The sequence below is a fragment of the Hymenobacter sp. AT01-02 genome (assembly GCF_000961955.2).
Taxonomy (GTDB): domain Bacteria; phylum Bacteroidota; class Bacteroidia; order Cytophagales; family Hymenobacteraceae; genus Hymenobacter; species Hymenobacter mucosus.
The window spans coordinates 1-51573 of record NZ_JZIR02000052.1 but is presented as its reverse complement, the minus strand read 5'-3'; the positions used below and the strand labels follow the sequence as shown (position 1 = coordinate 51573).

The window sequence follows — 51573 nt, the reverse complement described above, 5'->3', positions numbered from 1 at the left end:
GTGCGGCCAATGGCTGCACGACCACGGTGGGCGGGCGGCCGGCCGGCCCCGTCGGATGGCAGCCGCAGTGTGAGGGGTCGGGGTAGAAAGCGGTGAAGGAAGCCGCATGGGCAATCAGCCAACTGCGTAGTTCGGCTTCGTAGCTCAGGGCCTCCCCATCGTAGATGCTAGCCTGCTTTGCTAGGGTGCTGGCGTCAACTGGCTCTGAATGCTCAGATTTCTTGCGCACTATTCCATTCCTAACAACAGTGGTTTGCGAGAAGGGCCAGTACTGAGCAGCCGCGGCGTGCACCAGAGCAGGGATAGCGCGGGCCTTCAACTCCACCCAATCACCCGTAAGCCATTGGATGGGCTCTGCCCCTTCCTCTGGCTCCACTGCATCTAGCTCGGTGCGGCGCTTCAGCTCTTCGTAGAGTGCATCACCAAACACAGGACGTAGGCGGCGCTGGGCCCTGAGCATGTGCGGTTCTAAGCGGCCCGGGTCGATCTGAGGTAGTTCGATATAGGGCTCAAAATCTTCACGGCTAAACAGCAGGGTTTCCATTATCGGCAGGGGCTGGTTGCCCAGCCAGCGCGGCGGCTTGCTGGAGCGTTAGATTTTCAATAGAGAAATCCTTTAGATTCTTGAAAGGCTGCGTGCCGTCCGTCAGCTGGAAATCACAAAACACCGCTTCGAAGCCGCGCTCGATGCTACGCTGAGCCGAGTTGACGACTAGCGCCTGCACGTAGGCTACCGCGTCCTGAAATTCCTGCCAGCTACCCAACTTGCCCGCTATCTCACGCCCCAGCAGTACGCCTGGCATCTGCATGGCTTCCCGGATGTTGGCCTTAATCGCCTCCTCATCCGTCACGTAGCGTTTGCTGGCATCGGGGGCCGTTAGGGTATCAACACTTGGCTTATTCTCTGGCTTATCAGCATACTGCAATAGAATGCGGCTACCTTCAGGACCTACAAATTGCCCGTACTTTATATCGTTGGCATCCAGTACTTCTTGCGTTGGCTTTGTGGTACCGTACTCGGTAATCATCACCTGAGCCGAATAGCCCGAATCCAAGTCACGCGCCCGGCTGCGCTTCAAATTCGGCTCCGAGTACACATCATCGAGCACAGCATCAATGAGTGGGCGCGGGTGTAAGTAGGCGCCCGTACGCTTCTGAAACCAGTAGTAGATTTCGCCCGGGTAGCCTTGTAGCCCAACTACTTCATCCTTGTCGTTACGCCAGTCTAGCGCCCGCTTCAACCGCTCTTCGGGCTTTTCGCGCGGGTTGAACACGGGCACCTTCTGCATACCCGACCGGTTGGCATAGGTAGTGCCCCGTTTGGCAACAGCCGCCGGGTTGCGCACCAGGCCGCACCAACGCGTAACGCCGTCGGCTTCGGGGAAGTAGGGCCGCACCTGCTCTTTAGGTTGATGCAGCACCTCGCAGGGGTGGCCGTTGGCGTTGATGTTCACTCGCACGGCCCAGCCTTCTAGGTAGGACGAGTTGTTGGTTACTGGCTGTAGCAAGCTGTCCATGGTGCCGCCAGCCCGATCAATCACGGCTTTATAAAAAGTCTTATCCTTGAAGCCGTTGCCCTCAATGAACTGGGCTTTGCGCTCGGCACACACGGTAGCCGTGCACTGGCGGCCATGGCGTGCAGTAGCCGCTGCGGATACAAGTTGTCATCCCCCCACTTTGGGTAGTCAGTCGGCGTGGTGAGCGTGATGATATCGGGCCGCAACGACTGCGCTCTAATCACCTGACGCTGGGCCTGGGGTACGGGAGCAAGGGTGTGAGGAGCAGGAGTTTCGGGAGCAGTAGACACAGGGAAGACGAAAGGAGTGAAAGCAAAAAGGCCCGCCCCGACGTGCGGCGCGGGCCTTTTCGGGCAATAGCAGGTAGCCGTAAGCTTACTTAGCGCGGAAGGCTAGGATAGCTTTAATAAGCTCAGCTTTGTTAGGGAAGCTCTTGGCGTCGCCTTCCTTTACCTCATCGGTATAGATAGCATCCAACTCTTCACGCCGCAGCGCATCAAGCTTGGCAAACTCCGCTTTGTACACGTCGCTGTTTTCGTCAGCCAGTGGGTTGCTGGTGGTCAGCGTAACCGTAGCAGTAGTGCTTTCGCTGACAGGTGCAGGAGCCGTAGCAGCTGCCAGTGCAGCAACTTCCGCTTCATGCTCAGCAACGAACTGCGGGCCTTCTGCTTCAGTAATGCCGAAATGCAGCGCTAGTGCGGGGTCACCCTTCAGCAGCATGGCTACGCGACCATCTGTGAGGTTGGCATTGCTGAACACCTCCGGCGAATTATGCGGGCGGTAGGTTTGCTGGGAATCGGTGAAGGAATACTTCGGCTTGCTCATGGGAATGGTGGAAGCGAATAAAGTGGTGGAAGAATCGGCAGGCAGGCTACCCAGGTAGCGCATGATGGCCATGTAGGCAACCCCGAGCTTACCGGGGCAAGTGAGGCACACGGCTTCCCGGTTGGGATAGAAGGCCGCATGCACGGCGGCTATCTCTTCAGGAGCGGCGGCATGTGGGCCCGCCTGTTGCAGCAGACGAGCCCGTTCCACCCACCCTGGAACTAGCGTACTCATTAGACGGTGTACAGCGCCTCGAAAGCCAAGCGCGTGGCGTTGACATCATAGACGCCCGCAGTGAACACCATGAAGTAATCAGCCAAGCCTTTCTCTTTGGTGCTGGTGAGGGTGCCGGCAACACCGCCCCCCAGGTCCTCGTTTTCGCTGTCGGTGTTCATAGCCGACGGACGCAGGCCCGCATTCAGACCGAGAATCTTGTAGTAGCCATTATTGTCGGGCGTGATGGAAACAACACCCTCCGGCTCAGCGGCTAAATCTTCCATCGTTTCGGCCTGCTCGGGGCCTGGGTCGAAGGCTACCAGGTCTAAGCTGTGGGTGTAGCGAGGCCCGTAGGTGCCTTGCGACAACTCAGCTCGGGCGGCGTTGCTGCTACCCATGCCCTCGAAAAGAAAGCCTTTTTTGGTAGCTACCAGCGTAAGCGAGAGGCCCTTCTTAATGGTCGCGTGACGCACAATTCCGGCAATATCCGTCTTGCGAATCAGCACGGTTCTAGGCTTCAGGCCCGATACACCCGTTTCGCAGGGTGCGGCGGCGCCTTTCTTAAGTTGACGGCAAACTGCCATAGGTCTAGTCTCCTATAGTTGAAGGTGAAGAATGGCCCCAGCCTAGCTGGCCGGGGCGTTTTCGCGATAGGATAGGCTAGTAGGCAGCTAGCATCAGGTCCGAGCTCATCACCTTCACGTCCATCTTAAACATGGAGCGCATGTGCGTGAAGCGCGTTTCCCGGTTGTACCAAGCGTCTACCTCGGTAGCGGCATCGTAGCTGTCGAAACCAGCCCGCAAGTTGCTGCGCGTGGTGAGCAGCGCCCGGTGAGGAAGATCAATCTTGCCCCCGATCTTGAAGTCACGCTTCAGGATTTTATCGAGGTCCTTCACCTTGATAATCGGCACATCGCGGAACGTAGGGGCTACCAGGCCGCCTTCCTGCAACAGCCAGCTCACGGCTACCTTGTCGTTGGACTCGCGGTAGTCTACCCAGTTGCCGGCAATGGAGCTGGTTACCAGGATGATTTTATCCGACGCATCTTCCAAATCCCCTTCGGCCGCATTGAGCAGCGCTTTGAAAATCTGGTAGGACTCAGCGGCGGGCAGAATCTGATCAGCGGACAGGTTCGCGGCAATGCTATAAGCGCGGTTGGAAGGACCTGCGTTGAATACCTGCTTAAAGGCACCGTCAACGGCATTGTAGTTCTTTACATCATCGGCACCACCCGTCAGCTTAGCGGCTGAAATCGTGGTATCACCGAGCAAGGCAAAGCGGTAGATGTCGTTCGTGATGGCATTGATAAACATATCCTGTACGAACTCATTCCAGTAGTTGACCGCCTGATCAGAAGCGGCATCACCGGGAACAATGCTGCTGGAGCGCTTGATCTTGATGAGGGCGTTTTGCAGGTCGTCCCGCTTGTAGCCTACATCCAGACCCCAGGCCATGAACACGCGGTCCAGGTCGGTCGCGCATTCCTGAATCCAGGCAATCATGGGCTTGGGGTCCCACGTGAGCTTGTCAAAGGGAATACGAACGGATGAAGCTGAGCGCCGCAACCCGGGTCGAGGTGCGTAACCTTCTCGAACTTGCCCACGAAGGGCACGTCCATTTTGGCTTTGATGCCATCCTCGATGACCATGATAGCCGACAGAATCGGGTCGGTTAGAATGGCTTTGAGGATGTAGGCCCGGAACTGCTCAGGACCGTAGAAAGGGGCCGCGCCAGTCAGCCAAGCGTAATCAAGAATGGTTTGAGCCATTGTCTGAAGAGATAAAAAAGTGCTAGAGAAGGGCTTGGGCTGGCTTACAGCGGGCGGCCGTGGTTTCTTTTCTGGCGGGCCTCGCGTGCCGAAGCGGCTTCGTCACCATGGGCCTTGGGCGCTGCTTTGCCCACTTGAGAAGGGGTCTGTACCTCATCGGTATCTACCACGGCCACACTGCCCGTAGCGGCGGCAATCGTGTTCAGGCGCTGGGCGGTTCTTGACTGGCCGGCTTTGATGGCCTGAATGGCTTCGCCCTGGCCTTTTACTACAGTCGTCAATCCCTGTAGGCTTCCAGGATTTGCTGCTGTACATCATCACCAGCAGTAGCCGTAACGGGTGGTACCGTATCCGTGGCCATGGTATCGGTGGTGTCGGTAGCCGTTGGGGCAATGAATGTAATAGCCCCTGCTACTGTGGTGATGGTGTTGCCATCGGTCAGCGCATAGGTGCTGTCGGCTACCGCTGTACCGGCGCTATCCGTCACCGAGTCGCCTACTTCGTAGGTATCCCGATCACCCGTATCAATAGTGAGGGTAACCGGCGTTTCGCCCGTAGTCGTGACAGCGAGGTTGGTAGCGGGCGTTTTGCCCAGCGACATAATACCTGATAGCAAAGCTTGCGCCTGCTCTTTCAGAGTTGCCATAAGTGAGGGTGCCGGCGCGGCCGGCTGCGGTTCAATAGTGACAGTGAGAGCAGTCGAGGGCCGGGCCAACGCAGTTACCGGCTGAACCACTAGGGTAGCAAAGCCAAGTTCTTGGGCGCGCTCAGGCGTGAGCGTGGTTTCCTGCGCCATCAATTCAGCCACCGTGGTTTCTTCCACGCCAGCCCGCGTGACGTACAGATCAATCAGGTTCTGCTCGTCACGCTTCAAATCGTTCACGTACTGCTGCATCTGATCAGCCGTGCCGATAGCACCACCCGAAGGCAGATGAATCAAAAATTCGGTGTGGGCGTGAATGCGGCGCTCCGAGCCAGCCAGGAAAACGGCCGTGCCAATACTGGAGCACTGTCCCAGGGCCTCGGTGATAATGGTGCAATCGGGCAGGCTACGCAGGTAATCGTAAATACCCATGCCTTCCGACACGTAGCCGCCAGGGCTATTGATGGTCACACGTACCGTATCGAACGGCTTCTGCCATTCCAACGCCGCCTTCACATATTCCAGGCTGGTGCTGCCACCCTCCTCATTGTTGGGCGAAATAATACCGGTGATAAACAGCGTTGCTTCCATGCACCACGAAGGTGCTAGGACTATTTAGGGATGCTTGAATTATTGACGCACCATTCTGCGTCAGCCTATTACCTTGGTGGCGTTTTCACCTTTTACCTTACCTCATGCCAACACGCGTACTCTCTATTTTCCTATTACTGTTCCTGCTCTGCGCTTCGTTTAGCTGCACCACCGGCAATGACGAGCCCGAACCCATGAAAGAATTGATAGACTTAACAGGACGCTGGGACGTTCACACGTGGGAATCAACTACCTACGATGAAAAGGGCGGCATAGAATCCGCTTTCAAATCGTACGGCAGGCCAGGCGACTACTACGAGTTTAGTGCGGACAAATCCTTTCAGTATCACTCGGAGGATTTAGGTGTAATTTCTGGCACCTACACGTACACAAAAACGTCCATGACCATGACCTACCAGCGGGGTACTTTTGCTGGCTTTCATGATATTACGGTGTTTACGCCAACCCAGCTCGAACTGACCAGCGGGAAACAGCAGGCTGGCACGCGCTCCAATGTGCAGCTGCTTACCTTGGTAAAGCACTAAGCTACTTTCGCGACCTTCTCCATCCCGGCAATGGCTCGGTACACTGTATCCGTGCTCACATCCAGTTCCTGGGCCACCATGCGCACAGCCCCAGCATTGTCCTGCGCATAGCGCAGGGAGGCCCGGAGCGTCTGCCACCGTAGATAGATATCCCGCTGACTAAACGCTTTCAGGTTAATAATCCCAGCTTGGTAGAGGGAGGTCAGATGGCCTCCCTCTTCTAGTTTATTCAGAATATCAATCACTTTCATAGGTCGGCGCGGGCTTCGTTACGGGCTTGCTTCTCCTGTTTAGTGCGTAGTTCGGTAATGTTGAGGTCAGGCGTGGGCAATGCTTTGTTGGCTTCGTAGAATACAGGCCCTAGCTCCTGAGCCACCGCACGGGCTAACTCGGAGTAGTCAATCTGTCCACCACCTGAGCGGCCTGACATGGCTGCCATATAGCTGGCATCATAGCGCACTACCCCGCCCTCGGCATAGCGAGCCATGGTAGCCGCCGGCATCGGGTCCTTATAACCGAAGGATTTCCCGCCGCCCATCTGGTTCAGGGTGCTGAGCAGCGGCCCGAACATTTTCACAGCCTGGGCTGTCATCACCGCTTCGCCGTTGCTGAGCATGGCTGGTATCAAATCTTCCTTGGGTCCACCAGGACCCAGCACCAGGCCGCCATCAGCAAAGGCCAATACCTGGGCGGTAGCGAAGGCAGCCTTTGCAATAGCAATACCCGAAAGAATAGCTGATTGCGAGATACCCGCTACCCCAGCCGTTACAAAGTTGGCCGGGTTAGCGGCGGCCGCGGCGGCAATAGCAGACAATTCCTTTTGTAGGTTCAGCCCGATTTCGGTGACAGCTAGTATTTTCTTGACAGCTAATGCCGCTTTACCGGCGGCTGATTCTTCGCCGAACAACTGAATAACTGTGTCAGTACCCTGCTGAGCCGCATCTACTACAGCCGCACGAGTCTGCATTTCCTGCTCAGCAAGCGCTTTCTTGCGCTCTACCGTTCGCTCAGCAGTGGCAATGTTCTGCTGGCTCTGGGCTTCCTCTTCGGCTGTAGTACTCTTGCCGTAGTCCTGAAGCGTAACGATGCGCGCCTGTTGGCCGGCCCGCTCGATGGCGGCCAAGGCCGCTTCGTGTTGGGCTTTGGTCACCTTACCATCGGCATACTGCTGATTGGTGAGGGTGCGCTGCTGGCTCAGGTAGGTTTCCAAGCTAGTCAGCGACTGCTGTAATTCTAGCTCTGCCTGGCTCTTGGTTGTCTCGGCGCGGGCTCTATCCTGCTGAGCAGCTTGGGCCTCCCTGCTCTGGCGGGTGTCGATGGCCGCTAGTCGGGCGTTCAGTTCCGCCTGAATAGCCTGGGCCTTCAGGATGAACTCTTCCTGACTGCCTTCCCGCGCACGGGCCAGCTGCGTGGCAATTGCGATCTGCTGGGCCTCGGCGGCTTGCTGGCGTAGGCGCTGCAGGTGCTCCCGATCTAAGGCCTCGATATCACTACGGTACTTCACCTCAATGGCTTTTTTCTGGCTGGCCGTCAAGTCAGCCTCTGTTAGAGCCAGGGCGCGCTGCTTCGCTAGCTTATCCTTCTCTAGCTGTAGCTCCTGCTCACTGCCTACTACAACTTTCGCTAGCCGAGCATCTATCTGGGCTATTTCTAGGTTCAGAAAGTCCTGTCGAATCTTACGCAAGCGCTCTTCGGCCTCCTTTTGCAGGGAAAAACGGTTCGTAATCAGCTCATTTTGCTTGCCGGCACTGTCTTCGAGGATGTCAAAATACTCGTTTTCAGCCTCCCCCCGGGCCCGCAACTGGTCAACGGTGGCCTTAGATTCGCCCCCACGGCGCTCTATTTCCTGATTAATGATGTTGAGGTTGCGTTTAGCCAGGTCAGCCAGCGTGTTTTGGCGCTTGATTTCGACCTTATAAGCATCCTCATTGGCCTTCGTACGCACTGCTAGGCTGTTATTCTCATCATCCCGCAGGTTTTTCAGGCGCTCCACATCATTCAGCAGCCGCTTATTAGTGGCAATATTCTTGGCTTGCGCAATATCCAAGGCCTGCCGAGCTTTGGCTAACTCAAGTGAAAGCTTCGTTTCCCGCTGAATTTCGTCGCCTACGCCCCGAAAACTGGCTTTGGCCGTTTCAGCGGCCTGGGCAAAGTCACCATTGAGGAACTGCATGGCCGCCTTGCCGAAGGTGCCGAACCGATCCGTAAGTACATCAACAGTAGCTCCGATCTGGGCAAACACTTGCTCCAGAATGCGCCCACCCTCAGCCGTCTGGGTGAGGTAGGTGATGAGCGAACCGACCACCACCAGGAACGCCCCCAGGCCAGTGGCAATGAGGGCTACCTTCAGAATCTTCGCAGCGCCCGTGCTGGCGCCCATGGCCAGGCGGCTGAGGTTCTGAATTTGGATCCATTTTTCCTGCAAGCCACTAGCCTTTTGCACGGCACCCCCGAACGTTTCCGTTTCACCAGCGGCATCGAGTAGAGCACTGGTGAAGGATTCCGTAGCTGGCTTACCTTCCTCCAACGTCTTATTGGCTGCTGCAATCTGAAAGCCGATTTTCCGGTAGGTTTCGCTGGCCTCCTCTCCGGTTTCCACTAGCTTGGCCTGCTCTTGCTCCAACTGCACCAAGTTCTCTACGGCTGGCTGAATGCTCTTCGCGTAGTTCTCAATGGTTTTAGTGGCCTCCTCATAGGTTTGGCCAGCCTGGGCCGCAGCCCGCTGGGCGGCCGTCAGGAAGCCCGCTTGCCGACGTTGGTTCTCAGCAAGTTCTTTTGTACCCTCCCCCAAGCTTTTCTCCTGAGCTTGGAGCTTGACCATCTCTTTTACCAACTGCTGTAAGCTGCCTGAGTAGTTGCCCACGTTGCGGCGGTTGTCGCCTACCGCTGACTCTAGTTCTTTCAGTTCGTCACTGATGGCCCGCGTCCGGAGCTGCAAGGCTTTGCCCGCCTCCGAGTTTTCGCGCTCCTCTATGCTGAGCGCATTATAGCTAGCCGTGGTCAAGGCCAGCTCGGCACGTAGTTGGTTGATGGAGCCCTCGGCTTCGCCGCTGACCTTGCCTAGATTTTCCAACTGCTTCGAAGCAGCCGCTTGATCTTTAACCTGCGCCCGTAGTTTCTCGCTCAGGCGCTGGGCCTCAATGCCGTACTCTTTCTCGGAAACGGAGCCATTCTTGAAGTCTGCCGTAAGCAGCTTCTGCATTTCCCGCGTTTTGGCAATATCGGTAGTCAGGCCGCGCTGCTGGGTGCGCACCTTCTCCATCTCCGCCTTTAGCTGCTCAGAGCCTAGGCGGATTTCAAATAAGACCTTTTCGGTTTCGTCAGCCATGGCTTAGTAGGTCAGGCGTAAAAGCTCGGTAGCGGTAGAAGGCTGATCTTCCTCCCAGCTATTCAGCTTATTTGCGTAAAAAAAGGCACCCTCCTTTTCCAGCCAGACCGGCTGGAGCTGATCGAAGCCAGTTACTTCCAGGGCGCTCAGGCGCACGGATGGTTTGTAGAGCAGTGGCCGGGCATAGACCGCAGCCAGGTGCGTGTAGTAGGTTGGTAGTAGTTCCCGCTGGAAGTCCAAGCCGGCGAACGTGCTGATGCGCGGGGCAATAGGTACCGTGTTGCTGCCATCGGTGAGCGTCACGGCCCGAGTCTGGGTTGTCTGCACCACGAGCCGCGGGGCCGGGCGCTGCTGGTCATACTCCGCTGCTTCCATGACGGTACCCACTCGCACCTTGTACACGGGCAGCAACAGCAGACCTTGCGCCCCTTGCGTAGTCGCTGCCCAGGGCAATACAACGGTATCCCGCTTGGCTTCGAGGGTAGCATCTGCACAGGGCAGCATACCATCACCTAGCTCCTTCGCGGAATCGGGGTTCGTGCTGTCCTCTTTCCAGCGAAACCAGTTCTGTTGGGCCTGGTCGGGCAAGTGAAACAGGCGCGGTGCGGGGCGCTGGGTGTCCACTTTCGGGCTCCAGTCGGGCGCACTACCCAGATTGGCGGCCAGTGCCGCCGCCGTGGGCGTGAACGTGAGCCGGCGCGTGTAGGGGTCGGTTTGCTGGGTCAGCCCAAACAGCCCAACAAAGCCCTTTACGAAGTCGCGTTGGCTCATATCAGGCAGTAAATCCTGTAGCCGCACGCGCCCACCGGGCGGGAAGTCGGCTAATACATCTACCGAGAAGCTATCGAGGGGCAGGGTCGTACCATTAATGCTGTGGATGTTGCCATCAAACATGGTATAGCCCCACTTATTCGTACCGTAAATACCCTCTTTGGCCCGGTTCAGCTTGATTTTAAGCGTGACCTCATCCCCAGCTCTGAGGAGTAGTTTCGCTGCGTTGGTGGTGGCCGTTACGTACGTACTATCCGCCCCCTTCTTACTCTCGACGGCGGGCCCGCCCCCAATCTCTTTGCCGTTGACGTAGGTAAACAACTGGGCTTTGGCGCTGCCATACGGGCTGCTTAGCTCCAGCGTGACGCTACCATTCACTTGCACGTAGCAGGGCTCCAACGCTTTCCAGCTATGGGCGGTCGGATTCCATACGCCTGCCTGGGTCGGCGCTACGTAGCCGTAGTTGCCGCCCGTATAGTCGAAGGGCACCACACGTTGCACCTCGGGCCGGCCTTCGTAGGCACGGCCACTGTCGGTATTCTTGCCGCCGGCATGATCAATGCCCGCTACCAGTTTGCGCGCGGCCCGAAATTCTTTACTGTAGCCAGGCGCCGTGGGCGTGGGCAACAGCAGCCGGTCAAACAGGACAGGCAAGTTACCCGACCACTTAAACCCCGCCTCGGTAATGATCTGCTCCCATACGGCCCGGGCGTACACGCTCGGCAGGATGCCATCGGTATGCAGGTTCACTACGTCTAGCACGCCCTTCCCCAGGTCGTAGAGGTCGTACACGTAACCCTGGCGGTAGTGCTCATGCGTAGCCCCAGATGCGGCATAGGGCAGTAGCCAATCATGCTCCATAGCCGCGGGGAAGGTGAGCTCTCGCAGCTTCTTACCCTCAATGGCAGCATAGAAATTCTTATTCCCTCCCAATACTTGGGCTTCAAAGCCCTTGCCGGTTTCGTGCTGCTCTACAATGGCCACGCCGTTGGGTAGCACCTCGGTAGCGCCAGTTTCCAACGTGCAGGGTAGCTGCTGATAGGGCACTTCGGATAGGCTCATGCCCTGCTGGGCCTGATCTAGGGCGGCGCGCACCTCCGGCGTATCTGCAAGCGTGAGGGTGTTGGTGTAGTCGGATTGTACCGAGTCAGCCTTCAGCAGATCATTGGCCTGCACCGTCAATGCTACGCGGCTATCTGCGGCCAGCGGCAAGCGTTTCCCCTCGGCTACTACCAAAGAAGCTGCCATCAGATGCGCGTTAAGGGGTTGAGGAGAGCTAGCTGCACCTCGACATCAAACTCGGTGCGGGTGTCGGCTGAGCTGCGGGTAGCCGGGCCAGCTGTCACCGTTACGGGCGTGAGCTGGCCGGCCGCATCCTGAATGTACACCTGCGGACTCGTGAGCAGGGTGCTCAGGCCGTCCCATTGGCCGGGCAATAAGTCCCCCGCGCGCAACAGTTGCTTTTGCGCACCTGGCGCCGCAGTACTTTGGCTGGGCTGCCACTTTCCCGGAATACGCTCCCTGCTTCGGGCTCGGTGGTGAAGTCAATATTCCCCTCGAAGAGCCAACCTTCCCAGTTGCCCAGGGATGAGAGCCAGCGCAGATACACGCCCTGGCCGGGGCAATACGACTGTAATTCAAGTAAAAAAGGCTGGGTGTACACTTCCATGCCTTGAAGGTCTTACTAGCGTCGTAGGCTAGCAACTGACTACTTCCAAAAGCGTCGCGAACCTGCAAAAAGCGTCGCGCAATATAGAGGGACACAAAAATATCCCGACCAGTGGGGCGGGGTATTGTATAGAGAGTGAGGCAGGAAAGGCCTGGAGCCTAGTCGATGTGGTGAAGGTTTGCCCTCTACTCAACCAAATTCTTTGACCTTTACAGGCGATTCCTTTTCACTTGCTGGTTGGCATCAAGTCGTGTAATCACTTGGTCGATGCTCAGCCTTCCGCAGCTAAACTTCGCCAACAGTGTTCTTTCGAAAATACAAGGAGCAAGCGTTGTGCCTCTTGTTATTGATAATCCAAATCGCACAAATTTGCGACGTTGCTCTGTTTCTGTCATCCTCAAAGGTCAGACATTATATGACCGTATAACTCAGTACAAGACACGTAATTGGAAGCGGTAAACACTTATTTTAAAATCTATAGCACAATTTTATAGTACTATTCAATGAATGGTCATAAATAGGCACATTACAATTCTACCAGTCAAGATGTCGTGCGCTCTGCCCCCAGGCAAAGAAGGCATATGCCCAAGCCGCCTGTTATAGCGATACGCAAACACCCCGGCCCTTTGGTCGGGGTGTTTGCGTGAAGTCGGAATTACACCGAGGTAGACGCGGTAGCGAAGTATTGAATAGCCCCCACGCTGCGGCCGGTGTTGGGTAACAGGTTGCCCAGGTAGTCCACCGAACCATCTTGCCCGTTCACAGTGGCCGTTACGCGCAAGGGAGAGGCATTGCGCAAGGCGTACCGCAGACGAGCATTGCCACCGCTAAAGAACTGCGGGTTGGCTTCGCTGCCCAGGCTGTTGGCCTCATTGCCCGTACCTCTAAATTCAGCCAGCGTGTTGTAGGTGGTGCTGCCGAACTTGATGGCTAAGGGCAGCCCATTGCGGTAGTAGGCGTTGTTTTTATACACGCCGTTGGCCGTCACGTCATTGACGAGCATGGTACCCTCTACGCCGTAGAAGATGTTATTCTCAATCTGCACTTTATTCACCAGCGTAGTCGTATCAACGCAGGAAGGCGTAGCCCCTGGCACCGCCTTCAGTATGATGGTATTGTGCAGAATGGCATTGTTCTCCCCAATGTCTCCAAACAACTTGATTGCGCCCTGCCCACCTTTCAGATCATCGTTTTCTGAGATGCAGTAGCGAATCAAGTTATTCTGCATCAGCTCAGAGCCCGGGTACTTCACCATCATGTAGCCCATGCCCTGATTATCGTGGCTGTAGCAGTACTGAATGGTGCAGTACGAGCAACCACCATCAATATCGAAGCCCCCGCCATCAAGGTACTTGCGAATGTTGTGGTGACTCTCGCAGTGCTCAATCAGGCAGTGGTCGGCATCATAGAGCCAGATGCCGAGCGGCCCTTCGTGCTGCGCCCCGTTGTTGGCTCCGCACTCATACGCCTCGCAGTTGGTGATATAGCCGTAGGAGGTGCCACCCATGATGATGCCCGAGCCACTGTTTTTCTCTGGCAAGCCGGTACCCGTAACGCGGTAGGCCCGACAGTTAGTAATCTGAATGTTCTTGTGACGGTTGGCCCCAGCAGCGCGGTAGGTGATGATGCCTTCCTTGGTATCATGCACCGTGCACAGGTTGATCACGCAGTCCTCAAACGAATCCTTGTTACCGTTCCCAATGGCAATGGCAAAGGCGTTGCCATTGGTCACCTCGACATTATCGAAGATGACGTTTTTGTAGGTAATGCCCGCGTTCGTGTCACAGTAGGCTATTAAGCAATCCTTGTTTACGCCGTTGCTATCGATACGAATGTTCTGCACCCGACAGAAGCCGCTGTTATAGACTACGACTTTCCCGGTGAACAGAGGCGCGGTACCACTGCCATAGGCATCAATGCGCGCTACGTCGCCTGGGGCATTCACCGACGTAATTTCCATGTTATCCGTGTAGGTGCCGCCCCGCTCAAAGAGGAAGCTGCGGCCCGGGGCTTGGTTGGCCGCGGCTTTGGCGGCCGTTTTCCAGGCGGACTGGGGCGTAAGCCCATCATTGGCATCATTGCCCGAGTTGGCGCTGATGTAGCGCGTACCACCTACCCCCACTACAAAGGGCGTGTACTGGATGCTGGCCGTAAGGCCTGGGTTGTTGCCGTCTAGCGCCTTGATGCGGACGTTGAACACCCCGGGCTGCGTGAGCTGTAGCGCCTGAAACTTGTTGGCAATGGGGTTCTGGGCTGGAATAGATTGGTAGGCCATCGTTATGCGCTAGGAACAAATTCGATTTCGTAAGCCGTCGAGCTCTGGTATTCATCGACGGTATCCCAGGACGGGATACCACCCGAAGAAATGCTCAGGTTGCGCGGGGCAGGCGGCGTGATAGGCGCTTTGGGCACAGGAGCCACCGTTACCAGTACAAAGTCTTCGGTCGAGGAAGCCCCTGTATTGTCCTTGGTGATGAGGCCAAACTGATAGGTACCGGCAATCAGGTTGCCGGCCACGGGGTTTTGCACCGTAGAGGGCAGGCCGGTAGCCGTGTTGGGGCCGGTCACTTGCCGCCACGCGTAGGATGCAATGCTACCATCGGTGTCGGTACCGGAGCCTTGCAGTACAGCCTGATTGGTGGGCAGCTGCACCGAGGTATCACCACCGGCATTCGCCACCGGAAGCATGTTCTGCACCGGGGCCTGTACCGTAATGTTGACGGTAGCCGTCTGCGAGTTACCCACGGCATCAACCGCTTCGGCAACGAGGGAGAGCGGCCCCGCGGTGCTGGCCGTGTAGGGGAAGGTGTAGGTATTGCCGTTCTTACTGCCCTGGCCCAGCAGCGCACCCGTAGCGCCATTCAGAAACCGCAACCCCGTAACGCCTACGTTGTCTGAGGCCGTAACCGTCAGCGTGAGCTGGCTGCCCACAGGGACTACAGCCCCCGAGGCAGGCACAGTGAAGGTCAGGTTAGGAGCCTGCGTATCGGCTGAAACAGGCGGCGTCGATGTCTCAGCTTTCCGAAAAACCAGTCGCCAAACGCCGTTCAGGTGAGCGTAGCGCTCATAGCTGCTCAGGCTAATGGTGTAAAACCACTGGTCTCCTTCTTTGTAGCCGGCGTTGTCGGCGGTTTGAGGAGCGTATTTCTGGTCAACAATGGTGTTACCATCCAGACCGTCATTGCCATCGAAGTAGTCTACATTCTTCTGCGGCGTGGTACCACTGGCCCCGCGCAAGTTGAGCCGAACCACCCACGCCCCGTTCACCTTCTGGTATTCGTCCCAGGTACCCGTATGGCGGTAGAGGTCGTTATCGGTGCCCAGCTGAGGAGACGGTACCGACGAACCATAGTAGAGTTTACTAGCGCCCGCGGCCTGCATGGTGGACAAGTCCTTGACCAGTGCGTTTTGCCGTACCAGCAGGGCTGCTAGCGTTGGTCCGGGTACGTTCGCACCAGGTTTTAAGGTGCTGGCAATATCCCGGCTGAGCGTATCCAGCGCGGCCTGTAGTTGTGCTATTGTGGTAGCCATTAGCGGAAATCGTTATCGTTTACGTCAGGAATTAAGAAGTCATGGACAGGCAGCTTATCCGGCAGCGGCTCATTGCCAGCCGTTTCGCGCGGCGGGTTGCGAAGCGTAACAGTGACAGTCGTAGCCGTAGTGGGTGGGCTATCCGGTAGCGGAATGCGGGTTACCCCTGGGGGCAGTGAGGCGGGTAGCTCCAGGGTGCGGATTTCGACTTCCTGATTGGCACCGTTGCGGTACAGGAACTCGGCAAACCAGACGGCATCAGCAGCGCGCTCTGGCAGCCACACGGCCACGTCGAGGGGCAGGCCTGCCCAGTGCACGGCTTGGCCGCTGCGGAAGGCGCTGAGCGGGCTAGCCGGCGTCGGCGCGTCCGCCAGGTAGGTGGAAACGGGCAGCAAGGCAGGCACGGCCGATAGCACGGCGTAGTGTGTTACGTCCTGCTCTTTCCATTCTCCCTCTCCCTCAGCATCTACCTCTCGGTACCGCACGCGGAAGGGTAGCGTAGCATCCTCATCATGGGCTACCACGCGCTGCGGGTAGTGCACCTCGGGTACCAGCTCCTGATGCAGCGCCTCCGAGAGGTCTACCACTTCATCTAGGCGGCGCGCGGCCTTGCGCAAACGGGCGAAGGGCCGCTCTTCCTCCGGCCGCCGTAGTTCTACTTGCACATGCAGGCCTACGCGGGGTTGGTTGGCACTGGTTAGCAGCTTGCTGACTGGAGTAGGCAGCAAGGCCGGGCGGGGCTGTAGGCCACCCACGGCGAACCAGAGCGGTACCGGCGGTACCACGGGTTCGGGTGGTGGTGCAGGGGCCTCCTTAACGGTGAACTGGTAGAGCGGCAGGCTACAGCCGCGGCTATCACCCGTCAGGATTTGCAGTTCACCAACCGGCAGATTGTAGATCGTATGGCGGCCCGGGGCCTGCGGGCCAGCCAACCCGCCGACGGGGTTGGAAGGATTGCTCACCAGCGACACCGACGCCAGTATCGAGGCAGCGGTAGTGCTGAGGGTGAAGGCCACGGAACCAGTACCGCCTGGAGTAGTCGGCGAATAAACGACTACATCCGATATCGCCAGGTCGCACGCATCGGCGCTGGCATCAGTGCCACCGCCAGCGACTGTGCCGCATTTGATGGTATAGTCGCGCGTTTCGGTTTCCCCATCTTGGTCTGTGGCTGTGATGGAATAGGTGCCATCGGCCACCGGGGTAAAGCGGAACGTATTCGCTGCCTTGGCCACCGTGCCGCTATAGACCTCTTGGCCGTTCTTGGAAACCGTAGCGAACACGCGGGGGCGCACGGCCGCAAGGTCACTCGCACGCACGGTTACCCGTAGTTCAGCTCCAGGGCCAGGCGTCAGGCAGGTATGTTGGATGCCAAGTGTTAAGGCCATCAGTAGGCAGAGGTTGACGTGAGGTCAGGGAATAGCTCGGAGCGAAGGGAGCGGCGCACCTCCGCATTGAGGGATTCGCGTAAGCGGCTGCGGCTGGCCTCGATCACAGAGCGAAGGGTACCGGTAGGCTTGCTGAAGCGCGGGTCCTGGTTGCGGTAGAGGCGCGTACCACGGCGCACGATGCTCATGGCCACGGCCCACGGCGACGCATCGGAGCCGCGGGCCTGTAGCCAGGCCTCGATATCGGCAACCATGGCCCGGCTGGGCTTGGCCTTGGGGTTCTTAGCTGGGCCTGCACCTTCTTCCAGGGCGCCGATGTGGGCAGGGCCATAGAGCCGGGCCAGCTCGGGGGCCGACTCATTGCGCAGACTGGCAATGGTGCGGCCCGTGGCCCGCTGGCCGGACTGCGTAATCGAGTCGCCTAGCTCGTCCTGGGTGCGGTTGATTTCGGAATTGAGCAGTTGGGCTAGGTTCATGACTAGCACAGTTTAGCCCGCTGGGCAGGCGTGATATCCAACTGCATGACTACCGCATCCAGGTTGGCGTCGAACTCATTGTACTTGCTCACGATGTTGCGGGCCGTCACCTTCTGTAAGCTGTCGTCCTTTTCCAGAGCGGCCAGCAAGGCCAGGGCTTGCTGCAACAGCATATCCATGCGGGCTAGGCGGCGCTCTGGGTCATCGTTGATAGTGGCAAAGGCCAACACTGATATCGTGGCTTGGAAGGTGACAGTAGTGCGGGCGCCATACGTGTTGCGGTTAGGCGTTACCAACATCTTCGGCTCCACCAGCACTACGGAAGCATCGAAAGGCAGCTTATCGAGGTTGATGTTCTCTTCCTCCTTTTCACCATGAGCGAAGTAGCAGCCGGGAATGGCCGCTTCAGCGCAAGCGCGTAGGGTTGGGATGGGGTACTGCATAGGGTAGCTATATTTGGGCATGCGTCCTTTCAAGATCCTTTTGGTATCTACTCTGCTGCTGTTCGCTCTTCTGGGAGTAGCAGGACAGGATATGCCAATTCGATATGCGGCTTTTTGGCTAGCTCTTCTCTGGCCGATATGGATGCCTGTACTCGTGCTTGTACTCCTGAGGAAGTTCCTGAGAAAGCTGCTCCAGTAGCCTCACCGTTTCTGTAGCCGCTCCTGCTGCTGGTGCACCTGGTAACGGTAGTAGGCTTTGTGATTCTCCATCTCGATCATGTTGTTCACCTCGGGCCACGTGAGCTGGTAGAAGTAGTTCCACTTCGTCTTGTCGCCACCGGCTAGGGCATCGACTACCGCTAGCGTATCCCAGTCCTGCGAGAATTGCCCGATGTTGGCGGCCCGCTCCGCTTTGCTGGGTGGTATCTTCTTCAGGTTGGCGGCGTGGCCGCGACGGATGCGGTCGAACTCGGCAAAAAAAAATCCGTGAGGGGCAGTGCGTGCCGCAGCTTTACCGTGCCGCAGAGCTGCTCTAGCTCTAGGGCCTTATCCGAATCGTAGCCGCTGCCATCGTAGGCCGGTTGCAGAATGGTAGCCAGCACCGGTATCCGCAGCTGCGCCACGTTGTTGGCATGCTCCTGGATGAGAGCCCCGATATCGGCGGCCTGGCCGAAGGTCAACTCCTCCAAGGTGCTGAGGATAGGCACTTCCACATCACCGAGCAGAATGCTGGTGGGGCGCTCGAAGCTGGTGAGGTCGGGTACTGGCTCACTTAGGAAGAGAAGGGCGCTTAGCGCGCGGCGCAAGTGCTTGGGCGCCAGTTGTAGCAACTCTTCGGGGGAGCAGTCCAGCAACACGGCCAGGCAGGCCTGCATGGTTGCCTCATCACCCAGGGTAGCCAGCTGGGCGGCCTGAGCCAGGGTAACGCTGCCCCACTCCGTGGGCAGGGCAGCGAGGTGTGTCGTGAGGGAGATAACAAGCATAGGCTTAGCGGCGGCGCGTGGTGCCGAAGGTTTGAGAGACTGTGATAGGGGTATTCGTCTTGTGCTGCAGCGTATAGGAGTAAGTCCCGTAGCGCCCCGCGTCAATGGCATCATCGTTCACCTTCACGGGCTCGTCGAGGATGACGCCCGAGCGCAGGGTTTTCCACTTGTAGGCGCGTAGCTCTTTGATCAGGTCCACGCTGTCAGCCGTGACGAACAGGGGCTTGCTCTTCACGTCATCAATGCCCGCCTTGACGGCCTTATCGGCTTCGGTGATGGTGAAGCCCGCCCGCCGGATGTCCTCGATGATTTCGGGCCGCGCGTGGTCGGCATAGATGGTATCCCGCTTGTTGGGAATCAGCAGCTTCAGGTGCTCAATCAGGTCGGGCGTGGTGAGCTTGGACTGGTAGAGCTTCTGCTGCCAGTAGCGGGCTTCGGGCGTCTCACTGACTTCAACCAGAGAGGTGGGGTGGTTATAGCCGAAATCCAGCCCATAGCGGCGGTGCTGGGCCTGGCTGGGTACGAGGGCGCACTGCTGCCAGTGGGTGAAGATGGTGGTACCCGCTACGCCTCGCTCCCCCAGGCCATAGATGCGCCAGTAGTTGGGGTCGGCGGCCTCCAGCAAGCGTATCTCTTCCTCAATGCTAGCGGGTAGAAAAGGGTTGTCGCGGTAGGTACTTTGGATGAACACACAATCCGCGCGCGGAATCACTTCCTCATATATCCAGTGGAACTCCTCGCTTGGGTTGAAGTCTAGAAACAAGGTGCGCTCCGTGCGGAAGATGAGCTGGCGCCAATCCTCTAACCGTAGCTCGTTGGCTTCATTGGCTAGCAGGTAATGCCGCTTGCGGCCACGCACCTTCTGGGCATCATCAATGCTGAAGTACTCAATCTGACTGCCATTGGAGAAAGTATACAAGTGGTCCGTCTTGTTGTGATGCACCTGCTTCCATAGCCCTAGGCGCTCCAATTGCTCTTCTAGATCACGTAGTACTGTCGCCTTAAGGGCGGGCAGGGTTTCGCGCACCACGCTAAACAATACCCCTGCTTCCATCAGGCACAGGTAGATGGCCAGTTGCACCAAGCTTACCGTCTTGCTGCTACGGGTGCCGCCTTGGTTCACGACGATGCGCACGCCCGGGGTCTGGGCCGCGTCCAGGTTACGCGTGAAAACGCTGGTATGCCGGATGTCAAGCGTGCCGCTGCTCATGGTTGGCCCTCCCGCTTTACTTCCGTGAGCCGGATGGTCTGGATGTCAATCGGGCCACCGTCTTTACCGGTGTGCTCCTTGCGGCTGAGCTTGGGCCGCACGTACTCCTGTAACTGCAAAAAGGCTTCCACCCGCTTGGCGGGCGAGAGCTTTTCGATATCCTCCAGCAGCGTTTCGTCGAGCTTGCTCAACACGTCCTCAATCCGCTCCACGAGGGCGGTGGTAAACTTGTTTTTGGCGCCTTTTTTTCGGCCACCTTCTCCAGGTTGAAAAGAAGTTTTGGTTTTAGCCATTGCCCTAGAAGGCCCTATTTTAGGGCACTATGCAAGCTTCAACCATCCTGTGTAGGGACAAAACGCGCAGGCCCAAAAGCGTCGCGCAACTGCAAAAAGCGTCGCGCAGTTTACTGATTGACGTGCCGGAGCATGCGTCGGAGTTGTACGGTGCTTACGCCAAGGACTCGGGCTACCGTTGCTCGGGCCCGGGCCTGGGGCCAACTCGGGTGGGCATGCAGTAGATCAGCTACCATGCCGGCGGCACGCATGCAGTCCCCGATTGGGTAGGGCTTGGGCTTGGGTGGCTCCGGCGGGGCGGCGATGAAGTCGAGAATACGCCGGCGTTCTTGGGGAGCCAGTTGGGCCAGCACTTGCCGTAGCTGCTCGGCCGGCTGTTGCCATTGCGGGGATGCCTGGGCCAGGACGGGATAGAAGATGGGAGCAGTACGCATAGGGAGAAGGCAGTAGTATCTGGCAACAAGTGGACTATATCTATCAAGTAGGATTATATCCCACCGATTAGTAGGTTTGAAAACATTTTTTACTCAATACATTGTAATGGCAATCAAGGAGGGAGATACTGTGCGCCTCAAATCCGGGGGACCTATCATGACTGTTATTTCAGTTGCAGAAGACGGAGCAGTCGCTTGTATGTGGTGCGAGAATGGTAAATACATAGGTAAAAGTGACGCCCAGTGGTTTCCTTCTTACATCCTGTGGAGGGTGTTTGTGAGTAGTACAGGCGATTGGCTGGTAAGCCCGCAGCAGTAGCTAGCAAGACATGGGGTAAGCAGGGGCACATCTTGGATAAGGGGCATACATCGTGACTATGCAACCAGCCCCCTATCTTGAGGGCCTATGAAAAAACTATTCTTTATGATGGGCTGCCTGCTGGTGCTAGGCAGCTCGCCGGTGTGGGCACAAGGTGAGCCGGAAATGGCCGTAGTGCGGATTGATTTTGGTGCGCGCAAAGTGGTAATTACCCGCGGTGAGGGCAAAAGCGAAGTCACAGACTTTTCTATTCGCATGGGGTTGGAAAAATCTGCTCTGGATGCCACTGAACTCTACTACGCCACATTCAAAAAGCTCCAGCAGGAAGGCTATGAGTTGAAAGAGCGGCTGACTGCGAGTGAGAGTGCCCCTACTTTCCTCTTCGTCAAGGCCCCGAAGCCGTAACCAGTCGCTTAAGCAGCCGAACGGAGCGGCGGTGGGTCTAGCAGACGGAAGTAGCGGTGCGTTGCTGCTATCCAATGGTCCAGGGCCTGTTGCATGCGTTCGGTGGTCTTGGCTTGCACCTGCGCCAGCGCGGGCTGCAGGTAGAGCACCAGCGCGTCATCATCCTGCTCATAGGTAAAGCGCTCCTCGGGCCCGATGCCTCGCTCCTGCCGCCACGTGGCCAGCAGGTCTGCTACGTGGGGAGCCGCTTGCAGATACGCGTTGTAGGCTTCACCCAAGGCTTTGCGAGACTGGTCGAATTCGGCCAGGCGGCGCTGCCACTCACAGTTCTGCTCGTTTGGAGCCTGCGTAAGGGCGTGTACCGGCTTGACACGCTCCAGCATGATCTCTTGCATGGTGCGATGCAAGCGACCCAGGTGAATCAGCCACTGCGGCAGGGTGCGCATAGCCGCCGTGGGCTTGCGGAGTTGCTTGCCGGCCAGCGCACGCAGGGCGGCGGGGACGGGAAGTAAAGCGAGGTGCTGTTCCATCAGAAGCCGGGGTCTGTCTCGTCGGGCATGAACTCACTCGGGGTGGCCGTGCGCAGCACGGGGCGCACCTCACTGCTGAGTGAGCCCGCAGGTGTCACTACCGGCACTACCGTGTCGATATCGAAGTAGCGGCCGTTGGGCAGGGTGCTGCCAATCACGACCTCATCCAACGGGCCGTTGCGGTGCTTGCCGAAGATGATGTAGGACAGGTCCGTCGTGGGGTTGCCCATATCGTCTTCCTTGATGCCGTAATAATCGGGGCGGTAGGGAAACACGACGATATCGGCGTCCTGCTCGATGTCGCCGGATTCGCGTAGGTCACTGAGTTGGGGCTTCTTGTCGCCGCCCCGTTGCTCGGTGGCGCGGCTGAGCTGGGCCAGGGCGAGGATGGGCACGCCCAGTTCCTTGGCCGTTTGCTTCAGGGCGCGGGTGATGGAGCCGATTTCCACCGTGCGGGTTTGCCCTGGCGTGCCCGTCATCAACTGCAGGTAGTCGATGACGATGAACTGAATGTCGTGCTCGGCTTTGAGGCGGGCGGCTTTGGCGCGCAGCTCCCCAATGGAGAGGGCCGGCGTTTCGTCAATGAACAGCGGGGCCTTTCGTAAGCGGCCCGCCCGCTCCCGGATGGACTCGGCTTCGTCGGTCGTGAGGTTGACGCCGCGCTGCAGCTGGGAGGTGGTGTACACGCCCAGTTCGGTGGTAATCATCTTGCGCACGAGCTGCTTATCCTCCATCTCCAGGGAGAAGAATACCCCGGGCTTGCCGGCGAAAGCGGCTTCGCGGGCCATGTAGAGCGCCCAGGTAGTTTTGCCCATGCCAGGCCGCGCGGCAATGATGACCAGGTCGCCGGGCTGCCAGCCGCCGGTTATCTTGTCTACCGTGCGCAGGCCACTGGTAACCCCGGTTAGCCCTTCCGGCTGCTGGGTGGCGAAGACGATGGTATCGACTACTTCATCGTAGAGCTCGGCCACGGCCTTGGGGCGTTTTAGCTCCAGCCCGTTGTGCACGGCCCCTAGCGAGGCTTGGGCCTTCGCTAGCAGCTCATGCACGTCGGCATCGGGCTTGGCCGCTTCGTAGCTCAGGCGCTGGCCGATTTCTACCGTCAGGCGTTTGGCGTGCAGGCGTAGCAGAAAGTGGCAGTAGGTGGTGATGTTCTGCCCGCGGGGCGCGGCGGCGTAGAGGTCGGTGACGCTGACCTTGCCGCGGACGGCCTGCATCTGGCCCGAGGCCACCAGGCGGTGGTTGACGCTGAGATGGTCCACGTGCAGCCCTTCGGCGTAGAGGGCCTGCACGGCCCGGAAGATGGCGCGGTGGGGATGCTGGGTGAAGATGGCGTCGCCAGCGCGGCCCAGCAGGCCGATGCCGTCGCGCAAGCCGTGGTCGTTGCTGAGCAGGATGCCGAGCACGGCGCGCTCGAGCTCCACGATGTCAAGATTCGGATTTTCCAGGTTGATCATAGGCGCACACCGCTTTGGCGGTGAATCGTGTCGTGAATGTTTTTGGGTGGCACGGTGCCCGCGGAGCCTTTACTGCCTGGCCCGTTTCGGGGCTGAGGAGTGCCGGGAGTAACCAACCGACCTTCTCGCTGGTCGCGCCGCATGGAGCCGCGAATGGTGGCTACCCAGTCTTTCTTCTTCTCGCCCTTGCTATCACTCCAATCCAAGAGCGAAGCGTGATAATACTCCAGATCGGCGCCAGCGAAGCGAGCATCATCTAGAGCTTGCCAAGCCAGTAGGAAGGCGGCGAAGCTGGCTACTGGGGAATCTCGCATCAGACAATTCACCAAAACCGGCGAGGTAGGTGCCGAGACGGTAGTCTTTTTTTTCGTTTGGTTTGGTTTACGTTTAATGATGTCTGAAGCATTCTTGCTCGAAACACTGTCACTTTCACTGTCGGATTCACTGCCACTTGCACTGTCACATTCCTCCCGAATACCCTGTAATTTTTCCAGGGTATTCTTGGAGGTAGACCGGAGCAATAAGAGGCGGTACGTAGAGGGTGTTCGTTTCACCCCAGGAGTGAAATCAATCAGTGCGTGTTGCTTGAGTCGGTTGCGAGCAGCAATTAGGGTTTTCTCCGAAACCCCGAGGGTCGCACCGATAAGCGCGTTGGATTGCTGAAAGGGATTCTTCCATTGGAGGCCGTTCGAGATTTCTAGCAGGTAGAAATACAAGTCAGCTTCAACGCTGGAAAAAGGCACCTCCCGACGCAATTGCCAGAACTGGTTGATGAGCGTGAGGTAATTCATGAGGGTAAGCAGATGAGGGTTCGGTTCCCTGTAGATCCGAATCCGCTTGGCCTAGATTGCCGGAACACTGTTATAGCCGACCACTCGGTAGAATTCTATTTGGAGCCAGCTACCAGCTTGGGAATAGTAGAGGCTTCAGGCAGAAAAGGACACCGCTCTTGTGCCACTTGGCGCAGTGGCTGAACTGGTTCAACTGCCATGTACTCATTGGTCACAAGCGCCCATAGTTGCTCAGCTGGTTCGCTAGAGTCGTATCTGATTTGGTACTCAGCAAACTGCTCCAGTCCATCCAGAACCGCCTCTTGCATTCTTCCAACTTCACTCCAGAGTTGCTGGCTGATTTCCTGAGCAATCGTGGTTCCTTCCATACGGTCCATGGGCACTGTAACAGTTTTGCCAGTCCGATCACGTAACGTTACCTCACAAACACCGTGTTCAGTAGCTTGAAAAACAGCATTATACAAAGCAATTAAAGCCTTATAAGCATTCTGTTTAGACTGCAGATTTAGCTTGGCATCCTGTGACATCACGGCGCTAACATCCGCTTTGCGAAGCTCTTTAATCGTATGCTGAAATTCGTTCGAAGATGGGGTAGTAATCATGGTTGGTTCTTTAAAAATTAACACTAGTTGCTTTCGTTGCACTCTTTTCTCTACCGTTCATTAAGCGGCGTCTGACAGTTCACCGAGGAAGATGCGTACCTAGCGTTCAGTGACGCGGTAGCCTTTCTTCTCTCCTACTAAGGAGTAGCCAATCTTGCCCTCAGTAATGAGCGTGCGCACCGTTTTCTCGCTGGCGTCCAGCCGCTCGGTGAGTAGGCCATTCCAGGGACGCGTGGGGTCGGGCTCCCCTCCCACTCGGTACACGACGCTCATTGCCTTCTCGAAGCCTTCGGTGCGGGCCAGCTCGGCGGCGTGGGTGAGCAGTACTTCTTTTTCTAAATCGGGGCTCGACACCTTCAGCGTGCCACCTCCAGCTAAGGGTATTTCTAGCATGCTTGTGGAGAATAAGAGTATAGTGGTATGACTCGGCAGTTATCTTCCAACACAGCTTCTAGACGAGCCTGCTGCTCTAATGTGAGGGCTTCGTGCAATTCCTCTTGGAGAGAAGGATATTCTGCACTGAGTGTCATATGCACGGCATTGAAATTTTCAACTGGGTGCAAGGGCAGTAAGGCTGATCGGAGCACAGCCGCCGCAACCGGGCGTTCAGCAGGATTTATTGGAGAATCAGGGGCAGGGATAGTGAACATGCGTATGAAGTTTTTGCCCTATCTTTATAGAGCGTAATGAAGTTTTAGCACCTTGGGCGGTAGCACGGCCAGGGTGCTTTTTTTTAAGCTGTGCGGAGAAAACGAAGCGTTACCTGATCAGCACATGGGTAGTAGAGTAGGTCGCCCACAGCATAGTCTTCCACTCGGATTTCCTCCAGCGTGGCTGGCGCTGATCCAAACCATTGTTCCTGCACGAAGACGGATGCGTATTCCGTTGCTGCGCGTAGGTGGATACTAACTTCCCCCGGAACGTATACCATCAGGCCATCTGGAGTAGTCGCATACCCGATAATGAGCTGCTTTTCCAGTAGAAACCCGGTTTCAGGACAGCGGCGCTGTAGGTGAGAGCGAGCTTCAGGAAAGGCAATAGCGATTTGTGCGCCGTCTGGTAGCAGCAGACGGCACGAAGTGTTTCTCTTCATGAGCGTAACGAAAAAGTTTAGGAAGGAACAGGATGTAATTGTGCCGCCTGCCAGACGGCGAAACCTTCTGGGTTAGTTTCTTTGGCTAGTGCCTCGACTGCTGACCAGTGCTTATTAGTAGTCTGCTCACGGCGTACAACCTGAGACAGATTTGTGACTGTTTTGAGACCGGTGCGTTCAGCTAGAACAGCGAGATATCCAATAGGCATTAATGCTCTGATGTGCATCCGCTCACTACGCGTATCCAAGGCTGTTTCCCACATAACCGTATATTGCGCTCGCCATTTATGATGATGATGGCATAAATGTATACACAGTTGCGTCAAATAACAACAACTGTGGGAATATTTATTTCAAACAGTTGCGTAATGCCACAGCAGACTACTATAAATCAAAGAGTGCAAGAGTTGATTGATACCTTCTCAGCAGGAAACAAGTCTGCTTTTGCAAGATCTGTAGGCATTAGCAATCAGAGCGTTAATGAAATAGTCGGTGCTCGACAAAGTGCCCCATCTTTTAAGGCAATCCAGAAGCTCCTACTTGCCTTCACAGAAGTGCGTCCAGAGTGGTTAATAAATGGCGATGGAGAAATGCTACACCAGGAAGAGGTAAATGCTGGAGCGCCTGAGGGTGGAACATTCAATGAAGTATTCTATGGCCCTAATGCAGACAATTGGATGCGTATAAGTGAAGCACTTACTCACTTAAGACATGCTAGTAATAAAGAGGAGGCAAAAGCTCAATATGTACATATCAAAAAAATGTTGGCTGATGTATTATCTAGTACTAATAGCCTCGATAATGCTGTAATTGAGTCATTATTACATATTCAGCACCATGACTTGGCATATGCCTACCTTACAAAAGAAGAAAGGAATGAAATTAAGCTTGTAGGTAATGACCTTGTGACCCATTATATAACTGTGGGAAGAGAAGACAAAGAGTTCATTAACTCTCTTCCGTCCATTAACATACCTGACCCTATCTATCAAAATGGCCTGTTCCGATGCTTTCAAATAGCTGATGATTCGATGGCACCTTCACTTTCTGCTGGCACCTATATTATAGGTAAGTACTTAGAAGAATGGCAGAATAATATTCAAAGCAACACTACTCATATTGTTGTAACACAAGATGGAATAATCATTAGGCGGGCTGTGAACGCGTCGCCTATTGAAGATATCTTACATATGATTCCAGATAACCGGTCATATGCAACACTGAAAATTAAATACGAACACATTCGAGAGATCTGGGTAGCAGTTTCTACTATCACTCACAATTTATCAAATACCTCAATTGATTACGCAGCGGAAGTAGCACGTTTGCGAGCTGACGTAGAAGAGATAAAATCTAGTTTGCCAACTAAGAAATAATCAGGAACTGCTGTTGACACATGCCCTACGTCTCGTACCTATTCTCTCTATTCCCTTAGAGAGTTCATTTACTCTAGCCTGTTCAAGCGCATCGTAATTATTGCGCTCCTGCCAAGCCCTTATATCGCTCAATCTGACCCGCCGGCCACGTCCTGTATCAGAGCAGCTGACTGAGTTCATATGGCGTCGATGCGTTACGGGTAGTTTGAAGTATGATCTCACCGTACCCGGATCCAGTGCAAGAAGTTGAGCAACTTCCTCTATGGCAAACTGAGGATCTGGCTTTAGAGTAGCCATATATTGCTGAGCCTGCTGTTCAAATATCCGTAGTAGTAGACTACGCAGTGGCTCGTCGAGAGGTAGGGTTATAGTTTCCATATACCAGTATATCGAAATAACACCCTACGCCACCCTAAAAGCGACGGGGCGGAAGCGCTGGGAGTTGCCGCTGGAGGGGGAAGCGGAGTAAATCACTTAAATCTACATGCCTTTTCGTTTCAATCCTCTGCGTTATCAAGACGGCCAGCCACGCATCAATTGGCTACCCCTGCTCGGCTGGGTGCTATTACTCAGTACAGCTCTATTGGGCTTTGTATACTCCACTACCCGCGCCGTACCTAGTAGGCAACTCCGACACCCCGCCGCTGTCCTGGTTCAGGATGCCACGTTGCGTTCTGTAGCTGCTGATGAAATGCACTCCTCCACTGTAGAAGTGCTCCAGTTGGGCGATACAGTAGACGTGCAGTCTATTCAGTCCGATGGCTGGTGCTTGGTAACATTACCCCAAACGCCTCTGTCCAATGGTCGAGGCGGCACCGGCTACATTCAGCGGCGTTTCCTGGCTTTGCCGGATTCTGTCGTAGCTGTACCATAGAAAGGCATCTTCAGCAGGCCGCTAGAAACACGAAGCCCCGATCAGCCGATGGTCGGGGCTGTTTTGCTTGGTATCAGTTGTAGGACTGTAGGAAGATCAAATGTAAGTGTAGATATTGCCTTGCTAATCCGTACTAGAATTTACCGGTTTAGCCACCTAGTTCTTTTCATATCATGTTCTTTATCGCTACTAGAAGTCAAGGCTTACGCAACGCATGAAGGGCAGTATATGAAGCGTTTACAATGATCTATTGAAAACGCTAGGAGCCAAAACCTCACTCATAGATCTGGTGTCGTCAATCATTTTTACTCTAAACAATTCGCTTCAGATTATGACGCGCAAGCTTAAACTCAGCACTTTTCTTTTTCGCATTAAACGCATGAACCGCAGTGAGTTCATTGCGTTTGATGATTTCTTTACAATTAATTTCAACGGCAAATTAATCAATAGACCATTTATTGATTTTTTTAAGAAGTACGCCCAAAGTTTTGGCGGTAAATTTCATGTTCAGCTAAAAACAAATAAGGCTATTAATTTAGATGACTCCCCTTCTAGATTCGTATTTCATTCAGGCAGTCGTACTGTGTTCGCTGAATTTGAAGGTGGCTCTACTGGTTTTGTAACTAAGTTTAAAAGGCACGATAATGCAAATGATCCTGAAGCATTCGTTGCGACAAATGAGCACGTGAGTGCTCATGCTTATCACTCTTTGCTATGGTTTCCTTCCGATGCTGACTTTGGAGTCTTGATGATCCAAGGATATGGTGAATCATCGATGGCTGACATCGTAAAAAATCATTTTGCAAAGTTTGTGCAAGATCAGAATCCTGATTACAAAATCGTGTATAGCAATTACATTGATGCAGAGCTGGTTGAACAGTTTAAAGACAATGCTGTTGTAGACAGGGTTGTCTTAAGAAGAAGGCGTCTTTCTTCTGACCGAGCAGAGCGTGTCACTAAATTAAATGACGTTCCGGGCGGAAAATTAAATATAGAGATAGTTATAAGCGGCCTTAAGAAGTTGGATGGCTTTACAGACAGACTCACTCGCTTTATAGAAGGCAAAGAGCCAGAACTCTTCGAGATAGAAGACTTGAGGGAGTATGGTATTGATGGCGACCATGACACTCTCGTTCAATTTGAGTCTGATGGACGCAAAGCCCTGGGTTCTAGTGCTAAAGAATTTAGTATAAGCCCTGACTTGTATATTCCTGAAAGTGAAGTAACTTGCAATGTAGCTGGAGAAGCTAATCTGAAGGAATTGCAGAAATTTATGCTAAACAGATTAGCCAAAATACAGTTTGAATCCAACTACAAAGGGCCCTCTAAAATGTACACTTGACATGGACTTCAAAATTGATGTAACAGGAATAATTGCTGCACACCGGCGGTCAATAGTTAATGCGAATACCAACAGACCCGCTGTCTCTGATTGGGTATCTTTTGTTGTGCTTCCTGTAGCTTTCTCAGCAATCCTAATGTCATTCAAGGTCTACCTTGATAGTGACTTAGTAAACACAATAATTTCCGCTTTCTCTATTTTTGTGGGCCTTCTGCTCAATGTAATTGTTGTTCTATTTGACATAATAAGATCAACCTCAGATCGTAAGATAAAACTTGATGTCTTGGAAGAAACTTTAGCTAATATTTCATTTGCAATAGTATTAGCATTGTTCTGCATTATGTTTTCCTTTACTACCCAAATTAAAAGGTGGGACTGGGTATCCCCTACTGCCAATGCAATAAATTATTATCTTCTAGGATTATTTATTACAACACTTTTAATGATAATTAAGCGTATGTATGCGTTATTCTATGACGAAATTAATGAAGCCAAAAAGAGAATAAGGAAACTAGAGGAAGACGAATATTTGGCAGAGCTTGAACGCAAAGAGAGTGAACAGAATAATCAAATTCAATAACTCTGGTCACTCTGTCAGGAGAATATAAAATACAAACAGCCCCGACCTCAAGTAGGCCAGGGCTGTTTTACTTATAGCAAAGGGAAGGAATGAGCGGTTATTGTGCATCCGGCGCCGCTGTGGGGTCTCCTACCACTTGGTCAGGCAGCAGACTGGCAGCAGACTCGTTCGTGCTTCTACTGCTACTCGAACCAGACACGACCCCCAACCCAAGCTGCGCCAGTACGCCCTGCGGATACACCGTGTAGCGAATCTGCTGGATCGAAAACACGGTTGGATAGGCAACGATTTCACTATGCAAGGCCGGCATGCCACTCGACTTACAGATAGCAGCCACCTGGTTCTGCAACAACGGGATGTAGTCCGCATGAACATGCTGCGCAACAAAGCATTGCACGTACAAGGAGTCGGTTACTTGCGTTAGCCTACTAAAGTCCTGAACGTTGGAAATGGGCGAGGAAGGCATACCGATAGTATTAGGTGAAGGATAAGGGCGAACAGTTTCAATCTCGTACTAGTCCCACGTATATCCTATCCGTGCTGCTACGGATTTATGTGCTTATAGCAGTACATTTCGGCAATCTGAAATAGTATAGCTCTTTCTATGCTCTTAACTCTACTCCTCTTTCTAGGCGATATTGGTGGTACCGAGTTGCTCATCATTCTGCTTCTGCTGCTGGCCCTAATCCTATCCGCTATCTGGCGACTACTACGGCCAGCTAAGCCGACCGTTATCGTGCAACAGCCGAGCCCTCCCATGTCCGTAGCCGATGAATTACTCAAGCTACAACAGCTACGCGAGCAGGGCGTCCTGACGACTCAGGAGTTCGAGGAGCAGAAGCGGCGGTTGCTGCGGTAGAACGGATGATAACTTTTGACTACTTACCTACACTCCGAAAATGGATTATACTGTACCAGAAGAGCGAGTGCACCTCCTAGCTGAAAAATTCTTTGAGTTTAGCTTTGAGGAGCGCGAGCCCGATAAGGCGTTCTTTGATTCCCTCACTAATCCGGTTGAGCTGCATATCATCGCGGGCCTCTACAACTGGGACGATGGCACGGAAGTCCTCACGTGGATAATCAACAGCCCGATCTGCGATAAGGCCACGGCCGCCATGATCTTCTGGCATGCCCAGCCCAGTTTCTACACGGAGTTTGACGATGAGCAAGAGCTTACGTGGGAAACCGATGTGTACCTGCTGGTGCGCAGAATCATGGCTAACTGGGAAGCCGGCTTCTACCGGACCAACTTAATTACATATGACCCTCGGCAAGACGTGAAGGCGGAGCCAGTGGACTCAACGTACCCTAATCCGAAGTGGAATATTCCAGACTACGTAAAGCAGCCGCAGGTTGGGCAATTTGCCGTTGAGTTGTATTGAGTTTCGCCATTGTATAAACAAACAGCCCCGACCTACTTGAGGTCGGGGCTGTGTATTTCCAGGTCAGCAGGCTTTCCGAGCTTAGCGCACGTGAAAGCCTTTTTCTTCCCAGGCTTTGACATTGTGGGTGCGCACAAAGCGCGTTTCAATATGTCCCCAGGCATCTTGCTTGTACATCACCGTTTTGCCTTCCTCCCGCTTTTGCAAAGCGATGAGTTGTTCGGCATGGGATAGGACCGGCACAGCGACTTCGATGGCCTTAGGGGGACGGGAACGTTTCACAGAAGTAGACATATAGAGGGTAACGTAAGGTAGTGACAAATAAGTGCACTACCTGAATGGCTGCGTTTTATCCGCAAGTACCCCCCATGCATTACGCTCACGCGCAGCACCCATCAAAAAAGCCCCTCTAACGCGGAGGGGCTTTTTAGTACATGCTTCAGGGAAGTTGACCAGAGATTACCCTCCCAGTCCGTTGTAGTAGTACTGCCAGTAGATTCGATCCTCTTGGCTCAGGCTTGGATCGGCCAGAATCGTGAGGACATCGGCCCGCTCCGCGGCGACTACATCGGCGGTGTGCGTTTGCTGAAAAGCAATGCCTTCCTCGTACGCGCGGGTGCGTAATGCACGCAGGTCTTCGGCTACGATGACCGTTGTTGGCGCTGCTGTAGCAGTACTGGTAGTCAGGGCATTGCTCACCAAGGCGAGACCTAACAGGGGCAACATGATGGACGCTTTCATAAGGATACGGCTAGATGGAGTATAGCCGAAAGTAGCGCCCTACCGTGTCCTTGCCAAGGCACATTGCCCCCCTTTTGTGACATGCCTTTTAGCTCAGGCTCTTCCCCCACATTTATTGAGCATAGCCTTTAATGCCGGTAAGGCCGAAGGCCATGGGGTGCGACGCGACCTAACCCGACTACGATCAGGTCGTATGGGGCTGTTTCGCTCTTGCGAGATAATGGTCATCAATGGCCTTGTCCATTTCCTGCTGAAAAGTAATGAGCAGCCGCTGGCGTTCCTGCTCGGGCATGCTCTGCAGGGCTTGCTCGAACGTCAGGCGGTACACGTGCGCCATAAACGTAGCACCGTACGTGGTGAAGAACCCATCGTGCACCTTGCTGAAGGCTAGCTTCTCAGCCGAAGAAATGGAGAGTGAAAGGGCCAGCCATTCTTTGGCATTGTTGGCTAAGCTAAGTTGTAGGTCCGTATCCATAGGAGAGCGAAAGAGAAACGAAAAGGGTAAATGCCCACGTGGCAGGCCGCTTGCTGCTGTCTTTTCCAAGCGCCATGGAACGGCACCCCCATGATGCCTTTCTACAAGGTACGCTTATTCCGCTCAAGCCGTAGGTGGGCATACGAGGTAGCACGGCATTCAAGAGCGCTTCTTTCTACCCGACACGGGTAGTACACGGAGGCCACGCGCTTGCGCAAACTACCTCTATTAGCATTTTACTACCTTGGTTATCCATCTCGATAGCCTCCCCTATGACCATCCGTTTCTACCTGCATACCTATCAGCGCACCGATGGTAACCGCCCGATCTACCTGGATGTCCGCTGGGGCCGTGGCACGGCCGCCGGCGACACCGAGTCCCGCCTGCGCACGTCTTCCGGGCAAAGCTGCCACCCCAAGAACTGGAACGAGGACAAGCAACGCATCAAATCCGCCGAGACCGGCTACGCCAAAGCCAACAACAAGCTGGCCGATCTGGAGCGCAACGCCGGCCGCCTGATTGAGCAGGCCGAACTCGACGGCACGATCCTCACGGCCGAAGACTTGCTAGCTCAGCTTCAGCTAGTGAAGCCGACCAAACGCAAACCCGTCACCCCCAAGCCCGTCGCCGTCCCGGCCACCGTTCGCACGCTGGCCGACGTCTACGCCGACTGGAAATCGGCCTACCGGGCGCGGCTGGCCGCCAAAACGCTCAGTAATCCCCAGGGGCTGATTAGCCGCTTGGCCGAGTGGCGTCCCACCCAGCCCGCCGTACCCCAGGAATTCCAGCCCGATGCCCACGGCCGGTGCCGCCCCCTAGAAGACTTTTGCACGTGGCTGGTCGAGGAAGCCCGCCTGAACGGGAAGAACGGCACCAAGCGCGAGCGGGGGCTTTACAACAACACCATCTCTTCCTATCTCAAGCAGCTGCGCAAGCTGCTCAAGTTTGAGCGTCTGCCCGCCGACTGGATCGAGGATTCGTTCAGCGAAGAGATTGAGCGCGACCCGCTCACCTTCGAAGAAGTCATGCAGCTCTACCGCCACGAGCCGCTGGAAATCAAGGAAGGCAGTACCAACTACACCCCCCGCCGCCACGTGCGCGACGTGTTCGTCTTCAACTGCCTCACGGGCCCGCGCTACTCCGACCTGGTCCGGCTCAAGCCCTCCGACCTGACCCTGGAAACCTTCAAGGCCGAGGACGGCAGTAAGCGCCAGGTACCCGTGCTGGCGTACGATCAGCAGAAAATCAAGCGCGATAAAACCAAGGTGCGCGTCGCCCTCGACCCGATAGCCTACGAAATCTGGCAGCGCTACAAGGGCAAACTTCCCGTGCCCAGCAACAAGCACATGGTGGCCACCATCAAGATCCTGTGCCGGGCCGCCGGCCTCAAGCGCAAGGTGACCCACGTGCGGGGGCGCGGGGCCGAGCGCATCAGCCGCGAAGTAGAACTCTGGCAAGTCGTCAGCTGCCACTCGGCCCGCTACACCTTCATTACGCTGCAGTTCGAAGGCGGGGCCGACGTGGTGTTTATTCAGGACTCCGTTGGCCACGCCAACCTGAACACGACGCGCGGGTATTTGAAGACCCGCCTTAAGGATCGGCATACCTCGACCCTGGCAGCCTTTGACCGGTTGCGCCAGGACCAGGATGCGTAATCTGTGCCTGCGCTCTGTGCCCGCTTTCTGTGCCTTTTTTAGCGCGACTTGCTACGTTTCCCTACTCCTAGTACGCGCTAGCGGTGGCCTGAAAAGTAGCTTTAGAGCGCACGGAAGAAGGATGCCGGAATAGACGAGTAAACGACAGATTTCGACAGGAGGCTCTTGATCAGTAAAAACCCTTGTAAATCCTTGATTTACAAGGGTTTTTTCGTGGTGCACCCATTTATTATTCCAAGGTCTTATTTTCGAACTATCTGCCGGGCTCTATACGCCCCTGCTCTAAGAAGAAAGCCCCGGTGTAGGCCGGGGCTTTCTTCATTATGCTATTGGGTTAATGCATCCGAGCGGCTTATAAGCCATCCAGGATACCACGCCAATAGGGCCTGCATTCCCGGCTAACCGTTTGCCACTGTTCACTGGCACGAGCTCGCTCTATAGCTAACGCATCGGTAAATGCTGGGGTATTCTCGCCATATTCGTTAATAAGCTGCGTGCGGATAACTCGCCCTTCCGCAAGGCCTTCTTCATAGGTACCATAACAGTCGACCTGTTGCGAAGCAATGGGTGCCGTGTTGTTGGCTGTAACGGGTGTCGTCGCTGCACCACAGAGTACGACCAGCGTAAACGATAGAAGCTTGAGTACCTTTTTCATAGACGGTAACAGATAAGGAAGATGGATGAATAAAAGCAAGCTATTTGCTTCCTCAGCGCAACTCAAGGAAGAAACACCTGAACTTGTGACATTTGGCTTTCACTATACTACGCTCTTCGATTGGGGCATTTCGCTACGTAGAGCTACCGGATCCGTCTCCACTTATGGCTTTCATACAGGATCACGACGACGCAACACCAACAGCAATCAGTCAGCCCAGCGAAAGGTAAGGGCAGTAGCGAATAGAGCTGCCCTAGGCCTGCCAGTCCAGCGGCCTAGGGCAGCAGGGGGTGCATCCAGTTTTCTTCCATGGTGGTGATGGGTATTTGGTTGTCTTCACCCGCTACGGCTAGCGCTTTCTTGGTACTGGCTACCTGCACGTTCGCGCTATCCGTAGCCTGTACGATGGGAGCCTGAGGCTTGTAGCTTGTTTGTACAGATGCCGCAATGTTGCCAGCCGCAGCTACGGCCGCCCACCGTGCGCGGCTGGCCCCGCAGGTTCTTGCAGTACTAGCGTTGCACCGCGCAGGGTAGCTGAGCTACCTGTGCAGGGGTGGTAACTGTGATATCAGGCCCCAAGCTGTGGAGCTTATCATAGATGCCGAAGGCTTTATCAAGACGGCCACTAGGAGAGTTAATCGTTACCTGTATAGAGTCATATGGCTTCTGCCATTCCAACTGGGAGAGCACATCTTCCAACGTTGTAAAGGGCCAAGTATCCCCAGATTCCGCCGAGTTACCGACAATGGGGCCGCAAATCAGAACCTTCGCTTCGGACATGACACGAAATACAGGTTAAACGCCTCAATAGCGTTAGATTTTATTTCGGCCAATGTGGTATCCGTTGTAAAGACGTTGTGGTCGGCGGCATAAGCGGAGTAGCCCGTAGTCGTGCGATCTACAATGATTGTATACCGTTTCGTACTCGGATAGAGATACGGCACCTCGGATACGCCCCACTAAGCTATGTGACTACCCGAAAAGAGAAGGGCCTTCAGTATGGAGGCGCTTTTCCTTAAGAGGAACCGTGGATGCACCAACTAGTTATACGTCCTTTGGTGAGGTAATAAGATAAATGCATCCCCTTGCGCCCTCTCGTACCTCAAGCACATAGGACCGGTACCATGCTTCTCGTAGTGAAGCAAGTGAACTGTGCAGCGGGCCATTCTGCTGATTGGTAGCCATTGGATAGGTACTCACTAACTCGGATTACAGCAAAGAATTCCTCCGAATGATTAGAGCTTTGGCAGCAGGTGACAATCTACACCTGTTGCCTGGTGATGGGATATAGTCTTTACAAAGCAAGAGTGGCTGTAGTCCTTACGGACCTATATAAGTACTAGCCCCCTCCTCTGCCCATTGGGTAATGATTCCCATTCTGTATTTTCCCGCTGATGAACGTTTTCTGTGAACACCTAGGCCTTTTACACCCCATTATTCAAGCACCGATGGCAGGGGTGTCAACGCTGGCCCTAGCCGCAGCCGTATCAGAGGCGGGCGCACTGGGTTCCTTTGCCACCGGGGCTATTTCCTCAGCTCAAGTGGTGGCTCAGCACCTAGCCGAATTGCAGGCTGTCACTACTAAGCCGATAAATGTCAATTTGTTCTGCCATGCCCCTGCCCCAGAAGACGCAGCACATGACGCCCGCTGGCTTACGCACTTACAGCCTTTCTTTGCGGCCCTACAGAGTGATGCGCCGGGGAGTTTGACGGAAATCTACCCCAGCTTTATAACCAACGATGCCCTACTGGCTGTGATAGTACAGGCGAAGCCTCGCGTAATCAGCTTTCACTTTGGTCTACCCACAGCAACACAGCTTACTGCCTTGCGGCAAACGGGTGCTTTGCTCTTGGCGTGCGTTACCTCCCCCACAGAAGCGCACGTGGCGGAAGCGGCGGGAGTAGATGTGCTGGTTGCGCAGGGCATAGAGGCGGGCGGGCACCGCGGTACCTTCGACCAGTCGGTGGAACCGGGGATTACTACGCTGGACTTAACGCGTCAGTTGGTACAAGAGTGTCGTCTACCAGTAATTGCTGCTGGGGGTATAATGGACGGGGCCGATTTGGCGGCAGCCCTGCGCGCCGGAGCAGTGGCCGGGCAACTCGGCACGGCCTTCGTTGCCTGCCCCGAATCAGCAGCCTCTGCTAGCTACCGGGCAGCCCTGTTGCAGCAGCCTCCACTACCTACGGCTTTAACGGACGTCATCTCGGGAAGGCCCGCACGCGGACTCGTAAACCGCTTTATGCAAGATATAGATGTGCCTTGGCGCCCGCCGGTAGCAGCTTATTCGCGCGCTTATCTAGCTGGCAAAGCGCTGATAACTGCAGCTCAGCAGGCGGGTGAAACTGGCTTTGCGGTGCAGTGGGCAGGTACCGGCAACAGCCGGGCACGCGCACTGCCAGCAGCCGAGTTAGTACGCACTCTGGCCTTGGAATTGCAGCAAGCAACGGCCTAGCGCATCGCCTGAAAAGGATGAATAGTAGCGGTTATGCTTAGTGTTATTCACCACAGCCATTTCTTTATCCTCCTGCGCACTGATATAAAACTCGTACTCCGCCGGGGAGAGTTTTCTTGGTACAATGGCTGTACGGTACTATATATTATTCCATAAGCTGTTCCTTACTGCCTCTGGTATGTTTGTTGCGCAAGAGGCTAGTATACTTCTTTTCGCATGAGTGACACCGAAATCTGTTTTCGTGCTGCCTTACACGAGCAGCAACTTTCAACCGCCGCAGTACTGTTGGCACAACTCCTTGCTACCCGTTGTGAATCTCAGCGCCGCCTAACCCCCGCGCAAGATGCCCGATTACAACAAGGGTGCATGGATCTAGTATTAGCACGGGGTACCTCAATACCGGCCAGCCTGCTAATAGAGGCTGCGGCCGAACAATATCTACCTCTACCAGCCACAAGTAAATAAATCCTGAGTGCTAACAAGGCAATACACCATTATATTGGGAGGCTAGGTTAGAATTAGAAATTATTGTTCTCCACGCAAACTACATGATTGGATTTATTCGTTTATACTAGTATCTCATTCAACCGGTAGCTATGCCTCGCAATCCACGCCACCCGCCCCTTTTGACGTCCAGCGCCATTGGCTGGATACTGGTAGCTTTAGTTACGCTCACTATGAGCGTAGTGCTATGGCGTTTTGGTTGGTAGCAGCCGATGACACTGAGATATTAGCCTAGTTTGCACGCATTCAACCCTATATTTACAGTAGCTCATGCTACAATGGCTGTCGCTTTCTAGCGTGCGTATACGCTGAATACAGACTCTGAATGCACCATTACTATGCAAACGCCCTTTCTCAAGCGCCGGCAAAGATCAGCAGGCACAGAGCCCCCGGAATCGGGCAAGTGGATTTGGTATATTATAGGTATTCTATCTGTACTGTGGCTTGTCTACTTCTGGTACTTTGAATAGAAACAAGTTCTTTTGCCTTCTACTGTGCCGTTATAGTCAGACTCTTACTTATAGAGTATCACTCTAGGAATGTCCTAGGTAAGTAGCCAAGCACTGGCGGCATTTTCTCCCTCCTCAAAAATACGGCTCACTACCCGGTACCTGGCACTAGCCTCGGTTTGTAAATGATAAGTGTGGAGCCGAACCAAGTGTTTGCTGGAAGGCAGAATAGCAACGTGGCGGTATCCTGATTGTGTTACCGCACGTGGCAGCCAATCCAACAAAATCCAAGCCTCGTCTTGCTCAGAATAAGGCAATTGCCGGCGCTGATCAACAAGCACCTTCGTCCAACCCGTAAGCTGGAGAGCAGCTATTACTTGATCTAGCAGCTCGCGGCGGGCCACGCTGGGAGGGTCACTTTGGTAGCAGGTTAGGCGTACGTACCCGCGGGTATCGGTTTTGACGCCGCCTGCTGTGTTTTTAAAATTAAAGTTGGAAGCATTAGTTGACACAGAGTTGCTAAACTGGCTGGGATGCGTGTCAGCCATGTGGTGCAAGTAGGAGTGCATAAGTGTATGTACACAGTTCAGACTACTTGCTTACGATATTGCTCGGCAAGGAGGATTGCAGGCACCCCTATTTATTTGCTTATCCGCTAGGTAGAAAGACTACGCACTACCCTCTAGGTAGAGCTGCCAGTGCACCTATGCTGGATATTGATCCAGCTGCTACTGCGCAAAATAAGCCAATCCTGATACTGGCGACCAACTTGTTACCTTACGGCGGCGAGCGGGCCGAGGCTGAGGTTTTGGCCAGCGGACTGGTAACTGGGCCCAACGGGTCCGGGGGGTAGCATTTCCGGCCGATAAACTAAGGCTGGGACGGGCGGGGCCACCTTGTGCATTTTCAGCAAACAGGGCGGGCTGCCCATTTCGGTCGTACACCCACCCGTGCTCGGCCCATCCCAAGTAGCGCCCATTTGGTGCGTATAGCAGTTCTTGCTCAAACCATGCTACAATTTGACCGGTGCTGCTGAACAGGGCCCGACAATCATCATCGGCGTATACCAGGGGTACTCCAGCGGTAGTATAAAGAGGTATCATAAAAGGCAGTGCGCTACGTCTGACACAACAATAAACGCACTAGCCCACTCTACTGGATTTAGGCAGGATGATAGGTTTTTACTGACACTTGCTATTTATTCATTGCCTGCCGGGTGAGAAGTCCAATTAAAAAGCCACCTCAGGGCTTGGAGAAAGCTCTGGGTGGCTTGCTTTGTACACTAAATTTGCTTACCACAAACGAGTGTCGCTAATGCCGGAAGGTAAGGGTGGATGCTCAGCTAACCCAAGTACGCACCAGCCCGGCTCAATGCCAAAAGCCCCGCCATGCACAAGGTAGCTAACCCAGCGTTCCACGGTACCACCAGTGTAGCGCTCTTGCTCAGGCTCGTACTCCCGTAGCAGTAGGGCATCACCGACCTGAAAATCCCGGTCATTTTCTCGTACGTCAAATGGCTTTACTCCTGCTTGGAGAGCAGCAAAACAGTCGGGCCACACCTTCAATTCGTGGTAGTGAGGAGTAGCACCGGTAGTATTCGTTGAATATAAAAAGGAAGTCGATTTCATGGTCTCGTTCGTCTGTGAGCAGTAGTGGCCCGTAATAATCATGCCATATTAACAAGATAGGAACTGGAAGTGTTCTTTTTAAAGCAATACAGGCAAATACACCACTATTTCCGCATGAGCGTTCCGCCTTTTGAAGGCTAAGGTGCTTTTAGAATGCCCCCTAGAGAAGGACAGCTACTTCATTATACTTGTACGTATAAGAAACCATGGACACGAACCACCTCCCCAATCCGCAGGCTCCGCACAACTCCCCTGCTCCCGACCATACCCTGGAAGACTTATTGGCGTTTACCAGCCCATTCGACCCGGCTACTACCTTTCATGAGCTTGCCGAGCTAGATGAACTGAATACCGTGGAGGAGGCTAAGGATCTACCCCAGCATCAAGACGAATAGTCATGTCACATTCAGGGAATATTCTCGCACGCCAAAAGTACCCTTAGTATGCAGAATAGGCCCTTGGCATAGGTTAATCTAGTCAGATATGTGTATTATCCTAGTCACAATACCGCCTCCTTATTCCTTGTGACCGATGTAGTATAGGCAGTACTTTCGTACTTGTTATTTGCTGCCCCCGTAATGAATCCCCTCGCGTCCCTCCCCTCCCAGCAACCCATGCTAGCTATGCTGGCCATGTTGTTACTTACTGGCGCTGCCGTACCTATTGCCCCTGGTACTGTGCCACTCGTATCGAATCCCGCTCCAGTACTACCAACCATTCCGGCCGAGACATGCGCTCAGCCAGAACTTAGTATGGCAGCGTGAGTTAAGCAACTAGTTAGCTAGGTAGTCGGCAGACACGTTTGCTTGCCGATAGACTCAAGGTAGAAGTACACCTGCGGAGTAGATACCGGTTTAAGGCTCCTACAGCTTGCTTTAACACTATAAGCGCAAGGTTGAGTTGAAGTACCTTCAGAGCTTGGCGCTCCTGTTTCTGCTTGTATGTCGAATCAATACCGTAGTTTGGCTAATGGTTCAGCTTGTAGTGGTCATAGCCATCAGTAGCTTTGTTGCCGCTGTGGCTTTTCCGCTACTGATGGCTTCCTCTCCTCACTATGCCCCTCTCTTCTGGTTTGCTGGTATATTTTGAAAATACCATTGGTCGCTTACTTGAGCACCCAGATGGGTACGCAGTAATTCGCTACCATGCCGGCAAACGGACAGCGACTGATTTTCAATCGTTTTTGCTCCATCTGGGCCGTTTGTTGCGCCGACGGAACTGGTACAAAATGTTGGCTGATCATCGTGCATCAGCTCCTTTCACGGAAGAGGAACGTCAATGGCTAAGCAGTCATTGGCTAGCCGTAAGCCAAGCGAACCAGCAAGAAATGGTAGCCGCCTTGTTGCTACCAGAAGACGTATTTGCGCGCCTGTCCATGAATCTTATCATGCACGATGCTCGGGAAGGCGCTTTGATATATCATATTTTCAATGATGAAACCGAAGCAACTACTTGGCTTAGACAAAACCAATAAGTAGGCAGTTGTGCTGGAGCCGCCAAGTGCTAATTATCTATTTCGAATTATACCTACCTATTTTCCTATAATTCAGCTATTTGACTTATAAACATACCCCTTTACCTAGTTAGTAGCAGAGGAAGGGGAGTACTACTCCGATAAGCTCAACAGTAAAATTCATCTTGTGCGTCGACATCAACCGTTTTCCATGTCAGACGGTTGTGTAACTTTCCGCATGATTCGACATGCGTTGGGTAGGCTATTGTTGGTATTTGGGCTGTTTCTAGGGTGCTATGGGCCGGTACGGGCCCAAAGTCCACAGTCACGGCAGTTACGGCAGGCCTTGGCCCGCGCCTCCTCCGATACGACGCGGGTGTTACTGCTGGCCGACCTCAGTGCTAGCTACCGGTACTCCCGCTTCGATTCCGTTCGATACTATGCGCGGAAGGGGCTTAGCCTCGCCCGCCAAATAGGATACCGCAAAGGAGAAGGCCGCTGCCTTTCCCGCATTGGAATTCTGCTGGGGGAACGGGGCAACCTGCCCCAGGCACTACGGGTAGACTTGCAGGCCTTGCACCTCAATGAGGAAAGCCACGACGTAGAAGGCACGGCCCGCACGCTCAACCAAACCGGGTTACTCTATTACGCTTTGGAGGACTACCGCCCCTCCCTGAGCTACTACTTCCGGGCCCAGCGGCTTTACCAGGAAGGCGGCGTACGTGATACTTCTCAGATTATCAGCGTGCTTACTAACATTGGAGCTAGCTACCAGGGCTTAGGACAATTCGATTCGGCCGCGTATTTTTTACAGCGTGCCTGGCACTTCACTATTCATTCGCGTTCCGTGCACCAGAGTTGCTGGGGCAACCCCGCGCCCTATGTGCTACGGGAAATAGGCCTATTGCAAGCTTCTTTGCAAAAGCCCGAAGTAGCAGCCACTCATTACCGGCTAAGCTATCAGCGCGCCATCCCTGAAAACGACTTGCGCAGCGCCAGCCGGGCCTACCAGTACCTGGCCGAACTGTATAAAAGCAGCCACCAGACGGACTCTAGTATATTTTATGCCCGTAAAGCGCTCCGCATGGGTCAGGCCTTGCCCTTTGTGGCGGGGATAGTGCGTACCAGTGCCCTCCTTACCGAAGCATACGAGGCGCAACAACGGCCCGATAGCACGCTAAAGTACCTGCGCATCCTGCGCACGGCCCAAGACAGCCTCTACAACCCGCAACGTATTAAGCAGCTTGATGCCATAGGCTTTGCCGAGCAGCAACGCTTGCGCCAGCTAGAGAATGAGCAGCAGGAGTTTGTGGCACAAGTGCGTACCGCTACCTTGATAGCCGGCATTGGGGTGTTGCTACTGATATCTATTCTGCTAGGACACAGCAACCGGCAGCAGCAACGCGCCAATACTCGCCTACGAACGCTCAACAACCAAGTCACCTCCCAGGCAACAGAGCTGACTGCTCAGCGCGACAGCCTCGCGCGAACCCTACAGGAGCTTAAAATTACGCAGGGCCAACTAGTGCTGCGGGAGCGTATGGCCTCGCTGGGCGAACTTATGGCCGGTGTGGCCCGGGAGATTCAACAGCCGGTGAGCCATGCCCGCAAAATTGCCGCAGTCAGTATGGAGTTGTGTGAAGAGGTGCGTGCAGAGCTTGCCAAAGCCCAACTCGCCCCCTACGACCATGAGGTGGTAGACGAGATGCTACGCAACCTCGGCCAAAATCAAGCGAAGATTTTACAACACACCCAGCGGGCCGAGTCCATTGTGCGGGGCATGCTGGAATACTCTCAGGGCGACGGCAGCCGCCAGAATACGGACCTCAACCGCCTGGCAGAAGAGTACTTACGTTTTACGTATCACGATCTGCGCGCCCGGCATCGGCATTTCCACGCGGCTCTCCTACCAAGCCTAGACCCCGCGGTGGGCCGGGTAGAACTAGTACGCCAAAACCTGGGGCGCGCGTTGGTCGGCATATTTACCGCTGCCCTCCAGGCTGTGCAGCACCGCCGCGCCGAGGCAGACGAAGAGTACGTACCCCAAGTGGCCCTAACTACAAAACGTACGGCCGTGGGCGTGGAAATTAGGGTGCGCGACAATGGCCTGGGCCTTTCGGAAGAGGCCTGCGCCTCCTTGTTTCAGCGCTTTCCGGTGGGCGGCCACGTTGGAGAATCAAGCTTGGGACTCTCTTTGAGCTACGATGTCATCACCAAAGGGCTCGGCGGGACGCTGAGCGTGCAAAGCAGAGAGGGCGAGTTCACCGAGTTCTGTATTACGCTTCCCCTACCCGCCACTACTCCCAAGGGCCTGGAGAGCACACTACTGACCTAGAAGCCAAGTTACGGCGCTACCCTCGTCAGAGAAGGAAGAATATACCAGTGGCAGGCCCTGCACGGAAGTGGTGATGTAGGCCGTTGCCAACCGCGTAAACACATTGCTGGACACTACTACGGCTCCGTAGCGGTAGCCTGCCTGCTGCACCGCACTTGGCAGCCACGTTTGGCTAATCCACTGCTGCTCCGCCGGCGAAAACGCGCGCATCACCGACTGGTTTACCAGCATCTTGCCCCACCCTGTGCGCTGCATGGCCAAGTGCATGTGCTGAAAAAGAGCCTGCAAACTAGCAATGTCCCACCCCTCCTTATTCCAGTCGGCGCGCACGAACCCAGCCGGGTCAATGCGGATACGACCAGCAGGGTTTTCAAAAAAGTACGGGGAAGAGGAAAGTGCCATAAGCAGCTGCAAGATAAGATATCGAATACGGACTATGCGTATTCTGCTTATCGCAGCCCTGCTATTCTGATATACCTACCCTACCAAAACGATAGGGCTGCGCCCAAGCTTTATTGGTGCGGTTGATCGATTTTTATTTTTAATATTATATATATCAACAACTTACAACTATAAGATTGACTAGGATTCCGCAGCGGCACTGGTATTGGCAATACACCGCCATCTACCAAGCACCAGTTGCCACATGCCTTTCTTCGACCATATCACCAAAGCGGCGAAAGATTTCTTCATTGAGGAAACCTCGCCTACTGGCCCGTCAATAGGGGCGCCCCTTGTTCGGCCACTGCCTGGCCAGGTGCTAGCGCCTACTCTTGCTAGCACGGTAGCTCCGCCCGTATCTGCTACCCAGCCTACTCAACCTGAGCAGCGCCACCTCGACCACATCCAGAGCCTGCTGACTGGCGACGGCAAGGACTTCGTGGCCTACACCAAACTGGTGAAGAGCCTACAAGCCAGCGGTCTGTCGGGTCCAATTCTCTACCAAACGGCCTTCAACGCCTTCGCGGCTGTGACAAGCCTGGACCTGGCTACCCTGCTGCAATCGGCCGAGCAGTTTGAATTGAAGCTCACTGCGGACCGTAACCAAATTTTGGAACGGCACCGCGAGAAGCTGGGCGAAATCCGCATTCCAAATGTGCCGCCCAGCCCCATTGTGCGCTTGCAGCAGCAAGAACAGGAGGTGCAAGTAGCCCTCACGGAACTCACCCGCCAGCTGGAAGAAAAGCAGCAGCAGCTCCTGACTACCCGCCAGCACCTGCAGGAGCAGCAGCACAAAGCCGCTATGGCTCTGGCTTCCTACGAGTTGGCGCACGCCACTGCCGCCGCCGACTTACAGGCGCACCGCCACGCTACCCAGTCTTTTCTGCTGAAGTAGCGGCGGAACACCGTGCCTATGAACCGACATTTTTCCTCACTCCTGACTTCTGCTGCATCATGAACACATCATTTCCTTCCGAATTACAACCTGCCTTGCCAAGCACGTTGCCCAAGTGGCAGCAGCCCGAAAAGGTAGCCGGCTGGGTATTTCTGGGTGGCCTAGCCGCCGCCGGCGTGTACAGTTGGGGTACCATCGTGCCATTCTTGGTAGATATGGTGTTTGACACCGTGAAGCTAGGAATTGGGCTAGGCGTGCTGTTCGGGGCCTTTCTGCTCCTAACCAACCCACGCATCAAGGCGGGCTTGTGGTACGCTGGGCAGCGCATCTTCCGCACGGCCGCGGGCATCTTCGTCAACACCAACCCCATCGGCATCATGGAGGATTACATCCGCTCTACCGGGCAGGAAGCCCGCAAGATGGAAGAAGAGGTAGGCCACGTGGAAGGCGCCCACGCACTAGTGAAGCGCAAGCTGGAAGCCACTACCCTGCAGATGCGAGAATACCTGCAACTGGCCGACTCCGCTACCCGCCAGCGCGAACCGGATGCCGCCGAGCAGTACGCCTCCCGCGCGGCCCAGCTCCAGGAATACAACCAGCGGCTACAACCCATGCTCACTACCACCCAGAATGTGAGCCTTGTGATGCGTCAGATTCTAAAAGCCGCCCTGCGGCAAATCGACAACAGCAAGTTCAAAGTAAACCTGCTGAAAGACGAGTACGAGTTGGTGAAACGTACCAGCAGCGGCATGCGCGCCGCCATGAACATCCTGCGCGGCGACCCTGACAAGAAGTACTTTTTTGACCTCGCCACCGACCGCGTGGCCCAGGACATGGCCCAGCAACTCGGCCAAATCAAGCAGGCCATGCGCTACTCGCAGGAATTCGTGAAGGAAATGGACATCCAGAATGGAGTGATGAGCGAGAAAGGCCAGCGCCTACTCGAAAAATACCAGAAAGGCGAGTTCAACGCTTTGCTCGACGAGAAACCTGCCGCCGTAACCACGGCCCAAACCCGCACTGCCACCAACGACGCCTATCGCAGCCTGCTGGACTAATGCTCAGAGCCTGCTGTGCTTCACTAGCTCTTCTCCTTTTCAACTCTCTGCTTTTTATATATCATGACAACTCGCGGTAAAATTGTACTGGGCGCCCTATTTGTGGCACTGCTCTACTTCGGCATCAACAAAGTGGTGTCAAGTGGAATGATCTTCAAAAAAGCAGCTACCGAATCGGTGCTGCTGAATTCTATTGAGTTGCCCACGGCAACCGGTGGCTCGCGTGCCAACGTAGCTGTGCCCCTGGCCCCGCTACCGTCCGGAACGCCTGCTGAAAAAGGCACGCCCGTAGTGTGGGAAGTGATGGCCTGGAACTCGCAGATGGCGGGCATGCTGGCTAACGGCGGGCCCCGCACCACGCAGGGTTCTACGCTGGCCGCCAACGGCCTAGACCTGCAGATTGTGCGCCAGGACGACGTAGCCAAAATGCAGGCCGACTTGGTGAAAAATGCCCTGGACCTACAGCAAAACCCCGACACACCCGGTTTGCTGGTGAGCATTATGGGCGACGGGCTACCCGCCTTCTCGGCGGTGCAAACGCAGCTGAAAAAAGCCGGTACCAGCCTCCAGATTATTCCTTACTCGGTGGGTAAGAGCTTCGGCGAGGATAAGTTGATGGGCCCCAAGGAGTGGCTCGACAACCCGAAAGCAGCCCTGGGCAAAACCATTGCCTGCTACCTGCGCGACGGCGACCAGAACATTGCCCTGAAATGGTGCGCCGACAACGGCCTGAAAGTCAACCCCGACGAAACCACCTATGACCCTGAAGCCGTGAATTTTCTAGCTTCCTCCGACTTCCTGGTGGCCGCCGAGAAGTACATCATCGGCAAGCCCGAGCAGCGCACTAAAGTGATAAACGGCAAGAATACTGGCGTGCAAGTAGACGTAGTAGCCGACGCCGTAGCCACCTGGACGCCCGGCGACGTGAACATTGCCCGCCAGAAGGGCGGCCTCGTCAACATCGTGTCTACTAAGGACTACAGTAACCAGATGCCCAACATCATGGTGACTACCAAACGCTGGTATGATGCCCACCAGAAAGAGGTAGAAGGCCTGATAACAGCCTTGGCCATAGCCGGCGACCAGGTAAAAAGCCACCCCGAAGCCCTGCAGCGCGCCGCCGATATTTCGGCCGAGGTGTACGGCGACAAGGACAAGCCTGGCGCCTACTGGCTGCGCTACTACAAGGGCGTAAGTGAGGCCGACCGCAACGGCGAGGTAGTGGAACTGGGCGGTAGCAAGGCCTTCAACTTCGCCGATAACCTAGCTTTGTTCGGCCTTAACGACGGCGGCACCAATATCTACGCTGCCGTGTACAAAACCTTCGGTGACGTGCAGAGCCGCCTCTACCCCCGTGAGCTGCCCAGCTACGTGCCTCTAACGCAGATGCTGGACCTCACGCCCCTGAAAAAGCTCCAAGACAAATACCGCGGCAAAACCTTGGCCCCCGCCGAAACCCAACAGTTTGCCGCCGATGATGAAATTCGCCAGAACGTGAGCAAGCGGGCTTGGAACATCGAGTTTAACACCGGCCAGAGTTCCTTCACGCCCGCCGCCGAGCGCCAGCTCCAGCAGCTTTTCAACGACTTGGTGGTGGCTGGCCGCCTGAAAGTAGCCGTGCATGGCCACACCGACAATGTTGGCGACCCGCAGCGTAACCAGCAGCTCTCCGAAGACCGTGCCCTGGCCGTGGAGCACTGGTTGGAGCAGCGTAGCTCCAGCGCCTTCCCTACCGGCCGCGTGCAGGTGTATGCCCACGGCGCTACTGAGCCCGTAGCCCCCAACACCACCCCTGAAGGGAAAGCCAAAAACCGCCGCGTGGAAATTGTACTGGGAAATTAACCATGCCTGCCCTTGGCTCCTCTCTCAGGGTGAAGAAGCCGAGGCCGATTTGTGGACATACTAAGTATGAAGAAAATGAAGGCCAGTATAGCCAGGACCAGTAGCAGGAGTCTACGATTAGACCCAGGCGCTGCGGGACCTCTCCTAACCATCCACTTCCCAAGTAATACTACGGCAAGTGTGATCAGAGTCACAAGGAACATAACGATGAACCCCACTATCACATTGACGAGACCAAGCGCCGAGGATTCATCTAAAAGCAGTGTTTGCATAGGGGAGAAGTAGAGATGGATTTTTCAATAAGGGCTAGTAAGGGCGGAGGTTTTACGCCCGAAAATACACGGATTACTTCGGCACATGCTTAGTATGCTACATGCTCACTACCTCACCATTTCACCGCATGAAATCCCTCTTCCTCCCCAACGGCCGCGTACCCCGCACCACATTTGCGCTGATGGCCGCGGCGCAAGGGGCCGTGCTCCTGCTGCTGTGGCTGTTTTATCCACTGCGCCTATTCCCTTCGTTAAGCGACGTACTGCGGGCCTTGGCTGACCTGGTCTCTACCCAAGGGCTGGTTCAGGAGCTGTGGGCCAGTATGACCACGGCCCTCCAAGCTTTGGGCGCCGCCACGGTGCTGGCCCTGCTCATTTCCTACCTCACGGCCCTACCTTCTTCCGCCCCTTGGCTTATGCGGCCTCCAAGATGCGCTACCTCACCCTCACGGGCCTAACCTTTTTTATGGCCCTAATGGTGAGTTCCGGCCACGAAGTGAAGCTCTCAGTGCTGATTTTCGCCACCACCGTCTACCTCGTCACGGGCATGACGAGCGTAATCCTGACAACCACCCAGCAGGAAATGGACCATGCCCGCACCCTGGGGCTGGGCGAGTGGCGCAGCTTTTGGGAGGTAGTGGTGCTGGGCAAGCTCGACGACATGCTGGAGGTAGTCCGTCAGAACTTCGCCATCATCTGGACGATGATTACCCTGGTGGAAACGCTCTACCAATCGGAAGGCGGCATTGGGCTGCTGCTTTACAAGCAAAACCGCTACCTCCACCTCGATGGGGTAGTCGCCATCCAACTCGTCATCCTCGCGGCCGGTGCCGCCCAGGATTACCTCTTTGGCCTCCTGCGCCGGGTGTTCTTTCCCTACTCCGGGTTGGCTTCGGCGCAGTAGGGTGAAGCACATAGGCACACGTGTATTCACACAACTTCGAATCTCATCCCGAGCCGCATGACATTCAGGAGTAGCCAAAATGCCACACTCCTTAGCCTATTAGTTTACCATTTCACGGCCATGACCCCTTATTTCTACAAAGCCCCGGTGCTGACGCTCGACAATGTGTCCATGCAATTTGCGGGCGAAACCATCCTGCGCGACATCTCGGCCCAGGTGCTGGACGTGTGCCGGCCGGGCATGAGCCAGGGCCAGGTGGTCGGCTTCTACGGCCGCTCGGGCATGGGCAAATCGGTACTGTGCCGCATCATGGCGGGACTAATGGCTCCGAGCAGCGGCACGGTGCTAGTGGGTCAGGAGCAGCACGAAGTAGCTCCGGGCGCGGTGGGCTTCGTGCAGCAGCAGTACCCCCTGTTCAACCACCGCACCTTACACGACAACCTGCTGGTAGCCGCCGCCCGCAACTATCTCGATGTAGCCGAAGCCCGCCGGCAAGCTGCTTTCTACTTGGAGCGGTTTCAACTCACGGCTCACCGCCAGAAATACCCGGCCCACCTCTCCGGCGGGCAGCGCCAGCGCGCCGCCATTGCTCAGCAGCTCCTCTGCTCCGACCACCTCATCCTGCTCGACGAGCCCTTTTCCGGCCTCGACGTAGCCATGATTGACGAGGTCAAGCAAATCATCCTCGAAGTCACGACTATGGACGAGCTCAACACGGTCGTCATCGTTTCCCACGACATCCAGACCACCACCGCCCTAGCCGACCGCCTCTGGCTCCTGGGCCACGAACGGGACGCCAGCGGCCAGTTGCTCCCCGGCGCTACCATTAGCCCCCAGCACCAGTACAACCTCGCCGAAATGGGCCTGGCCTGGCACGAAAACGTGGAAGCCGAACCGGAGTTTAACCGCTTCGTGGAGCACTTGAAAGATGAGATTCGGCAGAGTGCGTAGCAGAACGTTATGCTGGCCCAGAAAGCGTCTTGTCTGTTATAGTTGGAGCAGCTGAACGACTTCGTTTTACCTTCGCTGTTAGTATTTCCTGTTATCCGCTTATGTATTCGCAAACTTTATGTGTCGCCGCCTCCTACTAGCAAGCTTTTTCCTGCTAGGAATACCAGGGAGTTCTTTCTTCCTCCCAGCAGCGTTCAGCCAAACAGCGCAGCAACTGGAAGCTCAAACGATTCAGCAGGGAATAGCTCATCGTCAGCCTGGTGAGGCCGACACAACCTTTCTAAAACGTGTCCTACCCGTTTCCTTCCCCGCGTCCGGCGACCTTGTTGCCTATGCGTGGCGGCCAAGCGCATTTGGTAAACAGCTATTCTTCGTGCTTGGTAGTGGCGATAATGAGTACGGGAACGACCTATTCATATTAGACCCGATTGAAGCCAATACCTACGCTGTCCAAATTCTTCCGCTAGAGCCGTTTATGGGTGATAAAACGTATTTGGCTTCTCTATTTTTTGCCGACGTTGATGAAGACGGGCAAAAGGAGTTGCTGACCTTGCTGGAATGCAGTCTTCGGGAAGAATTCAAGATGGACGGTCAATGGCGTATTGGCCGCAAGACGCATTACCAAACGATGATTTTTAAATACGCGGGGCTAAGCAGCACCGGCCGGCCCCAATACGAAGAGGATACAACGCCCCGCCCTTACCTGGACGAGTTAGCTACGGCGGCCGAGGTCCGAGAGAATTTACCCAAACGCAAAGCACCTCAGCGCAAACCAGCCGCCAGAGCGAGTAAGTAACCAAGTGGCCCACAGTATCAGCACGGTTCTTCTCCTACTCCTCACTCCTGAGGCACTATCACCATTCGGTATCATTCACGCCGCAAGCTGATACTTTCGCACCCGAAGGCCTACGTCTTACTAGTTAACTACTCATTACTACTTCCCCGCCATGCCCTCCGGTACCCTTCTGCTGATTGACGACGAAGCCCGCCTGCGCCAGCTGTTGGCGCGGGTGCTGGAACTCGAAGGCTACGCCGTGCTGCAAGCCCCCGATGCCAGCCGCGGCCTGGAGATGCTCCAGCAACACGCCGATTCCGTGCTGGTCGTGGTGTCGGACGTGAAGCTACCCGATGCCCACGGCGTAGACCTGATTCCACGGCTTAAGGCCAAGGCACCCGATATCGAAATCGTGCTGCTTACCGCTTTCGGCACCATCCTGATGGGGTACGGGCCATGAAGCAAGGTGCCTTCGACTACCTTACCAAGGGCGACTTCGAGCAACAACTGGTGGTAGTGGTAGAGCGGGCGGCCGAAAAAGCCCGCCTGCGCCGCCGCGTAGCGGAGTTGGAGCGACGCATGGGCCAGCGCTACAGCTTCGAGAGTATGATTGGCGGGGCTCCGGCCCTACGCCGCGCCCAAGATCTGGCCTGCCAGGTAGCGCCAACGGACAGCACAGTGCTGCTGGAAGGGCCCACCGG

Annotated in this window: 60 protein-coding genes and 1 pseudogene; 24 read left to right on the top strand and 37 right to left on the bottom strand. The window is 55.1% G+C overall.

The window, feature by feature from the left end:
• The 8 genes from VI25_RS15815 to VI25_RS15780 form a co-directional block, all read right to left on the bottom strand.
• On the bottom strand, positions 1 to 544 hold a 544-nt coding region (locus VI25_RS15815; protein ID WP_152981658.1), incomplete at its 3' end, for a hypothetical protein.
• On the bottom strand, positions 525 to 1610 hold the full coding sequence (locus tag VI25_RS15810; RefSeq protein ID WP_045689400.1) for a hypothetical protein: 1086 nt from the start codon (positions 1608 to 1610) through the stop codon (positions 525 to 527). The genes VI25_RS15810 and VI25_RS15815, both read right to left, overlap by 20 nt.
• Before the next feature lie 282 nt (positions 1611 to 1892).
• Positions 1893 to 2576 carry a hypothetical protein gene (locus tag VI25_RS15805; RefSeq protein WP_045689401.1) on the bottom strand — a complete coding sequence of 228 codons (684 nt, stop codon included), beginning with the start codon at positions 2574 to 2576 and terminating at the stop codon, positions 1893 to 1895.
• Entirely contained in the window at positions 2576 to 3142 is a 567-nt protein-coding gene (locus VI25_RS15800; protein WP_045689402.1) for a hypothetical protein, read from the bottom strand. Before VI25_RS15800 ends, VI25_RS15805 begins: the two co-directional genes overlap by 1 nt.
• Positions 3143 to 3218: 76 nt before the next feature.
• The gene (locus VI25_RS15795) at positions 3219 to 4061 is read right to left on the bottom strand and encodes a hypothetical protein (RefSeq protein ID WP_055562650.1); all 843 of its coding nucleotides are present in this window, start codon (positions 4059 to 4061) and stop codon (positions 3219 to 3221) included.
• Entirely contained in the window at positions 4058 to 4327 is a 270-nt protein-coding gene (locus VI25_RS15790; RefSeq protein WP_055562649.1) for a hypothetical protein, read from the bottom strand. Before VI25_RS15790 ends, VI25_RS15795 begins: the two co-directional genes overlap by 4 nt.
• Positions 4328 to 4371: 44 nt before the next feature.
• Positions 4372 to 4608, bottom strand: coding sequence for a hypothetical protein (locus VI25_RS15785; RefSeq protein ID WP_045689404.1), 237 nt, complete (start codon positions 4606 to 4608; stop codon positions 4372 to 4374).
• Positions 4605 to 5561 (bottom strand): Clp protease ClpP, encoded by a 957-nt coding sequence (locus VI25_RS15780; protein ID WP_045689405.1) that lies wholly within the window; start codon positions 5559 to 5561, stop codon positions 4605 to 4607. Before VI25_RS15780 ends, VI25_RS15785 begins: the two co-directional genes overlap by 4 nt.
• 104 nt (positions 5562 to 5665) lie before the next feature.
• On the opposite strand from VI25_RS15780, the gene VI25_RS15775 reads away from it, so the two are divergent.
• On the top strand, positions 5666 to 6106 hold the full coding sequence (locus VI25_RS15775) for a lipocalin family protein (protein WP_045689406.1): 441 nt from the start codon (positions 5666 to 5668) through the stop codon (positions 6104 to 6106).
• Here the strand turns inward: VI25_RS15775 and VI25_RS15770 are convergent.
• The 13 genes from VI25_RS15770 to VI25_RS15700 all read right to left on the bottom strand — a co-directional run bounded on the left by VI25_RS15770 (position 6103) and on the right by VI25_RS15700 (position 20632).
• On the bottom strand, positions 6103 to 6357 hold the full coding sequence (locus VI25_RS15770) for a hypothetical protein (RefSeq protein ID WP_045689407.1): 255 nt from the start codon (positions 6355 to 6357) through the stop codon (positions 6103 to 6105). The two genes, VI25_RS15775 and VI25_RS15770, sit on opposite strands and share 4 nt — an antisense overlap.
• A complete protein-coding gene (locus tag VI25_RS15765; RefSeq protein ID WP_045689408.1) occupies positions 6354 to 9434 on the bottom strand; it encodes a hypothetical protein in 3081 nt (1026 codons plus the stop codon). Before VI25_RS15765 ends, VI25_RS15770 begins: the two co-directional genes overlap by 4 nt.
• 3 nt (positions 9435 to 9437) lie before the next feature.
• Complete coding sequence (locus VI25_RS15760) at positions 9438 to 11453, bottom strand: hypothetical protein (RefSeq protein ID WP_055562648.1); 2016 nt, start codon at positions 11451 to 11453, stop codon at positions 9438 to 9440.
• Positions 11453 to 11659, bottom strand: a complete 207-nt coding sequence (locus VI25_RS15755) for a hypothetical protein (RefSeq protein WP_152981657.1) — start codon at positions 11657 to 11659, stop codon at positions 11453 to 11455. The genes VI25_RS15760 and VI25_RS15755 overlap by 1 nt, the downstream gene beginning before the upstream one ends.
• 870 nt (positions 11660 to 12529) lie before the next feature.
• Complete coding sequence (locus tag VI25_RS15745) at positions 12530 to 14149, bottom strand: right-handed parallel beta-helix repeat-containing protein (protein ID WP_045689412.1); 1620 nt, start codon at positions 14147 to 14149, stop codon at positions 12530 to 12532.
• Between the two features lie 2 nt (positions 14150 to 14151).
• Entirely contained in the window at positions 14152 to 15405 is a 1254-nt protein-coding gene (locus VI25_RS15740) for a PKD domain-containing protein (RefSeq protein ID WP_045689413.1), read from the bottom strand.
• The gene (locus VI25_RS15735) at positions 15405 to 16793 is read right to left on the bottom strand and encodes a hypothetical protein (RefSeq protein ID WP_045689414.1); all 1389 of its coding nucleotides are present in this window, start codon (positions 16791 to 16793) and stop codon (positions 15405 to 15407) included. The genes VI25_RS15740 and VI25_RS15735 overlap by 1 nt, the downstream gene beginning before the upstream one ends.
• Positions 16793 to 17269, bottom strand: a complete 477-nt coding sequence (locus VI25_RS15730; protein ID WP_045689415.1) for a hypothetical protein — start codon at positions 17267 to 17269, stop codon at positions 16793 to 16795. The genes VI25_RS15735 and VI25_RS15730 overlap by 1 nt, the downstream gene beginning before the upstream one ends.
• A 2-nt stretch (positions 17270 to 17271) precedes the next feature.
• Positions 17272 to 17712, bottom strand: coding sequence for a hypothetical protein (locus VI25_RS15725; RefSeq protein WP_045689416.1), 441 nt, complete (start codon positions 17710 to 17712; stop codon positions 17272 to 17274).
• A 431-nt stretch (positions 17713 to 18143) separates the two neighbouring features.
• A complete protein-coding gene (locus VI25_RS15715; protein ID WP_045689418.1) occupies positions 18144 to 18695 on the bottom strand; it encodes a hypothetical protein in 552 nt (183 codons plus the stop codon).
• 4 nt (positions 18696 to 18699) lie between these two features.
• Positions 18700 to 19905: a PBSX family phage terminase large subunit gene (locus tag VI25_RS15710; protein ID WP_045689419.1), complete on the bottom strand. Its 1206-nt coding sequence runs from the start codon at positions 19903 to 19905 to the stop codon at positions 18700 to 18702.
• Complete coding sequence (locus VI25_RS15705; protein ID WP_045689420.1) at positions 19902 to 20198, bottom strand: hypothetical protein; 297 nt, start codon at positions 20196 to 20198, stop codon at positions 19902 to 19904. Before VI25_RS15705 ends, VI25_RS15710 begins: the two co-directional genes overlap by 4 nt.
• Before the next feature lie 110 nt (positions 20199 to 20308).
• Entirely contained in the window at positions 20309 to 20632 is a 324-nt protein-coding gene (locus VI25_RS15700) for a hypothetical protein (RefSeq protein WP_045689421.1), read from the bottom strand.
• A gap of 106 nt (positions 20633 to 20738) precedes the next feature.
• Between VI25_RS15700 and VI25_RS28945 the strand changes: the two genes are divergently transcribed.
• Together VI25_RS28945 and VI25_RS15690 are read left to right on the top strand one after the other, a co-directional pair.
• Positions 20739 to 20951 (top strand): DUF2158 domain-containing protein, encoded by a 213-nt coding sequence (locus tag VI25_RS28945; RefSeq protein ID WP_045689422.1) that lies wholly within the window; start codon positions 20739 to 20741, stop codon positions 20949 to 20951.
• 87 nt (positions 20952 to 21038) lie between these two features.
• Positions 21039 to 21356 carry a hypothetical protein gene (locus VI25_RS15690; RefSeq protein ID WP_045689423.1) on the top strand — a complete coding sequence of 106 codons (318 nt, stop codon included), beginning with the start codon at positions 21039 to 21041 and terminating at the stop codon, positions 21354 to 21356.
• Positions 21357 to 21364: 8 nt separating this feature from the next.
• Here the strand turns inward: VI25_RS15690 and VI25_RS15685 are convergent, their stop codons facing one another.
• From VI25_RS15685 to VI25_RS15660, 6 genes are all read right to left on the bottom strand, one after another.
• Positions 21365 to 21886, bottom strand: a complete 522-nt coding sequence (locus VI25_RS15685) for a hypothetical protein (RefSeq protein ID WP_045689424.1) — start codon at positions 21884 to 21886, stop codon at positions 21365 to 21367.
• Positions 21886 to 23343 carry a replicative DNA helicase gene (locus VI25_RS15680; RefSeq protein WP_052695362.1) on the bottom strand — a complete coding sequence of 486 codons (1458 nt, stop codon included), beginning with the start codon at positions 23341 to 23343 and terminating at the stop codon, positions 21886 to 21888. Before VI25_RS15680 ends, VI25_RS15685 begins: the two co-directional genes overlap by 1 nt.
• Positions 23340 to 24134, bottom strand: coding sequence for a hypothetical protein (locus tag VI25_RS15675; RefSeq protein ID WP_052695363.1), 795 nt, complete (start codon positions 24132 to 24134; stop codon positions 23340 to 23342). The genes VI25_RS15680 and VI25_RS15675 overlap by 4 nt, the downstream gene beginning before the upstream one ends.
• Before the next feature lie 95 nt (positions 24135 to 24229).
• A complete protein-coding gene (locus VI25_RS15670; protein ID WP_045689425.1) occupies positions 24230 to 24736 on the bottom strand; it encodes a hypothetical protein in 507 nt (168 codons plus the stop codon).
• A 99-nt stretch (positions 24737 to 24835) separates the two neighbouring features.
• Entirely contained in the window at positions 24836 to 25129 is a 294-nt protein-coding gene (locus VI25_RS15665; protein WP_045689426.1) for a hypothetical protein, read from the bottom strand.
• 340 nt (positions 25130 to 25469) lie between these two features.
• Positions 25470 to 25829 (bottom strand): hypothetical protein, encoded by a 360-nt coding sequence (locus tag VI25_RS15660; protein ID WP_045689427.1) that lies wholly within the window; start codon positions 25827 to 25829, stop codon positions 25470 to 25472.
• Between the two features lie 368 nt (positions 25830 to 26197).
• Between VI25_RS15660 and VI25_RS15655 the strand changes: the two genes are divergently transcribed.
• From VI25_RS15655 to VI25_RS15640, 4 genes are all read left to right on the top strand, one after another.
• Positions 26198 to 27205 (top strand): helix-turn-helix transcriptional regulator, encoded by a 1008-nt coding sequence (locus VI25_RS15655; protein WP_045689428.1) that lies wholly within the window; start codon positions 26198 to 26200, stop codon positions 27203 to 27205.
• 484 nt (positions 27206 to 27689) lie between these two features.
• On the top strand, positions 27690 to 28079 hold the full coding sequence (locus tag VI25_RS15650) for a hypothetical protein (protein ID WP_055562645.1): 390 nt from the start codon (positions 27690 to 27692) through the stop codon (positions 28077 to 28079).
• Between the two features lie 331 nt (positions 28080 to 28410).
• On the top strand, positions 28411 to 29421 hold the full coding sequence (locus VI25_RS15645) for a hypothetical protein (protein WP_045689430.1): 1011 nt from the start codon (positions 28411 to 28413) through the stop codon (positions 29419 to 29421).
• A gap of 1 nt (position 29422) precedes the next feature.
• Positions 29423 to 30001 (top strand): hypothetical protein, encoded by a 579-nt coding sequence (locus tag VI25_RS15640; RefSeq protein WP_055562644.1) that lies wholly within the window; start codon positions 29423 to 29425, stop codon positions 29999 to 30001.
• A gap of 97 nt (positions 30002 to 30098) precedes the next feature.
• Here VI25_RS15640 and VI25_RS15635 read toward each other — a convergent pair whose 3' ends face one another.
• Positions 30099 to 30467: a hypothetical protein gene (locus VI25_RS15635; RefSeq protein WP_045689432.1), complete on the bottom strand. Its 369-nt coding sequence runs from the start codon at positions 30465 to 30467 to the stop codon at positions 30099 to 30101.
• Positions 30468 to 30605: 138 nt separating this feature from the next.
• On the opposite strand from VI25_RS15635, the gene VI25_RS25955 reads away from it, so the two are divergent.
• Both VI25_RS25955 and VI25_RS15625 read left to right on the top strand, forming a co-directional pair.
• The gene (locus VI25_RS25955; protein WP_045689433.1) at positions 30606 to 30860 is read left to right on the top strand and encodes an SHOCT domain-containing protein; all 255 of its coding nucleotides are present in this window, start codon (positions 30606 to 30608) and stop codon (positions 30858 to 30860) included.
• A 40-nt stretch (positions 30861 to 30900) separates the two neighbouring features.
• Positions 30901 to 31383, top strand: a complete 483-nt coding sequence (locus VI25_RS15625) for a DUF4274 domain-containing protein (RefSeq protein ID WP_052695364.1) — start codon at positions 30901 to 30903, stop codon at positions 31381 to 31383.
• 81 nt (positions 31384 to 31464) lie between these two features.
• Here VI25_RS15625 and VI25_RS15620 read toward each other — a convergent pair whose 3' ends face one another.
• From VI25_RS15620 to VI25_RS15610, 3 genes are all read right to left on the bottom strand, one after another.
• The gene (locus VI25_RS15620) at positions 31465 to 31677 is read right to left on the bottom strand and encodes a hypothetical protein (RefSeq protein WP_055562643.1); all 213 of its coding nucleotides are present in this window, start codon (positions 31675 to 31677) and stop codon (positions 31465 to 31467) included.
• A gap of 165 nt (positions 31678 to 31842) precedes the next feature.
• On the bottom strand, positions 31843 to 32124 hold the full coding sequence (locus VI25_RS15615; protein WP_045689434.1) for a hypothetical protein: 282 nt from the start codon (positions 32122 to 32124) through the stop codon (positions 31843 to 31845).
• A 184-nt stretch (positions 32125 to 32308) separates the two neighbouring features.
• A complete protein-coding gene (locus VI25_RS15610; RefSeq protein WP_045689435.1) occupies positions 32309 to 32599 on the bottom strand; it encodes a hypothetical protein in 291 nt (96 codons plus the stop codon).
• Positions 32600 to 32871: 272 nt separating this feature from the next.
• On the opposite strand from VI25_RS15610, the gene VI25_RS15605 reads away from it, so the two are divergent.
• The gene (locus tag VI25_RS15605; RefSeq protein WP_045689436.1) at positions 32872 to 34254 is read left to right on the top strand and encodes a tyrosine-type recombinase/integrase; all 1383 of its coding nucleotides are present in this window, start codon (positions 32872 to 32874) and stop codon (positions 34252 to 34254) included.
• A gap of 352 nt (positions 34255 to 34606) precedes the next feature.
• Here the strand turns inward: VI25_RS15605 and VI25_RS15600 are convergent, their stop codons facing one another.
• Together VI25_RS15600 and VI25_RS15595 are read right to left on the bottom strand one after the other, a co-directional pair.
• Positions 34607 to 34909: a hypothetical protein gene (locus tag VI25_RS15600; RefSeq protein WP_045689437.1), complete on the bottom strand. Its 303-nt coding sequence runs from the start codon at positions 34907 to 34909 to the stop codon at positions 34607 to 34609.
• A gap of 510 nt (positions 34910 to 35419) precedes the next feature.
• Positions 35420 to 35689, bottom strand: coding sequence for an ATP-dependent Clp protease proteolytic subunit (locus VI25_RS15595; protein ID WP_045689438.1), 270 nt, complete (start codon positions 35687 to 35689; stop codon positions 35420 to 35422).
• A 614-nt stretch (positions 35690 to 36303) separates the two neighbouring features.
• Between VI25_RS15595 and VI25_RS15590 the strand changes: the two genes are divergently transcribed.
• A complete protein-coding gene (locus VI25_RS15590) occupies positions 36304 to 37365 on the top strand; it encodes an NAD(P)H-dependent flavin oxidoreductase (RefSeq protein ID WP_045689439.1) in 1062 nt (353 codons plus the stop codon).
• Positions 37366 to 38413: 1048 nt separating this feature from the next.
• Here VI25_RS15590 and VI25_RS15585 read toward each other — a convergent pair.
• From VI25_RS15585 to VI25_RS15580, 3 genes are all read right to left on the bottom strand, one after another.
• Positions 38414 to 38866, bottom strand: a complete 453-nt coding sequence (locus VI25_RS15585) for a hypothetical protein (RefSeq protein ID WP_055562642.1) — start codon at positions 38864 to 38866, stop codon at positions 38414 to 38416.
• A gap of 180 nt (positions 38867 to 39046) precedes the next feature.
• Positions 39047 to 39421 (bottom strand): 4-fold beta flower protein, encoded by a 375-nt coding sequence (locus VI25_RS24790; protein WP_152981655.1) that lies wholly within the window; start codon positions 39419 to 39421, stop codon positions 39047 to 39049.
• 189 nt (positions 39422 to 39610) lie between these two features.
• A complete protein-coding gene (locus VI25_RS15580; RefSeq protein ID WP_045689454.1) occupies positions 39611 to 39946 on the bottom strand; it encodes an ASCH/PUA domain-containing protein in 336 nt (111 codons plus the stop codon).
• 206 nt (positions 39947 to 40152) lie between these two features.
• Here VI25_RS15580 and VI25_RS15575 point away from each other — a divergent pair, with 206 nt between their 5' ends.
• The 4 genes from VI25_RS15575 to VI25_RS15565 all read left to right on the top strand — a co-directional run bounded on the left by VI25_RS15575 (position 40153) and on the right by VI25_RS15565 (position 43734).
• Positions 40153 to 40341, top strand: coding sequence for a hypothetical protein (locus VI25_RS15575; RefSeq protein WP_055562641.1), 189 nt, complete (start codon positions 40153 to 40155; stop codon positions 40339 to 40341).
• Positions 40342 to 40524: 183 nt separating this feature from the next.
• The gene (locus VI25_RS24785; RefSeq protein WP_152981654.1) at positions 40525 to 40710 is read left to right on the top strand and encodes a hypothetical protein; all 186 of its coding nucleotides are present in this window, start codon (positions 40525 to 40527) and stop codon (positions 40708 to 40710) included.
• A gap of 290 nt (positions 40711 to 41000) precedes the next feature.
• Complete coding sequence (locus VI25_RS15570) at positions 41001 to 41420, top strand: hypothetical protein (protein ID WP_045689441.1); 420 nt, start codon at positions 41001 to 41003, stop codon at positions 41418 to 41420.
• 190 nt (positions 41421 to 41610) lie between these two features.
• Entirely contained in the window at positions 41611 to 43734 is a 2124-nt protein-coding gene (locus VI25_RS15565) for a tetratricopeptide repeat protein (protein WP_082455589.1), read from the top strand.
• Here the strand turns inward: VI25_RS15565 and VI25_RS15560 are convergent.
• Positions 43723 to 44136, bottom strand: a complete 414-nt coding sequence (locus VI25_RS15560; protein ID WP_045689442.1) for a hypothetical protein — start codon at positions 44134 to 44136, stop codon at positions 43723 to 43725. The genes VI25_RS15565 and VI25_RS15560 overlap by 12 nt on opposite strands.
• Positions 44137 to 44380: 244 nt before the next feature.
• Here VI25_RS15560 and VI25_RS15555 point away from each other — a divergent pair, with 244 nt between their 5' ends.
• From VI25_RS15555 to VI25_RS15510, 9 genes and pseudogenes are all read left to right on the top strand, one after another.
• Complete coding sequence (locus VI25_RS15555; RefSeq protein WP_055562640.1) at positions 44381 to 45070, top strand: hypothetical protein; 690 nt, start codon at positions 44381 to 44383, stop codon at positions 45068 to 45070.
• Between the two features lie 59 nt (positions 45071 to 45129).
• A complete protein-coding gene (locus VI25_RS15550; RefSeq protein ID WP_045689445.1) occupies positions 45130 to 46128 on the top strand; it encodes a hypothetical protein in 999 nt (332 codons plus the stop codon).
• A 63-nt stretch (positions 46129 to 46191) separates the two neighbouring features.
• Positions 46192 to 47970 carry an OmpA family protein gene (locus VI25_RS15545; protein ID WP_055562639.1) on the top strand — a complete coding sequence of 593 codons (1779 nt, stop codon included), beginning with the start codon at positions 46192 to 46194 and terminating at the stop codon, positions 47968 to 47970.
• A gap of 400 nt (positions 47971 to 48370) precedes the next feature.
• On the top strand, positions 48371 to 48700 hold the full coding sequence (locus tag VI25_RS15535; protein ID WP_152981653.1) for a hypothetical protein: 330 nt from the start codon (positions 48371 to 48373) through the stop codon (positions 48698 to 48700).
• Complete coding sequence (locus tag VI25_RS15530) at positions 48652 to 49146, top strand: hypothetical protein (RefSeq protein WP_161806959.1); 495 nt, start codon at positions 48652 to 48654, stop codon at positions 49144 to 49146. The genes VI25_RS15535 and VI25_RS15530 overlap by 49 nt, the downstream gene beginning before the upstream one ends.
• A gap of 120 nt (positions 49147 to 49266) precedes the next feature.
• The gene (locus VI25_RS15525) at positions 49267 to 50097 is read left to right on the top strand and encodes an ATP-binding cassette domain-containing protein (RefSeq protein WP_045689448.1); all 831 of its coding nucleotides are present in this window, start codon (positions 49267 to 49269) and stop codon (positions 50095 to 50097) included.
• A gap of 118 nt (positions 50098 to 50215) precedes the next feature.
• A complete protein-coding gene (locus VI25_RS15520) occupies positions 50216 to 50893 on the top strand; it encodes a hypothetical protein (RefSeq protein ID WP_045689449.1) in 678 nt (225 codons plus the stop codon).
• Between the two features lie 151 nt (positions 50894 to 51044).
• Positions 51045 to 51332: a response regulator gene (locus VI25_RS15515; protein WP_055562636.1), complete on the top strand. Its 288-nt coding sequence runs from the start codon at positions 51045 to 51047 to the stop codon at positions 51330 to 51332.
• Positions 51329 to 51573, top strand: a pseudogene (locus VI25_RS15510) (sigma-54-dependent Fis family transcriptional regulator); the annotation flags it as partial. The gene VI25_RS15515 and the pseudogene VI25_RS15510, both read left to right, overlap by 4 nt.

Bases quoted from the DNA above. Each gene is read 5' to 3' on its own strand.
- VI25_RS15800 (WP_045689402.1), bottom strand. From the start codon at position 3,142: ATGGCAGTTTGCCGTCAACTTAAGAAAGGCGCCGCCGCACCCTGCGAA.
- VI25_RS15605 (WP_045689436.1), top strand. From the start codon at position 32,872: ATGACCATCCGTTTCTACCTGCATACCTATCAGCGCACCGATGGTAAC.
- VI25_RS25955 (WP_045689433.1), top strand. From the start codon at position 30,606: ATGCTCTTAACTCTACTCCTCTTTCTAGGCGATATTGGTGGTACCGAG.
- VI25_RS15795 (WP_055562650.1), bottom strand. From the start codon at position 4,061: ATGATTGCCTGGATTCAGGAATGCGCGACCGACCTGGACCGCGTGTTC.
- VI25_RS15620 (WP_055562643.1), bottom strand. From the start codon at position 31,677: ATGTCTACTTCTGTGAAACGTTCCCGTCCCCCTAAGGCCATCGAAGTC.
- VI25_RS15645 (WP_045689430.1), top strand. From the start codon at position 28,411: ATGACGCGCAAGCTTAAACTCAGCACTTTTCTTTTTCGCATTAAACGC.
- VI25_RS15650 (WP_055562645.1), top strand. From the start codon at position 27,690: ATGCCTTTTCGTTTCAATCCTCTGCGTTATCAAGACGGCCAGCCACGC.
- VI25_RS15615 (WP_045689434.1), bottom strand. From the start codon at position 32,124: ATGAAAGCGTCCATCATGTTGCCCCTGTTAGGTCTCGCCTTGGTGAGC.
- VI25_RS15805 (WP_045689401.1), bottom strand. From the start codon at position 2,576: ATGAGTACGCTAGTTCCAGGGTGGGTGGAACGGGCTCGTCTGCTGCAA.
- VI25_RS15685 (WP_045689424.1), bottom strand. From the start codon at position 21,886: ATGGAACAGCACCTCGCTTTACTTCCCGTCCCCGCCGCCCTGCGTGCG.
- VI25_RS24790 (WP_152981655.1), bottom strand. From the start codon at position 39,421: ATGATACCTCTTTATACTACCGCTGGAGTACCCCTGGTATACGCCGAT.
- VI25_RS15675 (WP_052695363.1), bottom strand. From the start codon at position 24,134: ATGAATTACCTCACGCTCATCAACCAGTTCTGGCAATTGCGTCGGGAG.
- VI25_RS15565 (WP_082455589.1), top strand. From the start codon at position 41,611: ATGTCAGACGGTTGTGTAACTTTCCGCATGATTCGACATGCGTTGGGT.
- VI25_RS15635 (WP_045689432.1), bottom strand. From the start codon at position 30,467: ATGCCTTCCTCGCCCATTTCCAACGTTCAGGACTTTAGTAGGCTAACG.
- VI25_RS15590 (WP_045689439.1), top strand. From the start codon at position 36,304: ATGAACGTTTTCTGTGAACACCTAGGCCTTTTACACCCCATTATTCAA.
- VI25_RS15570 (WP_045689441.1), top strand. From the start codon at position 41,001: ATGCCCCTCTCTTCTGGTTTGCTGGTATATTTTGAAAATACCATTGGT.
- VI25_RS15525 (WP_045689448.1), top strand. From the start codon at position 49,267: ATGACCCCTTATTTCTACAAAGCCCCGGTGCTGACGCTCGACAATGTG.
- VI25_RS15660 (WP_045689427.1), bottom strand. From the start codon at position 25,829: ATGAAGAGAAACACTTCGTGCCGTCTGCTGCTACCAGACGGCGCACAA.
- VI25_RS15710 (WP_045689419.1), bottom strand. From the start codon at position 19,905: ATGAGCAGCGGCACGCTTGACATCCGGCATACCAGCGTTTTCACGCGT.
- VI25_RS15665 (WP_045689426.1), bottom strand. From the start codon at position 25,129: ATGCTAGAAATACCCTTAGCTGGAGGTGGCACGCTGAAGGTGTCGAGC.
- VI25_RS15775 (WP_045689406.1), top strand. From the start codon at position 5,666: ATGCCAACACGCGTACTCTCTATTTTCCTATTACTGTTCCTGCTCTGC.
- VI25_RS15640 (WP_055562644.1), top strand. From the start codon at position 29,423: ATGGACTTCAAAATTGATGTAACAGGAATAATTGCTGCACACCGGCGG.
- VI25_RS15740 (WP_045689413.1), bottom strand. From the start codon at position 15,405: ATGGCTACCACAATAGCACAACTACAGGCCGCGCTGGATACGCTCAGC.
- VI25_RS15600 (WP_045689437.1), bottom strand. From the start codon at position 34,909: ATGAAAAAGGTACTCAAGCTTCTATCGTTTACGCTGGTCGTACTCTGT.
- VI25_RS15745 (WP_045689412.1), bottom strand. From the start codon at position 14,149: ATGGCCTACCAATCTATTCCAGCCCAGAACCCCATTGCCAACAAGTTT.
- VI25_RS15760 (WP_055562648.1), bottom strand. From the start codon at position 11,453: ATGGCAGCTTCTTTGGTAGTAGCCGAGGGGAAACGCTTGCCGCTGGCC.
- VI25_RS15790 (WP_055562649.1), bottom strand. From the start codon at position 4,327: ATGGCTCAAACCATTCTTGATTACGCTTGGCTGACTGGCGCGGCCCCT.
- VI25_RS15735 (WP_045689414.1), bottom strand. From the start codon at position 16,793: ATGGCCTTAACACTTGGCATCCAACATACCTGCCTGACGCCTGGCCCT.
- VI25_RS15515 (WP_055562636.1), top strand. From the start codon at position 51,045: ATGCCCTCCGGTACCCTTCTGCTGATTGACGACGAAGCCCGCCTGCGC.
- VI25_RS15730 (WP_045689415.1), bottom strand. From the start codon at position 17,269: ATGAACCTAGCCCAACTGCTCAATTCCGAAATCAACCGCACCCAGGAC.
- VI25_RS15690 (WP_045689423.1), top strand. From the start codon at position 21,039: ATGAAAAAACTATTCTTTATGATGGGCTGCCTGCTGGTGCTAGGCAGC.
- VI25_RS15585 (WP_055562642.1), bottom strand. From the start codon at position 38,866: ATGGCTGACACGCATCCCAGCCAGTTTAGCAACTCTGTGTCAACTAAT.
- VI25_RS15575 (WP_055562641.1), top strand. From the start codon at position 40,153: ATGGACACGAACCACCTCCCCAATCCGCAGGCTCCGCACAACTCCCCT.
- VI25_RS15580 (WP_045689454.1), bottom strand. From the start codon at position 39,946: ATGAAATCGACTTCCTTTTTATATTCAACGAATACTACCGGTGCTACT.
- VI25_RS15770 (WP_045689407.1), bottom strand. From the start codon at position 6,357: ATGAAAGTGATTGATATTCTGAATAAACTAGAAGAGGGAGGCCATCTG.
- VI25_RS15670 (WP_045689425.1), bottom strand. From the start codon at position 24,736: ATGATTACTACCCCATCTTCGAACGAATTTCAGCATACGATTAAAGAG.
- VI25_RS15595 (WP_045689438.1), bottom strand. From the start codon at position 35,689: ATGTCCGAAGCGAAGGTTCTGATTTGCGGCCCCATTGTCGGTAACTCG.
- VI25_RS15625 (WP_052695364.1), top strand. From the start codon at position 30,901: ATGGATTATACTGTACCAGAAGAGCGAGTGCACCTCCTAGCTGAAAAA.
- VI25_RS15725 (WP_045689416.1), bottom strand. From the start codon at position 17,712: ATGCAGTACCCCATCCCAACCCTACGCGCTTGCGCTGAAGCGGCCATT.
- VI25_RS15765 (WP_045689408.1), bottom strand. From the start codon at position 9,434: ATGGCTGACGAAACCGAAAAGGTCTTATTTGAAATCCGCCTAGGCTCT.
- VI25_RS24785 (WP_152981654.1), top strand. From the start codon at position 40,525: ATGAATCCCCTCGCGTCCCTCCCCTCCCAGCAACCCATGCTAGCTATG.
- VI25_RS15705 (WP_045689420.1), bottom strand. From the start codon at position 20,198: ATGGCTAAAACCAAAACTTCTTTTCAACCTGGAGAAGGTGGCCGAAAA.
- VI25_RS15520 (WP_045689449.1), top strand. From the start codon at position 50,216: ATGTGTCGCCGCCTCCTACTAGCAAGCTTTTTCCTGCTAGGAATACCA.
- VI25_RS15550 (WP_045689445.1), top strand. From the start codon at position 45,130: ATGAACACATCATTTCCTTCCGAATTACAACCTGCCTTGCCAAGCACG.
- VI25_RS15700 (WP_045689421.1), bottom strand. From the start codon at position 20,632: ATGCGTACTGCTCCCATCTTCTATCCCGTCCTGGCCCAGGCATCCCCG.
- VI25_RS15780 (WP_045689405.1), bottom strand. From the start codon at position 5,561: ATGGAAGCAACGCTGTTTATCACCGGTATTATTTCGCCCAACAATGAG.
- VI25_RS15560 (WP_045689442.1), bottom strand. From the start codon at position 44,136: ATGGCACTTTCCTCTTCCCCGTACTTTTTTGAAAACCCTGCTGGTCGT.
- VI25_RS15680 (WP_052695362.1), bottom strand. From the start codon at position 23,343: ATGATCAACCTGGAAAATCCGAATCTTGACATCGTGGAGCTCGAGCGC.
- VI25_RS15715 (WP_045689418.1), bottom strand. From the start codon at position 18,695: ATGCTTGTTATCTCCCTCACGACACACCTCGCTGCCCTGCCCACGGAG.
- VI25_RS15545 (WP_055562639.1), top strand. From the start codon at position 46,192: ATGACAACTCGCGGTAAAATTGTACTGGGCGCCCTATTTGTGGCACTG.
- VI25_RS15555 (WP_055562640.1), top strand. From the start codon at position 44,381: ATGCCTTTCTTCGACCATATCACCAAAGCGGCGAAAGATTTCTTCATT.
- VI25_RS28945 (WP_045689422.1), top strand. From the start codon at position 20,739: ATGGCAATCAAGGAGGGAGATACTGTGCGCCTCAAATCCGGGGGACCT.
- VI25_RS15535 (WP_152981653.1), top strand. From the start codon at position 48,371: ATGAAATCCCTCTTCCTCCCCAACGGCCGCGTACCCCGCACCACATTT.
- VI25_RS15610 (WP_045689435.1), bottom strand. From the start codon at position 32,599: ATGGATACGGACCTACAACTTAGCTTAGCCAACAATGCCAAAGAATGG.
- VI25_RS15655 (WP_045689428.1), top strand. From the start codon at position 26,198: ATGCCACAGCAGACTACTATAAATCAAAGAGTGCAAGAGTTGATTGAT.